The following is a 56,825-nucleotide window of genomic DNA, read 5'->3' on the forward strand; positions in this document are numbered from 1 at the left end:
TGTCGTGGCGACCGCGGTGGCCTACGAGTTGCCCGCGCGATACCGCTCTGCCGGCAAGGACGCTGCCAAGCAACAGATCGCCGAACGTGCCTCGGTCCTGGTCGAACCCGGCATGGTCGTCGGCTTCAACGGCGGCACGACGACAACAGCGGTGGCACGGGCGGTGGCTGCCCGACCCGACCTGGCCGATCACCGGCAACAACCCGCGCTGACCGCTGTCACCAACGCACTCAACATCGCCGTCGAGCTCGTGCTGCGCCCGGTGGTGCGTACCGTCGGCCTCGGCGGCGTCGCTCGGCCGGAGTCCTACGAGCAGACCGGTCCGATCACCGAGAACGCCGTCGATCAGATGTGGTTCGACCTGCTGATCCTCGGGGTCGACGGCTTCGATGCCGCCACCGGTGCCACCTGCCGCCATCCGGAGGAAGCCAGCATCAATGCCCGGATGGTCGCGCGGGCCGAGCGAGTCGTCGTCGTCGCGACCGCGGAGAAGATCGGCCGGGCGACGTTTTCCCGGATTTGCACGGCCGAGCGCGTGCAGACTCTGGTCACTGATGCGGCAGCCGAGCACCCGGCCGTGGTGGCCCTGTCCGAGGCCGGAGTCGACGTCGCCTCGGTGATCGCTTCATCGGCCGACTGAACGCACCAGATCGACGCCGGACGGGCCGGTATGCCGCAGCCTCAGCTGTCGTGCAGCATCTGCAGCAGTCGTGCAGTCTCGTCCTCCACCGCGTCGCGTGCCGCACCGAGGTACTTACGCGTGTCGACCACGCCGGGTTCACGGTCGAGATACTCGCGCACCGCGCCGGTGAACACCGTGTTGAGGTGGGTCGCGATGTTGACTTTCGTCATCCCGGAGCGGACGGCATCGACCAGTCCGGCGTCGGGCACCCCCGACGACCCATGCAGCACGAGCGGCACGTCGACGGCCGCGCGCAACCGGGTGATGAGCTCCAGATCGAGCGTCGCGTCGCGAGTGGTCATCGCGTGTGAGGAGCCCACGGCCACGGCCAGGGCGTCGACGCCGGTGTCAGCGACGAACCGCGCCGCTTGTGCCGGGTCGGTCCGTGCGCCGGGCGCATGCACGCCGTCCTTGCCGCCCACCTCACCGAGTTCGGCCTCGATGCTGACTCCCGCGTCGTGGCAGCGCCGGGCGACCTCGGCGGTGACCGCGCGATTGCGGTCGTCGGGAAGCTTCGAAGCGTCGAACATGACTGAGGTGAAACCGAGTTCGAGGGCTTCATGGACCAATGGCGGCGACTCCGCGTGATCGAGATGCAGCACGCAGATCGCGTCCGATGCCGCCGCGACGGCGTGAGTCGCGAGCGCGATGGGAGCAAGTGCGCCGTGGTACTTCGCGGCGTTCTCACTGATCTGCAGGACCACGGGCAACCCGGTGCGTTCAGCCGCTCGCACCAGCGCTTCGGCGTGCTCAAGTTGTATGACGTTGAACGCTCCCACGCCGACACCGGCATCGCGTGCCGCCATCAGGACCGGGCGAAGCGGGCTGAGGGTCATGAGAACTCCTTGAGGTGGACGGAGGCAAGCAGTCGTTCGACGTCCGCTGGATCGACCTCACCGGCAGTGGGTTGCAGCACGGCCGCGGCCGACCAGGCGATCGCGGCGCGGAGCAGGTCGGCACTCGACCACCCGCCGTCGATGCCGGCGCACACGGCCGCTGCCGCCGCGTCACCGGCACCGGTCGGGTTGCCGCTCAGCGTGTGGTCGAGGAAGGCGTGCAGGTGACCGCCGTCTTCGGGGAACAGGTGGATGCCGGCTGCGCCGTCGGAGACCACGACGGTCCGCGCTCCGGCATCGCGCAGGGAGGCCACCCCGTCGCTCATGGTCTGCTGACCGGTGGTGGTTGCCAGTTCGCTGCGATTGGGTTTGACCACATCGGGACGGGCCGGCAGGGCATCTGTCAGGGGGGCGCCGGTGGCATCCAGCACCACTGGGATTCCTCGTGATTCGGCGATCTCAACGATTCGCCGGTAGCAGTGCCCATCCATGCCGGTGGGCAGGCTGCCGCAGAGCGCGAGCACCCGTGGTGGACGGGAGTCCAGCAGGTGCGTCACGTCAGTCACCAGGGCGTCGACGACGCCCGTGTCCTGGAGCGCACCGGGCTCATTGAAGACGGTGGCGTCGCCGGATTCATCCACGATCGTGACGGTGCGCCGTGACTCGCCTCGCAGTGGCGACAGGTGACGGGGCAACCCGCGTCGGTCGAGGTCGTGCTCGATCTGTGTGCCGGTCTGACCACCCGCGCAGCCGGCGACGACCACCTCGCATCCCATCGCCGCCGCGGCCGATGCCAGATTGATGCCCTTGCCGCCCGCGCGTTGCCACACCTGTCGCACCCGGTGGCTGGCGTGCACCCGCAGCTCCGGTATGCCGTAGGTGATGTCGAGCGCGGCGTTCGCGGTGACGGTGAGGATCATCCGGCATCCCAGGCGAGGCACGCTGCGCCATACGACCCGGCCCGGTCGCCGAGTCGGGCGGTGACGATCTGCGGGCGCCGCTGGAAGGTCACCAGCTCCTCGACCTTGCTGCGCACCGGTGTCAGCAGCACGTCACCGGACTGCGCGAGGCCACCGCCGACGATGACCAGCTCGGAGCCGAGCAGGGTGACGGCCGCGGTGAGGCCCTTCGCCAAAGCCGTTGTGGCAGTTGCCCATACAGCCGTTGCAGTCTCGTCGGTGCCGTCGGCGACGGCTTGCGCGATGGAGGCCGCGGTCGTAGCGCGACCGGTTGCCGCCCGGTAGTTGCGCACGACAGCGGATGCCGATGCAAGCGTCTCCAGGCAGCCTGTCTGTCCGCAGGCGCAGCGCGGTCCGGCCGGGTCGATGACCAGATGGCCGAATTCTCCGGCCCACCCACCGGCGGTCAGGACGTGGCCGTCGACCATCGCGGCGCCGGCGATGCCTGTGCCGACGGGTGCGAAGAGCACGTTTTGCTGACCCGTGGCGGCGCCGAGCCGGTGTTCGGCGAGCAGGCCGGCCCGCACGTCGTGGCCGACCACTGTGCGTAGCCCGAGGTCGCGGTGCACCAACTCGCGGATCGGCAGATCGCGCCAGCCGAGGTTGACCGCGACGACGCCCCGGCCGGTGTGCTCCTCGACGATGCCTGGGACCACGATGCCGATCGCGGCCACGTCGCTGTCCGGAGCCTGCTGCGACAGGGCGGCGATCGCATGGCGCACAGCGCCCGCGACATCGCTCGCGATGTCTGCGGGAGTGGGCGTCGTCAACTCGGCCAGCACCCGGTAATCGGCATCGATCAAGCTCGCCTTGATGCGAGTGCCGCCGATGTCGATCGCGGCGACGACCGCGGTGCCCGGCATCGTCAGGCGGGCTGCACGGTCAGGATCACCGACCGGGTCAGGTGCCGGGGATTGTCGGGGTCGAGGTCGAGGGCGCGAGCCTTGAACAGGCACAGCCGGTGGACACGGACCAGATCGGCGAGTGGGTCGATGTCGCGATGCTCGAAGTGGGCGCCTGTCGCTTCGACCTGGGCCGCCAGACCGTCGGGCACGACGCCGAACGCCCACACCGCGCGACCGGAGCTCGCGATGGCGACAGGGCCATGGCGGTATTCCATGGCCGGGTAGGACTCGCTCCAGAACTGCGCGGACTCCCGCAGCTTCAGGGCGGCTTCCGTGGCGATCCCGACAGTCCAGCCGGTGCCCACGAAGGTCACCTGTTCGGCATCGGCGAGTCCGTTCAGCGCCTGGGTTTCGTCCTCGGCGAGAACGGCTCTCGCTTCGGCGACGGCCTGCGAAAGGTCCTCGCCGAGGGACGCCCTCAGCAGCGCGAGCGCCGAGGTGGCGAAGCGCGTCTGCACGACAGACTTCTCGTCTGCCTCCGGCAGCAACACCACCTCGTGAGCGAGTTCGGTGACCGGTGTGCCACCGGTTGCGACGATCGCGGTCGTGCGCACGTCGCGCCGGCGTGCGGCGGTGAGCAGATCGATGACCTCGGTCGTCGTGCCGGACCGGCTGATGGCCAGGAGGTGGTCGTAGTCGCGCCCGGCGGGAAACTCGCTGGCGGCGAAGGCATCCGTCTCGCCGTATCCGCGCTGCTCGCGCAGCACCGCATACGCCTGAGCCATGAAGTACGACGTCCCGCAGCCGACGACGGCGACGCGAGCGCCGCGTGCGGGCAGCATCGGTGCCAGCTCCTGCAGTCGCCCGAGCACCGCCTGCCAGGTGTCCGGTTCGCTGAGCACCTCGGAGCGGAGGTGGCTGTGGGGATTGAAGGGCATACGGCGACCTGACTGCTCGATGTTTGATTGGTTGTGATTGTTTGATAATCATACAGATCAAAATCAATCTCAGTGTGCGTTGAGCCTACTGCCGTGCGCAACCGGCTCTCGCGGCTGCCGGCAGCGGGTCACGGCCTGCGCGGAGTGCCGCCCGAGGTGATGTGACGTTGCGCCAGCCGCCGGAAGGTGAGGATGAGCGGGTCGGTCAGCAGGGTCCCGATGACGACCTGCCGGACGGCTTGGGCGGCGTCGGCCGGCACCGTGGCCAGATCGGTGACGGCGAGGTGCTCGGCGGCGTCGGCATACTCCTCGAGGGTGGCCTGCCCCTGTGATTCGATGCCGGAGGCGACCAACACGCGTATTTGCTCCCCGAGCAGCTCGACCAGCGGATCGTCATCGGTCATCGGCCACCCTCGGTCAGCAACGAACTGACGGGCGACAGCAGTCCAAGCCGGGTCCGGTGCTGCCGGGCAGGCGGGGGTGATCGCCGACTGTGCCGCGGCGAGCAAGTCGTAACGCTGCGACGGAGGTTCGTCCAGCGTCTCCAGCACCTGGCGCACGCGGGCCAGGCTCAGATGGGCGGATTCGATCAGTGCTCGGATCAGCCGCACGCGCTCGGCGTGGCTCTCGTCGTACGTCGCCTGCGTGCGACTGGTCACGTCGCCGGAGTGCAGGAGCCCTTCGCGCAGATAGAACTTCAGTGTCGCGACGGGCAGGTCCGTAACCCGCGACAGTTCCGACATACGCACCGTGTCAGTCTCGCAGGCTGGACCGGCGCAGGCCAGCAAGAACTCAGACCGAACGAATTTCCTTGTCGCGTAACGACATATCCGAACGCTCGTGCTGGCTATTCTCCGATGCATGGACACTGCCACCCGTCAGGAAGCGACTCGCATCCTCGACGCAGGTGCCGCGGAGATCTTCGCGGTCCTGTGCGACCCGGCCGGTCATGTCGAGATCGACAGCTCGGGAATGTTGCAGGACTTCACCGGTGGGCCGGTGTCGGCCGTCGGCGACAGCTTCGTGGTGCACATGGATCGCGAGGCACTCGGTGACCTGCCGATGGGTCGGTATGACGTGACCGTCACCATCGAGACCTTCGAGCCGGATGCCGAGATCTCGTGGTCCATCCTGGGCACCGTGCGGCCTGGCATCGGACACCGCTACGGCTACACCCTGTCCGACACCGACGGCGGCACGCTCGTCACGTCGTTCTGCGACTGGTCCAACGCTCGCTCGGACATGGTGGCAATCTTCCCAGTGGTCCCGCAGAGCGCTCTGCGGGCCACGCTGGGAATCCTCGACCGGGTCGTGCGAGCCCGACGAATCCGCTGACATCGAGGCGTGCAACGCCTGGCCGGCCGGTTGCGGCACCGGCCGGCCGGCATACGTCAGGCTGGGCGGTCCGTCGGCTGATCCGACTGCTGCCGCTGCTGCTGGCTCGCGGCGTGTGCCCGGGCCAGCACCTCGGTGAGTTTGTTCGCGCCCGCGACCACGGTGCCCGCATGCAGGCGCCCCGGCTGCCGCGAGATGCGTTCGATCGGGCCGGAGATCGAGACGGCAGCGATCACCCGGCCGGACGGGCTGCGCACCGGCGCGGACACCGATGCCACACCCGGTTCGCGCTCGCCGACACTCTGCGCCCACCCGCGGCGGCGGACCGCGGACAACATGGTCGCGGTGAACTTGGCACCGTGCAGGCCGCGGTGCAGCCGGTCCGGCTCTTCCCATGCCATCAGGATCTGCGCGGCCGAACCCGCCTGCATGGACAACGTCGCCCCGATCGGAATCGAGTCGCGCAGACCCATCGGCCGGTCCGCCGCGGCGACGCAGATGCGCTGGTCGCCCTGCCGGCGGAACAACTGGGCGCTCTCACCGCAGTGGTCCCGCAGCCGGCCCAGCACCGGACCTGCTGCCGCGAGCAGACGGTCCTCGCCGGCCGCGGATGCAAGCTCGGCCAGGCGTGGGCCGAGGACGAATCGGCCCTGCAGGTCACGTGCCACGAGGCGGTGGTGTTCGAGCGCGACCGCAAGGCGGTGGGCGGTCGGACGCGCCAGTCCGGTGTGCGCCACCAGTTGCGCGAGAGTGGAGGGTCCGGCTTCCAGTGCCGAGAGCACGACCGCGGCCTTGTCGAGAACGCCGACCCCGCTAGAGTTGTCCATGTACTGATATTGCAGTCTCACTGCGCGAGACGCAAGTCTAAAGTGGGGCATGTTTCGCAGAACCGGTCCCTGATCGGACCACGCGAGACGTCCGACTGCCGCGGTGAACAGCCGTGCAGGTGATGACGAAGAGTCAGGAACAAGGAGGCAGATCGTGGGTCGCACGCTGGCGGAGAAGGTGTGGGAGCAGCACGTCGTGCGGCGGGCGGACGGCGAACCCGACCTGCTCTACATCGACCTGCACCTGCTGCACGAGGTCACCAGCCCCCAGGCGTTCGACGGACTCCGCCTTGCCGGGCGTCCCGTCCGCCGGGTCGATCTCACCCTGGCGACCGAGGACCACAACGTTCCGACCACGGCGGGTCCGATCACCGACGTCGTGAGCCGTACCCAGGTCGAGACGCTGCGCAAGAACTGCGCCGAGTTCGGCGTGCGGCTCTTCCCGATGGGCGACGCCGAACAGGGCATCGTCCACATCATCGGCCCACAATTGGGGCTGACTCAGCCCGGTATGACGATCGTCTGCGGTGACAGCCACACCTCCACGCACGGCGCGTTCGGCGCGCTGGCCTTCGGCATCGGCACCAGTGAGGTCGAGCACGTGCTCGCGACCCAGACGCTGCCGCTGAAACCGTTCAAGACGATGGCGATCAACGTCGACGGCGCCCTGCCCGAGGGTGTCACGGCAAAGGACATCATCCTGGCCGTCATCGCCGAGATCGGCACCGGCGGTGGTCAGGGTTACGTGCTCGAATACCGCGGCGAGGCGATCCGTGCGCTGTCGATGGAAGCGCGAATGACGGTGTGCAACATGTCGATCGAGGCCGGCGCCCGCGCCGGCATGATCGCGCCTGACCTGACGACCTTCGACTACCTGCAGGGTCGCGAGCATGCTCCTGCCGGGTCCGACTGGGACGACGCCGTCGCCGCGTGGTCGGAGTTGAAGTCCGACGACGATGCCACCTTCGACGCAGAGGTCCACCTCGACGCATCGCAACTGTCGCCCTACGTCACATGGGGCACCAACCCGGGTCAGGGGCTGCCCCTGTCGTCTCTCGTGCCCGACCCGGAGTCCTTCGGCGACGAGGGTGAGCGCGCTTCGGCACAACGCGCCATCGACTACATGGGGTTGACTCCCGGCACTCCGCTGCGCGACATCGGTGTCGACACGGTCTTCCTCGGGTCTTGCACCAACGGGCGGATCGAGGATCTGCGTGCCGCGGCCGAGATCGTCAAGGGTCACAAGGTCGCCGGCGGCGTGCGCATGCTCGTGGTGCCGGGATCGGCGAAGGTGCGTCTGCAGGCCGAGGCGGAGGGCTTGGACAAGGTCTTCTCCGAAGCCGGCGCCGAGTGGCGTCTGGCGGGTTGTTCGATGTGCCTCGGGATGAATCCCGACCAACTGGCCCCGGGGGAGCGCAGCGCCTCCACCTCCAACCGCAACTTCGAAGGGCGACAGGGCAAGGGCGGTCGTACCCACTTGGTGAGCCCACTGGTCGCCGCGGCGACCGCCATCCGCGGGACGTTGTCCAGCCCGTCCGACCTGACCTCGACCACCCGCTGAAACAAGCACGCCGACAAGGAGATTCACCGATGGAGAAATTCACCACCCACACCGGTGTCGGAGTGCCGCTGCGTCGCAGCAATGTCGACACCGACCAGATCATTCCCGCCGTTTACCTCAAGCGGGTGACCCGCACCGGATTCGAGGACGGCTTGTTCTCCGCCTGGCGCAATGACGAGACGTTCGTCCTCAACAACCCGACGTATGCCGCGGGGTCGGTGCTGGTCGCAGGTCCCGACTTCGGCACGGGCTCGTCTCGCGAGCACGCGGTTTGGGCGCTGCTGGACTACGGCTTCCGGGTCGTGTTGTCGTCGCGGTTCGCGGACATCTTCCGGGGCAACTCCGGCAAGGCCGGCCTGCTGACCGCGCAACTGCGTCAGGAGGACATCGAGCTCCTGTGGAAGTTGCTCGACAACGAGCCCGGCCTGCAGATCACGGTCGACCTGGGCGAGCGGACCGTCACCGCGCGTGAGCACGTCTTCGCCTTCGAGGTCGACGACTACACGCGCTGGCGCCTGCTCGAGGGTCTGGACGACGTGAGTCTGACTCTGCGACACGCTGACGAGATCACGACTTTCGAATCCTCCCGTCCCGCATGGAAACCCACGGTGCAGACCGTCTGACGAGCTGTATGACGAGCACTTGTCCTCCCGCTACTGGCGCGAATGTGCCTGATAATCAATGCAATTGGTGAAATTTCATAGAGTGCCAACGTTGATTCCGAGAAGGAAGTCCCGACTGCGGGCTGTTGTCGTAACCCGGTGAAATCGCCCAAACGCGTTGTCGTTGCGGCGAATTGATCTGCGTGGCAGGTTGCCGAAGTGGCCCATCAGGCATAGCGTCTGTCTCGATTGAGTTGACAACTCGGTCGATTTCGCAAACCGCAGCCCGGCGCGATGCCGGCCGCGCACCTTTTGAAGGGGACAACACCCATGAACAAGGCAGAGCTCATCGAGAGCCTTGAGACCAGGCTCGGCAGCAAGAAGGCTGCAAGCGACGCTCTCGAGGCTGTGGTGGATGCCATCATCCGCGAAGTTGCCAAGGGCAACAAGGTCGGCATTACCGGATTCGGCACGTTCGAGAAGATCACCCGTGCGGCACGCACCGGGCGCAACCCGCGCACCGGCACGACCGTTCGCATCAAGAAGACCGCTGTGCCGAAGTTCAAGCCCGGTACTGCGTTCAAGGGTGTCGTCGCCGACCCGCGGTCGCTGCCCAAGACCGGCAATGCTGGTGGCCGTGCCTCGAGCGCCGCTGCTCCGGCAGCGAAGAAGACCACCGCCAAGAAGACCACCGCCAAGAAGGCCACTCCGGCTAAGACCGCTGCCAAGAAGACCACCACCGCAGCCGCCAAGAAGGCGACTCCGGCGAAGAAGGCGGCACCGGTCAAGGCCGCCGCCAAGAAGACCACCGCGGCAGCGGCGAAGAAGACCACGGCGGCCAAGACCACGACCGCCAAGAAGACCACGGCCGCCAAGAAGGCACCGGCCAAGCGCACCGCCAAGCGCTGAGGCTGCCTTTCTCGGATACGGAGACGGCCCGTCCACCATTGCGGTGGACGGGCCGTCCTCGTGCATGCACGTGTGGTGCAGTGAGTCACCGAATCCGTTGTGCCGGGCCGATTCCGGTGATCCAAAGACGGCTCACACCGGAGCCGTCGACTTCGATACTGACCCGCTGACCCACCCGCAGATGCCGCAGCTGAGAGGCTGCGAAGACCGCATGGCTGAACCGCAGTTCGCGGCCGTTGTCGGTGAGGACGGAACCGTCGCCGCCGTCGAAGTCGAAGGTGTGGACTGTCGCTTGCACGGACTCGAGCCTAATCCGGTGTCGAGCGACGGTGCAGGTCAGACCGTCGCCGAGCAGGCGGACAGCACCCGTTGGGTGCGCGGGCCGACGCCGAGATCGACGGCGGCCCGCAGCGAGGCATCGTCGTCGACATCGGTGCGTAGCCTGGGCAGATCGATCTCGAGCACGGTGGCGCCACGAGCGTGCCGCGCAGCCGAGCCGGTGCCGAAGCTGGGGCGCAACCGGGCGGCATCGTGGTGTGCCAGCAGCACGGTGCCGGTGCCGTCGTGATCGGGCACGATCGCGGATTCCGTTGCGGCGCAAGCGCGCAGGCCGTCATACAACGCGTCTTCGTCGAGAGCCGGCAGGTCGCCGAGCAGCACACCACCGGGGAGGCCGGGAGTGTGGCGAACCACCTGGTCGATGCCCGCGGTGATCGCCGCGTTGAGCCCGCGACCCGGATCGGCGATCAGCCGAACGCCCTCGTCGACGAGCTCTGAACGGACCTGCGGGTCACTGGTCACCACGACGACCTGATCGGCGGGCACGACACGTAGGACGACCTCGAGGGTGTCGAGCGCGAACGCCAGCGCCAGATCGGCGCGCCGCACGCCGGGGGGCGGCTGCAGACGGGACTTGGCCTGCTGACTGTCTTTGACCGGAACGACGAGATGCCAGGTCGAGGTGGCTGGAAGTGGCACGTGATGATGGTGTCAGATCTGCCGGTTGTGGGTGCCGCCGGTTCGGAAAACGTGACCCGCCCGTCGCCGTGGGCTTAGATGATCCAGCGACCGTCAGATCGAAGGAGTGGCAGTGCCCCGCCCAGCAATGACCGAAACAATCGAGCCAACATACTCACGCGTCATCACTGCGCTCTACCCCGTGCTGCAGCGGATCACCGTGCGGGAGTGGAGCGGCCTGGAGAACGTGCCGAAGACCGGCGGTTTCGTGGCGGCCTGCAATCACACCTCCAACATGGACCATTTCCCGCTCGCGCACTTCCTTGTCGAGGCAGGCCGGGCGCCGCACTACCTGGCCAAGGACTCGCTGTTCAAACCGCCGGGAGTCAAACAGATCATGTACGGCTGCGGCCAGATCCCCGTCTACCGAGGCACTTCGCGGGCGACCAGCGCCCTGTCGGCGGCCAAGGAGGCGCTGCAACGAGGTGCCTGCGTGTGCATCTACCCCGAGGGCACCATCACCCGCGAGCCGGACTTCTGGCCGATGACCGGCAAGACCGGCGCTGCGCGGCTGGCGCTCGAGACCGGTGTGCCGTTGTTGCCGATCGCGATGTGGGGCACTCGCGACATCATGTGGCCCTATCGCGACAAACTGCCGAAACTGTTGCCGGCCAAACTTGTTCAGGTGTCGGCCGGCCCGCCGGTCGACCTTGACGACCTGCGCGACCAGCCGATCACGGCGACGACCTTGCGCACGGCAACGACCCGGTTGATGGATCAGATCACCGGACTGCTGGAGGACGTGCGCGGCATACCTGCGCCCGCCGAACGCTTCGACCCGCGCGGTCATGCCGCCGATCCGACTCGCGGCGGGAAGACCGCGTGACGGTCGCGGCTGTCATCGGCAGCGGCAACTGGGGCACGGCATACGCGGCGGTTCTCGCCGACGCGGGCTGCACCGTGCGCATCGCCGCCCGTCGAGACAGCATCGCCGCCGAGATCAACGACCGGCACACGAATGCGGGTTACCTGCCGCAACTGCGTCTACCGGACACGGTGTCGGCCACGACCTCGGTGGCGGAGGCGCTCGACGGCGCCTCGATCGCGGTGCTGGCGGTGCCGTCGCAGAGCCTGCGCGACAACCTGACCGTATGGCGCGACCTGATCCCGTCGGATGCCGCTGTCGTGTCGCTGATGAAAGGCATCGAGTTGCGGACCGGCAAGCGGATGAGTGAGGTGATCGAGGAGGTCGCCGGGATCGGCCACGACCGTGTGGTGGTGGTCTCGGGTCCGAATCTCGCGCACGAGATCGCCGCGCGGCAGCCCGCGGCCGCAGTCGTCGCCTCGAGCAGCGCACGGATGCGCTCGCGGGTTGCGGAGGCCTGCGCCACCGGCTACTTCCGTCCGTACCTGGGCACGGATGTGATCGGCACCGAGATCGCCGGAGCGACCAAGAACGTCATTGCGCTTGCCGTCGGCATCGCAGCCGGCATGGGCATGGGCGACAACACGATGGCCAGTCTGCTGACGCGCGGTCTCGCCGAAACAGCTCGGCTGGGAACGGCTTTGGGTGCTGACCCCCAGACCTTCATCGGCCTGGCAGGCGTGGGTGACCTGGTGGCGACTTGTGCCTCCCCGCTGTCGCGCAATCGCACCTTCGGGTACCGCCTCGGCACAGGTATGGCGCTGGAGGAGGTCATCGCGGTGACCGATCAAACCGCTGAAGGCGTCAAATCCTGCGAGTCGATCCTGCAACTGGCGCGCAGCGTCGAGGTGGATGTGCCGATCGTGGAGAACGTCGCTGCCGTCGTGCACGACGGACGCTCCCCCCGGGACGTGCTCGAGGCGCTGATGTCACGTGCCCGCAAGCACGAGGGAGCCTGAGCGGGCGACGTCATCAGGCACCGGGCCGTTTTCGACGCGCGGCGTGGGGCATTCCCCGCCGCGCGGTGGTCACCGTCACTCGGGGAGTGCGCGTCGCGGTCAGCCGCGCAATGCCTGGTCGATATCTGCCCACAGGTCCTCGACGGCCTCGATGCCGACCGACAGACGCACGAGTTCGACCGGCACCGACTCCGGCTCGGCGGCGTGCCGGCGCCGTCGCTCCAGCGTCGACTCCACGCCCCCGAGGCTCGTCGCCGGCAGCCAGACCTGTACCCGCTGCTCAAGAGCTTCGGCAGCGGCCTGACCGCCGACGGTCTCCAGGCACACGATGGCGCCGCGACCCGGATAACGCACGCGAGCGACAGCCGGATGCTCCTTGAGACGTCGCGCCAGTTCGACGGCGTTCTCGCAGGCCCGCTCCAACCGCAGGTGCAGGGTGCGCATGCCGCGCAACGCCAGCCACGCCTCGTGTGGGCCGGGAATCGCCCCGTGCAGGGTGCGGTGGGTCAGTAGCGTGGCATACAGCTGTTCGTCTGCGGTGATCGTCGCGCCGAGCACCACGTCGGAGTGGCCGGCGAGATATTTGGTGACCGAGTGCAGCACGACGTCGGCACCCAACTGCAGCGGCTGCAACAGCAGCGGGGTGTTGAAGGTGTTGTCGACGACGGTGCGCACCCCGGCCTTGCCCGCTGCTGCGAAAAGCGTTGGCAGATCCGCGATTTCGAGCATCGGATTGGTGGGGGACTCGATCCACAGCACGTCCGCCGACGGCAGCGCGGCCAGCACCGCTGCTGTGTCGGCGGGGTCGACGCGCACGGCGCGCAGCGCGCCACGTCGCTCCAGCAGATCGACGAGGGCGCCGGTGCCGTTGTAACTGTGGTGCGGCAGCACCACCGTGCCGCCCGGAGGAGTCAGCGCGAGGCAGGCGCTGACTGCAGCCATACCGCTGGCGAAGCTCAGCGCGCGGCCGCCCTCTAGATCTCCCAGGGTGTCCTCCAGCACCTCCCACGTGCGATTGGAAAACCGGCCGTATGCCGGGGTGCCGCCTGCGACATACGTCGAACTCAGCTCGATGCCAGGGCCGACGGCAGCACCCGGGCTGCGATCGGGTCGACCCATGCCGACGAGGCGGGTGGCGGGGGAGGAGCGGTGCTGGTCCGACATGCCGCCACCATGGCACGCCGGGAACGCCGGGACCCGGGCTGCCCGGCAACTGGGCATTAGGCTCACTTCGGTGAGCACTCCGAGCCCGTCCGAAGAGTCCGGTGAGACCGGCCGAAAGCCCGTTGTCGCAATTGTTTTCGGTGGACGTTCCAGCGAACACGCGGTGTCGTGCTCGACCGCGGCGAGTGTGCTCGCGGCCATCGACCGTGACCGTTTCGATGTGGTGCCGATCGGCATCTCCCGAGAGGGTCGCTGGGTGCTGATGGCCGACGATCCGGCGCCGTTGCGACTCACATCGGGTCACACGCCCAGCGTCGAGGGTGAGACGGCAGCGCTGATCTCCGCCGACCCCTCGACGCGAGAAGTCATCATCTCCCCACCTGGCGAAGCCCCGCGTGTGCTGACCGAGGTCGACGTGGTGCTGCCACTGTTGCACGGGCCGTTCGGTGAGGACGGCACCCTGCAGGGGCTGCTCGAACTCGGCGACGTGCGGTATGTCGGATCAGGGGTCGCGGCGTCCGCAGTGATGATGGACAAAGCTCTGATGAAACTGGTCTTCGCCTCAGCAGGTCTGCCCATAGGGCGTTATGTCGTGATCACCGACAAAGAATGGCGCCGGGACAAGGCGACCTGCCTGGATGCGGCGGTGCCACTTGGTCTGCCGGTCTTCGTCAAGCCGGCCCGGGCCGGGTCGAGCGTCGGTGTCGTCAAGGTCGATGACCCGGCCGAGCTGGAGGCGGCCATCGAGCGGGCACGGCTCAGCGATCCGAAGGTGCTGGTGGAAGCCGCGATCGCGGGGCGAGAGGTCGAGTGCGGTGTGCTCGAGGGCCATGATGCCGAGGCACCCCGCGCCAGCGCGATCGGTGAGATCACGGTGACCGGTGATCGGCATACGTTCTATGACTTCGAGGCCAAATATCTCGACGACGACGCACGGCTGACCTGCCCGGCGCAGCTGCCCGAAGAGGATGCCGACGAAATCCGGGAGCTGTCGGTAAAGGCTTTTGAGGCTGCCGGTTGTGAGGGCTTGGCACGGGTCGACTGGTTCTACGAGCCCGGCGGCCAACTGGTGCTGAACGAGATCAACACGATGCCCGGCTTCACGCCCTCGTCGATGTTCCCGCGGGTGTGGGCGGAGACCGGGCTCGACTACAGCGAGCTCATCACCGAGCTCATCGAATTGGCACTGAACCGGCGCGTCGGCCTGCGGTAGCTGCTGTCGCAGTCGTCGCAGGCCGACGCGCCGAGATCGTCGTCGTGCTGTCAGGCCTTCGGCGGCTCCGGTTCTCCGACCACCGCGCCCGCTTCGTAGGCCTCGCCGATCACGCCGCTGTGCGGACGCTTCGAGGAGCCGACCACGTTGAACAAGATGTTCAGCACGAAGACCACCAGCACGGTCGAGGTGATCGCTGACCCGAAGATGATCTGGAAGTCCTTCGGGAACTGCTGGTAGAACGTCGGAGCCACAGTCGGGATCAGCCCGAACGACAGCGAGATCGCCACGATGAGCAGGTTGTGGTTGTTCTCGAAGTCGACCTTGTGCAGGGTGCGTATGCCGATCGACGTCACCATCGCGAACATCACCGTCGCAGCGCCGCCGATCACCGGCCCGGGCAGGTCGGACACCACCGCGCCGACCTTGGGCACCAGTCCCAGCAGCAGGAGGGCGACGCCGCAGACGGTGACCACCCAGCGCGAGCGCACCTTCGTCATACCGATCAGACCGACGTTCTCGGCGTACGCGGTGTCGGGGAAGGAATTCATGAACCCGGCGAGCAGCGCCGACAGGCCGTCGGTGCTCAGGCCGCGAGCGAGATCGCTGGGCGACAGCTCCCGGTCGGTCATCTCGGCCACGGCCAACATGTCAGCTGTCGACTCGACGTAGGTCACCATGATCACGATGCACATCGAGATGATCGCTGCTGCAGCGAATTTCGGCGGTCCGAAGTGGAACGGTTCGGCGATGCCGAACCACTTCGCCGAAGCGACGTCCGGGAACTTCAGCAGTCCCATCGGCCAAGCCACGAGTGAGCCCAGGATGATCGAGATGAGTGTCGAGGTCTGTCCGATGAAGCCGGTGAAGAACCGGCTGATCAGCACGATGAACAACACGACGAGTGCGGCCAGACCGATGTGCGAGGGCTGGCCGAAGTCCTTGGTGCCGGTGTCGCCCGCGATGAGCGAGACGTCGGCGCCGATGAGGGACAGTCCGATGATGGTGATGACCGTTCCGGTCACCAGTGGCGGGAAGAATCGCAGCACCATGGAGAACGGTTTGGCGATGATGAGTCCGAAGACACCCGAGACGAGCATCGCCCCGTAGACATACTGCAGACCGTTCCGGCCACCGCCGTACTGGTTGGCGATGATGATCATCGGGTTGACGACGGTGAACGTCGCACCCGCGACGACCGGCAATCGGACACCGAAGATCTTTCCGATGCCGACCGACTGGATGATCGTGGCGATGCCCGAGATGAGCAGATCGGCACTGACCAGGATCGCGATGTCCGGACCCTTGAGGCCGACGGCCGGTCCCACGATGAGGGGGACCGCGACGGCCCCGGCATACATGATGAACAGGTGCTGGAGGCCCAGCACCAACAGACGAGGTGCTGGCAGCACCTCGTCCACTGGATGTGTTGTGGATGATTTTTCAGCGGCTGGTGCGCTCATGTCCGACCCTCTCGACGGTGGGGACGATCAGCGCAGACTAGAGCCGCGGAGGGGTCGAACGTAAGAGAAATGGAAAAGAAATTTCGCATGCCGGTACTTTGCGGGTGCCGGAGGGGTCGCGTGGACGTAATTGATGGGGGTGTCGGTTGGGTGAAGAGCGCCGCCCGAACGCCTGTTGTCGGGACTGTGCCGTGCCCCGGCCGCGTGGGGCAGTGCAGAGCGTGCGCGGGGGTGTCGGCGCGCGAAACTGCGTCACACGCGCCGGTGGCGGCGGCTGTCGGCGCGCGGGAAACTGCGCGAGCTGAGTCAGCTGCAGTGTCCGGCGTTCTGCGGGATCTGACCCGCCGCCGCAGCGAAGGCGGCGAGTCCCCACGCGGCGTACTTCGTGGGGATGAGCACCTCGATGGCGGGGGAGCGCCCGAAGGTCACGAAACGTGTGCCGTCATCCAGGGGTGAACTGACCCAGTCGATGCCGTTGGTCTGCAGACATCCGGCCGCGGTCGGTGCGGGAGTTCCGACGCCGCAGCGGGCGATGATGGCCGGGTTGCCCCACGCCCGCACGGTGGGCGAGGAGACCGACACCTTCCGTGCAGTCTGGCTCGACACCGTGACCGGCCAATGTGCAGAAGCCTTGGCGCACAACGGATTCGAGGAGTAAGCGGCGACCGACACCTTCACGGTGCCGGCGCCCGAACCGCACCCGGAGAGCGCCAGCGCCATACCTGGTATGACGGCCGCTGCCGCGGCGCGCCTGCCGCGACGCACTACGGGTGGACCACCGTGCAGGTGAGCGTGCGCATGATGCCGGGCACGTCCTGGATCTTGGCGATGACCAGAGTGCCGAGTTCGTCCAGTGTGGGCGCCTCGGCCTGTGCGATGACGTCGTAGGGGCCCGTCACGTCGTCGGAGGAGATGACCCCGCTGACGTCGCGGACCGCAGCAGCCACGGCTGTCGCCTTGCCGAGATCGGCCTGGATGAGGATGTACGCCTGGACCATGCGCTGCCTTCCCTTGCGGAGAACTGCGTGAATGAACCTGCTCGACGAACCACATGTGACACCGTGATGGTGGCCGCATGTCGTCGCCGCCGAACCCGGTGCAGACGCTACCGTGCAGGGCTGACCGTGACGGCCGCGAGGGTAGGAGCACCGATGAGCGCCGCAGACGAACCCGCCACCCTCGGGGACATCAACGAGGATGGGCTCCTGGCGGGCATTTTCCCCGGCCTGCCGACGAGCGACCGTGTGCTGATCGGCCCGGGTGACGACGCGGCACTGCTGCAGGTGCGCACCGGGGCGACGCTGGCCACCACGGACACCATGGTGCTGAATCGCGACTGGCGCGACGAGTGGTCCACCGGATACGACGTCGGCCACAAGCTGGTCACTCAGAACGTCGCCGATGTCGCAGCGATGGGCGGCCGGTGCACCGGACTGCTGGTGACACTCGTGGCGGATGCCGCGACGTCACTCACCTGGGTTCGCGCGTTCAACGACGGACTCTGCCAGGCAGCGGTGGACGCAGGAACGGCCGTGCTCGGCGGCGACCTGTCCTCGGCACCTGTCGGTGTGCGAATGGTGTCGATCACCGCTCTCGGCGAGTTCGAGGCCGGCGTGTCGCCGGTGCGCCGAAGTGGTGCCCGGGTCGGTGACGTGGTCGCCGTGAGCGGTGGTCTGGGCCGTGCCGCAGCAGGGTTGCTGCTGTTGCAAAGGGGTCGTGAGCAGGACGCCCCACACCTGGTCGATTTCCAGCGCCGGCCGGTCACCGACTATGCCCAGGGTCCGGCCGCCGCGCGCAGCGGCGCGACCGCGATGCTCGACATCTCCGACGGCCTCGTGCGCGACGCCGGCCGGATCGCGGCTGCCAGCGGCGTCTTGCTCGCCATCGACGACGCGGTCTTGCGATCCGACGTCGACGACCTTGCGCCATACGTCGGGGATCAGGCACGCCAGTGCGTTCTCGCCGGCGGCGAGGAACACACGCTGCTGGCCACATTTCCATCGCAGAGCGTGCCCGCCGGGTGGCGTGTGATCGGTTCCGTCGAAGCCGGGTCCGGAGTGACAGTTGGTGGCGAACAGCACTCAGGTGGCGGATGGGATCACTTTTCCGCCTGAAACGATCACAATCGGTCGTTCGTTCGTGTTTTCTCGAGTTGTAGTCTGGGAAAATCTTGTGTTCCCCGTCACGCCGATTTCGGTCGGCGAACTACATTGGAAAGCTCAGGTTCAGGCATGCATATGGCCTCACCCGGGTTGCGGCTCGACGCCGGACCCGTTGACTACATCCTGATCGCGCTGTACTTCGTCTTCGTCCTCGGCATCGGCCTCATCGCCCGCCGGCAGGTCTCCAGCAGCGTCGACTTCTTCCTGTCCGGCCGGTCGCTGCCGGCGTGGATCACCGGTCTGGCGTTCATCTCGGCCAACCTCGGCGCCACCGAGATCATGGGTATGTCGGCCAACGGCGCCCAGATCGGTATGGCGACCTTCCACTACTACTGGATCGGCGCGATCCCGGCGATGCTCTTCCTCGCCGTGGTGATGATGCCGTTCTATTACGGCTCCGGTGTGCGCAGCGTGCCGGAGTTCATGTATCGGCGATTCGGTGCGACCGCACATCTGGTCAACGCGATCAGCTTCGCGGTCGCCCAGGTGCTGATCGCCGGCATCAACCTCTATCTGCTGGCCACCATCGTCAACACGCTGTTCGGCTGGAACATCTGGGTGTCGACCATCATCGCCGCTGTGATCGTGCTGTCGTACATCACCCTCGGCGGCCTGTCGGCAGCGATCTACAACGAGGTGCTGCAGTTCTTCGTGATCGTCGCCGCACTGCTGCCGCTGACGCTGATCGCCATGCACAAGATCGGCGGATGGAGCGGCCTGAGTCACAAGCTGCACGGTCTCGAGGCGCAGCACTTCTACGCGCATGACCCCATGACGTCCTGGCCCGGTCAGGGCCTGACCGGCTTCAGCAGCTCGTTCCTGTCGATCCTGGGCATCGTCTTCGGCCTGGGCTTCGTGCTGTCGTTCGGTTACTGGACCACGAACTTCGTGGAGGTCCAGCGCGCGATGGTGAGCAAGAACATGAACTCCGCTCGGCGCGCGCCGATCATCGGCACCTTTCCCAAGATGTTCATCCCGTTCATCATCATCATCCCTGGTATGGCGGCCGCCGGGCTCGGCGCCTTCGCCGGTGACTCCAAGCCGGACTACAACAACGCGCTGTTGTTCCTGATGCGCGACCTGTTGCCGAACGGTCTGCTCGGTGTCGCGATCGCCGGAATGCTGGCGGCCTTCATGGCCGGTATGGCGGCGAACATCTCGGCGTTCAACACAGTCTTCACGTATGACATCTGGCAGTCGTATGTGAAGAAGGACCGCAGCGACCAGTACTACCTGAGCATCGGTCGTGTCGCCACCATTGCGGCGACCGCCATCGCGGTGCTGACGTCATACTTCGCGAGCCAGTACTCCAACGTGATGTCGTACCTGCAGACGTTGTTCGGGTTCTTCAACGCGCCGCTGTTCGCGACCTTCATCCTCGGGATGTTCTGGAAGCGGATGACCGCGACGGCCGGCTGGGTCGGCCTCGTGTCCGGCACGCTCGGAGCAGTCGTCGTCGGTGTGCTGTCCAAGGACGCGCTCGGTGGGGCGTCTATCGGTGTGCTGAATCTGAGTGGTCAGGGGGCCAGCTTCGTGTGCGCCGGTGCGGCGTTCGTGATCGACATCGTCGTGAGCGTCGCGGTCAGCCTGGTCACCGTGCCCAAGCCCGACTCCGAACTGCGCGGCCTGGTCAAGTCGGTCACGCCCAAGGCGGACCACGACGAAGGTGAGGTCGCGCACTGGTGGCTGTCGCCGGTCAAGCTGGCCGGTGTCTCCCTGGTCATGGTCGTCATCCTCAACGTGGTCTTCCACTGACGCCACAGCTGCGAAAGGAATCTGACATGACACCTGAAAAGGCTTCTACCGCACCGGCTTCCAGTGACGCTGGAGGCTCGAACCGGCGTGCTGCCGGGTTGTTCGACGTCCGCAACATCATCGCGGCACTTCTCGGCATCTACGGCGTCGTGCTGACGATCATGGGCATCGTCAACTTCACCGATGCCGACAAGCACAAGAGCGACAACGTGAACCTCAACCTGTGGACGGGGCTTGCCCTGATCGTCGTTGCGGTACTCATGGCGCTGTGGTGCGCCCTGCGGCCGATCGTCGTCGATGAGGCCGAGGTCGCTCGGGTCCGCGAGGAGATGGAGCACGGACCCGCGCACTGATCCGCGCAAGTGTGAGGAGGGGTCGGAGGCTTCACCGGTCTGACGATCGCTCGACAGCGAATGAGCCGCCCGGGAGTCATTCCAGGGCGGCTCATCCGCGCGTGCGGCGCGATGCGCCGCGAGGTGTCGATGTTTGTCGCGTCCGGTCTGGCCGCTCCCCGCGAGATGTCGGTTTTGGCCGCTTCTGGTCGGTCCGCCCGTCACGAGGTGTCGTTGTTTGCCGGATTCGGAGGTGGGTTCCGACCAGGAATGACATCTCGTGGGGCCAGGGGGGCGGTTTCGGCGAAAGGTGACATCTCGCGCGATCTGGATGGTGCGTTGCGCCGCGAGGTGTGGTCGGTTGCCGTGTCCGGTGTGGCCGCTCCCTGCGAGATGTCGTTGGTTGTCGTGTCCGGTCTGGGCGCTCCCCGCGAGGTGTCGGTTTTGGCCGCTTCTGGTCGGTCCGCCCGTCACGAGGTGTCGTTGTTTGCCGGATTCGGAGGTGGGTTCCGACCAGGAGTGACATCTCGTGGGGGCAGGGGGGGGCGGTTTCGGCGAAAGGTGACATCTCGCGCGATCTGGATGGTGCGTTGCGCCGCGAGGTGTGGTCGGTTTTGGCCGCTTCTGGTCGGTCCGCCCGGCACGAGATGTCGTTTCTTGCCGCTTCTGGTCGGTCCGCCCGGCACGAGATGTCGTTTCTTGCCGCGTTCGCTGCGCGTGCGCCGCGTCCCTGAGCGTGCAACGGACACTCGGCATACGAAAAGGCCGGACCCCCGATACGGGAGACCGGCCTTTGCGGCAATCAGGAACGCGTCAGCGCTTGACCTTGCCTGCCTTGAGGCAGGAGGTGCAGACGTTCAGTCGCTTCGGGGTCACGCCCGCCTCGCCCACGAGCGCCTTGACGCGCTGGATGTTGGGGTTCCAACGACGCTTGGTACGGCGGTGCGAGTGCGAGATGCTGTGACCGAAGCCTGGTCCCTTGCCGCAGACGTCGCAGGTGGCAGCCACGGTGAATCTCCTTGATTGATTGACAAACGATCGGTGCCCGGTTCCGGGCGTCCCGCGCGCAGCGCGCCATCGGGAACCGCCCAAGCGTAGCCGAGGCCGGGCGCGGGCACCAAAACGGCTACGCTCCCGGTGACCACCTGTGCCCCGTCCGGAAAGCGAGCCGAGAACGTATGCCGCTCGCGCACCTTGATCTCGTGGCGCTGCGGCGGTGGGTCATCACGGCCCGCGCCGACCTCGCCGCGTATGCCGATGCACTCAATCATCTCAACGTCTTTCCTGTGCCGGACGGCGACACCGGCACCAATCTGCTGATGACCGTCGACGGGGCTTTGGCGCAGTTGGGCGACGAGGCGCCCTCCGACATACAGCACGCGGCGGCGACGATGTCGGAGGCGACACTGACGTCTGCGCGTGGCAATTCCGGGGTGATCCTCAGCCAGCTGACGCGCGGCATCGCCGACGTACTCAGGGAGGTCGACGACGACACCCTCGACGGACACCACGTGGCGGCGATCCTGTCGCGCGCAGCGCGTCTTGCCCGCGACGGTGTGAGCCGTCCGGAGGGCGGCACCGTGCTCAGTGTCGCCTCCGCAGCGGCATCGGCTGCGGTCGCGGCCGACGCGGCGGGAGCCGAACTCGCAGGCGTCGTCGACGCCGCCGTCGCCGGTGCCGGCGAGGCATTGATCCGCACCCGCACCGAACACGAGGTGCTGCGCCGGGCAGGGGTCGTCGACGCCGGCGGAGCCGGCTACCTGCTGGTCATCGAGGCGCTGCAACGCGTGGTGCGCGGCGACGGTGGCCTGGCGATGTCGCCCGGGTCGGCGCCGGAGTGGTTGCGGATCAGCCTCGACTCCGCGGCGGTCGGCCCATCCGGTGTGCCGCCGGACGTGTGCGCTTCAGAGTCGTATGACGCAGGCCCGGCATACGAGGTGATGTTTCTGATCGCCGACTCCGACGACGCCCGGGTGCGTTCGCTCAAGCAGCGTCTCGACGCGCTGGGGGACTCCCTCGTCGTTGCCGGAGGCCCGCACCTGTGGTCGGTGCACGTGCATGTCGACGACGTCGCGGCCGCGGTCAACCACGCGGTGGACGCGGGCCGGCCGCACCGCTTCGTGATCAGCCGGTTCGCCGACGAAGACCGCGCCCGCGCCCGAGGCGCACGGGTGGTCGCGATCGTGCGCAGCGACGGCGTCGCCGAGGTCGCTCAGGCCGCGGGCGCCGAGGTGCTGCGCAGCGCGACGCAGGAAGTGCTGCACGAGGCCTTCGCCGGACACGACGTCGACACGATCGTGCTGTGCGCGGGTGCGCAGATCCGGCAGGAAGTCGAGCGCTGGGCGACGGGATCGGCATACCGGACCCGGTTGCGGCCGGTCGCCTCCAGCAGCGTCGAGATGATCGCCGCACTCGCCGTGCTCGACCACGAGCAGCCGTTCGAGACGCAGCTGACGGCGGTGCAGGATGCCGCCGACACCGTTGTGTGGCGGGAGATCGTCGGTGGTGACAGCGATGATGTGGTGATGCGGCAGGCGCGGGCGTTCATCGACGAGTCCGTGCCGCGTCGCGAGTTGGTCACTCTCGTGGCCGGCGAGCACGTCTCGTGGGCCGACGACCTCGCGGCGCAGGTCCGTACGGCATACCCGCACCTCGAAGTGCAGACCGTGGTGGGCGGCGCGGGTGAACCGACCCTGACGATCGGGGTCGAATAGATGCCGGTCACGTGGGACACCTCGCTCAAGACCGTGCTGGGAGCGCCGGCGACCAAGCTCGACAAACAGCGCGGCCTGCGCACGGTCGGCGACCTGCTGGAGTTCCTGCCGCGGCGCTATCTCGACGCGAGCAAGAGCGGTTTACTCGCCGATTTCGCGCCGGAGGAACAGGCGGTCCTGGTCGCGACCGTCGTCTCGGCGCAGACCAGGCCGATGCGGCAACGACGCGGACGGATGCTGACCGCGGTGATCGAGGACGACGACGGACAGCACGCGACACTGGTGTTCTTCAGCGCCTGGGGCCATGAGGAGCGCCTGCTGCCGGGCAACCGTGGTGTTTTTCGCGGCAAGCTGCAGAGGTACAAGAACTCCTGGCAGCTGGCGCATCCGGAATACACGATCATCGAGGGCGACACCGATCCGATCTACCGTGGCGGACTCATCCCGCACTACCTCGAGATCAAGGGCGTCAGTGACATGCAGCTGACGCAGTCGCTGCGCCTGGTGCTCGACCAGGTCGAGTTGCCCGACCCCGTGCCCGCCGGCATCCGTGCCGCCCACCGGCTGGTGGACCTGGCGACGGCATACCGGTTGATCCATCTGCCGGGCGACGCGACCGACTGGGGCCGCGGCAAAAGGCGGCTGCGGTATGACGAAGCTCTCGTCGTCGGCACGGTCCTGGCTCAGCGGCGGGCCGAGGCCGACGCACTTGAGGCGACTCCGCGCACCACGATGGAGGGCCGTCTGCTGGCAGCCTTCGACCGGCAGTTGCCCTTCGAACTGACGGAGGGTCAACGCCTGGTGGGGCAGCAGATCGCCGCAGACATGGCCAGGGCGCGACCGATGCACCGGCTGCTGCAGGGCGAGGTCGGGTCGGGCAAGACGATCGTGGCGGTCCGCGCGATGCTCGCGGCGATCGATGCCGGCGCGCAGACCGCGCTGCTCGCGCCGACCGAGGTGCTCGCCCAACAGCACTACCGCTCCATCCGGGCGATGCTGGGCGACCTGGCCGATGCCGGGATGCTGGGCGGTGCCGAGCATGCAACCCAGGTCGCGCTGCTCACCGGCTCGATGACCCGCCGCCAGCGCGAGAAGGTGCTTCTCGACATCGCCACCGGCCCGGTGGGCATCGTCATCGGCACGCACGCGCTGATCCAGGAGCAGGTGATGTTCGCCGATCTCGGTCTGGTCGTGATCGACGAACAGCACCGTTTCGGTGTCGAGCAGCGGGATGCGTTGCGTGCCAAGGCAATTCGGCCGCCACACGTGCTGGTCATGACGGCGACGCCGATCCCGCGGACCATCGCCATGACGGTCTTCGGCGACATGGACACCTCGGCCCTCACCGAACTGCCGCGCGGGCGCCGGCCGATCACCACCCATGTCGTCCCAGGTGCTCGCCCCGACTGGATGGCGCGCACCTGGGCGCGGGTCGCCGAAGAGGTGCGAGCCGGCCACCAGGCGTATGTCGTGTGCCCTCGTATCGGTGACCCGTCCGATGCCGGGGCGGATGCGGGCGAGGACGACGACCTGCTCGCGGAGGTCTATAACGGTCGAGCGACTGAAGACGAAACCGGGGCCGCCTCCGTCGACACCGCGGACGCCGAAGCCGGCGCGGAGCAGCCGCGTGAACTCCTCGGCGTCTACCAGCAACTGGAGCGTATGTCGGCCGAGCCGGCGCTTGCCGGGTTGCGCATCGCGATGCTGCACGGGCGGATGCCTGCCGAGGACAAAGAAGCCACGATGCAGTCCTTCGGCCGGGGCGACATCGACATACTCGTCTCGACGACGGTGATCGAGGTGGGTGTCGACGTGCCCAACGCGACCGTCATGGTGGTGATGGATGCCGACCGATTCGGCATCTCGCAGTTGCACCAGCTGCGCGGGCGCATCGGGCGTGGTGACGCGGCGAGCTTGTGTCTGCTGGTGAGCGAGACCGACAACGCCGACTCCCTGGCCCGGCTGGAGGCGGTCGCTTCGTCGACGAACGGTTTCGAGCTCGCCGACCTCGACCTGAGTCTGCGACGGGAGGGGGACGTGCTCGGTGCTTCGCAGAGCGGCTTCCGATCCGGGTTGAGGCTGCTGCGCCTGACCAACAAGGCCGATGTGCAACTCATCGAAGAGGCGCGCGCCGACGCGACCGCCATCGTCACCGATGATCCACAGTTGCGCGATCACCCGGCCCTGGCCCGCCTCGTCGCGGCGCGGGTGGACGAGCAGCAGGCCGCCTTCCTGGAACGCGGATGACGCGCATCATCGCCGGAGTGGCCGGTGGCCGCCGACTCGCGACCCCGCCCGGCAGCGGCACCCGACCGACGTCCGACCGCGTGCGTGAGGCGGTCTTCGGCCGACTCGAACACCTCGACGTGCTCGCCGGGGCGCACGTCATCGACCTGTATGCCGGATCCGGAGCGCTCGGTCTCGAGGCGGCCTCCCGCGGTGCGGACTCGGTGCTGCTGGTCGAGTCCGACCGGCGGGCGGCGGGAGTCATCGCGCGCAACGCCACTGCGCTGGAGTTGCCAGGCGTGCAGGTGCGCGCCGAGACCGTCGAGCGCGTCGTCGCGGCACCCCTGCGGCCGGCGCTGGACCTGGTGTTCGCCGACCCGCCATACGATGTCACCGACGAGACGGTTGCGGCGGTGCTGCAATCACTGGTCGACACCTCGTCCCTGGCGCCCGACGCGGTGCTGGTCGTCGAACGCTCCACCCGATCACCGGAGCCCGTCTGGCCGGCAGACGTCGAACTCATCGGCCCGCGCAGGTATGGCGAGACGACCTGCTGGTTCGCCGAATTCGTGCCGGACGGCGAGATCGCGTGAGCGCTCCGTCATACAGTTCGGTCATGAGCGGCGATCCCCGCCGGTGCGTCTGCCCCGGTTCGTACGACCCCATCACCAACGGTCACCTCGACGTCATCACCCGGGCGAGCCGGCTGTATGACGAGGTCGTGGTCGCGGTGCTGCACAATCCCGCCAAACAAGGGACGTTCACTCCCGCCGAACGGGTCGACCTCATCGAACGGTCCTGCAGCCAGCTGCCCAATGTGCGCGCACAGGCGTATGGCGACCGGCTCATCGTCGACGTGTGCCGCGAGGTCGGTGCCGCAGTGCTGGTCAAGGGGATCCGCGATGCCACCGACATCGGCTACGAGTGGCCGATGGCGCTGATGAACCGGCAGATGGCCGACATCGAGACGCTCATGCTGCCGGGGGATCCGCGCTTCGGGCACTACTCGAGTTCACTGATCCGGTTGATCGCCGGGCATGGCGCCGACGTCGCCGAGATGGTGCCGCCGCCGGTGCTGCAGCCACTGCTGGAGCGGGTGCGCAGCTGAGTCACCCTCGCGACGCGCGCGGCTCGCGCGTGCTGCGGACGGGTGGCATCGACGGGCGAAGCGGCTCGGTTTGGGGGAGTGGGCACCCACCCGGTAACCTTGGTCCTCGGTCTTGTCGCTTCTGACTGGTCCGAGCCGTACCTTCGTAGAACCCACACCATGATGAACACTGATCCTCGCCGCCCGTTAGTCCTGGACACCAGGGAACTCGGTCGGCGACCCGGTTTGATGTTGGAACGGGAACTCGAAGCTGCAGCACCCCAGGATTTCGGCACCGATGTGATCGCAGTGCCGCAGGGCCGGCCCCTGTGGCTCGACCTGCGACTGGAGTCGGTGATGGAAGGGGTGCTGATCTCGGGCTCGGTTCGGGCTACGGCGACCGGTGCCTGCGTGCGGTGCCTGGAACCCGTCGAAGAACCCTTCGACGTGGATTTTCAGGAACTGTTCGCCTACGCCGATCGGGCAGCTCACCACCACGAGGTGGCGAGTGAGGACGAAGAAGACGTGCACGAGCTGGACGGCGACCTCGCCGATCTTGAGCCCGTGCTGCGGGACGCAGTGGTGCCCACCCTGCCGTTCCAGCCGGTGTGTCGGGTGGACTGCCCCGGGTTGTGCTCCGAATGCGGAGCCCGCCTGGCAGACGACCCGTCGCACCACCATGAAGTGATCGACCCCCGGTGGTCGGCGCTGGCCGGTATGGCGAGCACCGATGACACCGATACCGACGAGAGAAGGAACTGACGTGGCTGTCCCGAAGCGGAAGACGTCGCGCTCCAACACGCGCTCGCGCCGTGCGAACTGGAAGGCCACGCCTGTTGCGCTGGCCACCTGCCCGGCGTGTGACGCGCCGAAGCAGTCGCACCTGGCGTGCCCGTCCTGCGGCACCTACAAGGACCGCCACTACAGCGCGGCGGAGCGCACCGAGCACCAGGGCTGAGCAGCCCACCGCCGGACGTGAGCTCCTCCCGACGTTCGCGTCGTGACGCCGAGCAGCGACCCGTCGCCGATCTTGCCCAGATCCTGCAGCAGCAGTCCGGGACGGTCATCGACGAGTCGCTGCTTTCGCGTGCCCTGACGCACCGTTCCTACGCCTACGAGAACGGTGGCATCCCGCACAACGAGCGCCAGGAGTTCCTGGGTGACTCGGTGCTGGGTGTGGTTGTCACCGACCACCTCTACCACCAGCACCCGGACCTCGCCGAGGGTCAACTGGCCAAGTTCCGGGCTGCCATCGTCAACTCTCGCGCCCTCGCCGGTGTCGCGCGAGAACTCGACCTCGGCAGCTTCGTCATGCTCGGTCGGGGCGAGACCACGACCGGTGGTCGTGGCAAGGACTCCATCCTGGCCGACACGATGGAAGCCGTCATCGGCACGGTCTACCTGTGCGGCGGCATCCCCGCGGCGACAGCGCTGATCCACAACGTGATGGACCCGGTCATCGCCGCCGCCGCTGAGCTCGGCGCCGGCCTCGACTGGAAGACCTCGCTGCAGGAGCTCACGTCGACGATGGCGCTGGGTGTGCCCAGCTATCAGATCGAGGAGTCCGGGCCCGATCACGACAAGAGCTTCTCGGCCCGCGTGATCGTGGGCGAGCAGGAGCTCGGCTCCGGCAGCGGCCGCAACAAGAAGGCCGCCGAGCAGCAGGCCGCGGAGGTCGCCTGGCGCGCACTCAAGTCGCGCGCCGATGCAGCCGGTGCCTGAGCTTCCCGAAGTCGAGGTCGTCCGCAGAGGCGTCGCCGCCCATGTCGTCGGTCGCCGGTTCGGGGCCGTCGAGTTGTATGGCGAGCGGGTCGCCCGCCGCCACGAGTCCGGTCCCGCCGACCTGGCCGCACGCCTCGCGCAGCGGGAGGTGCTCGCCGCGGGGCGCCGTGGCAAATACCTGTGGCTGGTGCTGGACGGTGACGAGGCGCTCGTCATACATCTCGGCATGAGCGGGCAACTGCTCGTCGAATCCGCCGAACTGCCAAGGGAAAAGCACGCCCATGCGATCTTCGAACTTCCCGGCGAGATGCAGCTGCGATTCGTGGATCAGCGCACCTTCGGCGGTCTGCAACTGGTGGAACTGGTGGCCGATCGCTTCGGAGACAGCATGGTGCCGGCGGTGATCACCCATATCGCGCCCGATCCGTTGGAGGACGCCTTCGATCAACCGGCGGTGGTGCGCGCGATGCGCAAGCGGCATACAGCGCTCAAACGGGCGCTGCTCGACCAGTCGCTGGTCTCGGGGATCGGCAACATCTACGCCGACGAGGCGTTGTGGCGGACGCCGGTGCACGGCGAGCGATTCACCGACCGGCTGACCGCGCGGATCATCGCCGAGACGCTCGACCATGCGGCCGAGGTGATGCGTGAAGCGCTCGGGCAAGGCGGCACGAGTTTCGATGCGCTCTATGTGAACGTCAATGGTGCGAGTGGCTACTTCGACCGGTCGCTGAACGCCTATGGCCAGCAGGGTCGGCCGTGCCGCCGGTGCGGCACGCTCATGGTGCGGGAAGCCTTCATGAATCGCTCCTCACACAGTTGCCCGCACTGCCAGCCGCGACCGCGTCGGTAGGCCCGACAGTCAATTCAGGCAGCCTCAGGATGGAGCAGGCGAACACCCGCCCTGGCCGCGATGACCGCAGCGTGGGCCTGCGGGCGGTTGGCTCGGATGACGATTACTGACGAGTATCGCCGCCAGGCGTGTCACTGATCGTCATCTCATCCGGCGCCCTGATGCGCGTGTGGCCGCAGTTACCCATGCGCTGCTCGTGGCGGAGTGCTCCGACGCCTTCGACATGGGCCGACTCTTGAACCGTGCGGCTGGTCGTCGACCCGAGGATCAGCCGCACTCGCAGCTGACCGCTGCATTAGGTTTGGTGGTCGTGACCGACCTCAAAGCACAGACCCTGCCCGCAGCCGACGAAACACTGACGTGGGTGGAGGAGACCTGCGGCGGTTATCTGACCCAGGCCCGCGGGCTCGCGGATGCGTTGCGCGCCGATCCGCCGACCGAGCCGTTGGCGGTGCTGCGGGCGTGGAACGACATCCAGGTGCTGCTCGGCAACGCTGCCGCCATCGCCGGGTTGTACTCCTCGGTCGATCCGGCTGCGCAGGTGCGGGATGCAGCCGACGCGGCGATGCAGCCGCTGGACGCCTTCGGCACCGAACTCGGCATGGACGCAAAGCTTTTCGAGATCATCAGCGCGGTTGACGCGAGCGCGCTGGACGCCGATGCTCAGCGCTTGTTGGAGCGCACACTGCGCGACTTCCGCCGCAGCGGAGTCGATCGTGACGACGTGACCCGCGCCCGGCTCGCCGAGTTGGCTGAGGCGGAACTGAAGGCATCCCAGGAGCACAACAAGAACATCCGCGAGGGCGTGCGCAGCATCCACGTCACCCCGGACGCCCTGGCCGGTATGCCGCAGGACTGGCTCGACGCTCACCCTGCCGATGCGGACGGCCTCGTGACCGTGACCACCGACTACCCGGACTCGATCCCGCTGGTGACCTTCTGCAGCGACCACGGCACCCGGCGGGTGCTCACCCGCGAACGACTCAACGTCGCGTGGCCGGCGAACGACGCAGTGCTGCAGCGGCTGCTGGCGTTGCGCGCGGAACACGCCAAGTTGCTCGGCTACGACAGTTGGGCCGACTACGACGCCGAGGTCAAGATGATCGGATCCGCCTCTGCCATCGGCGAATTCATCGACAAGATCTGTGACGCGGCGACCGACAGTGCGCTGCGCGACAAGCAGGTGCTGCTCGACCGGTTGCGGCGCGACGTGCCCGACGCGACCGACATCGACTCACCCGACCTGAGCTACTACTCCGAGCTGGTGCGCAAGGAGGACTACTCGGTCGACGCGCAGCTCGTGCGCACGTACTTCGACTTCACCAAGGTGCGGCAGGGACTGCTGGATGTCACCGGCCGGCTGTTCGGGCTCCGCTTCCGCGCCGCCCATGTTGTCACCTGGCATGAGGACGTTGCGGCATACGACGTGCTTCGGGACGACGTCGTCATCGGCCGCATCTACCTCGACCTGCATCCGCGCGAGGGCAAGTACAAGCACGCCGCGCAGTTCGATCTGCGCTCCGGCGTGCGCGGCCGCCAGTTGCCCGAAGGCGTGCTGGTCTGCAACTTCAGCCGCGGTCTCATGGAGCATTCGGACGTGGTGACGTTGTTCCACGAGTTCGGCCACCTGATCCACCATGTGCTGGGCGGTGACCAGGAGTGGGTGCGCTTCTCGGGGGTCGCCACCGAGTGGGATTTCGTCGAGGCGCCCAGCCAGATGCTGGAGGAATGGGCCTGGGACGCCGATGTGTTGGCGACCTTCGCGATCAATGCGGACGGCGAGACGATTCCCGCGGATCTGGTCGAGCGGATGCGTCGGGCGGACGACTTCGGCAAGGGATTTCAGGCGCGGACCCAGATGTTCTATGCCGCGCTGTCACTGCAGATCCACCTCGAATCACACGACGACCTGACCGATGTCGTGCGCGAGCTGCAGGGGCGCTACTCGGTCTTCCCGTATGTCGAGGACACCCATTTCCATTGCGCCTTCGGGCATTTGGACGGTTACAGCTCCGGCTACTACACCTACATGTGGTCGCTCGTGATCGCCAAGGACATGTTCAGCGCCTTTGACGACGCCGACCTGTTCGCGCCGGCCGTGGCGGAGCGCTATCGCGACTGCGTGCTGGTGCAGGGCGGGCGCAAGGATGCCGCGGATCTCGTCGCGGACTTCCTGGGGCGTAGCTACACCTTCGACGCCTACGCCCGCTGGCTCGCCGAGTGATCGATCCCGCGCCGTGCGGTCTGTCAACAAGGAGATGACGATGCAGTTCCCCACCCGCCACGACGGCAGCTGCGGCACCACGCTGCTGCTCGACGACTCCGACCGCTCGAAGCTGCCGGTGGTGCGAGCCGTCAACGCCGTCGGACTCGACGACTCCGCGGCCGCATTGGCCGCACTGCGTCCGGGATGTGCTCTGCTGCAAGAGCATTCGGCGCCGACCTTTCTACGACCCGGTCTGTCAGGACACCGGCTCTCCGGCGCCGATGGTGCCGGCGGCTCGTGGAGCACGAAGTTCGAAACCACCGACGTCACGTATGACGATGCCGTTCTGCGGATCAGCGCTCGTGACGACCTGGCCGGCCTCGCGGTCGAGACGACGGTCGAGGCGCTGACCGGAGGAGCGCTGCGGATCCGGCACCGCCTCACCAACGAGGGTGCTGCGGCATACGTGCTGGATGCCCTGGAGGTGAGCCTGCCGCTGCCGGACGATCACGTGGAGCTGCTCGATTTCACCGGTCGTCACGAGCGCGAGCGGTCTCCGCAGCGGCACCCGTTGGCCGACGGCGTGTGGCTGCGCGAATCCCGCACGGGTCGCGCCGGGTTGGACTCGCCGTCGATGATCGTCGCGGGCACCGCCGGCTTCGGATTCGGTCACGGTGACGTGATCGCGCTCGCGGTGGGAGCGGTCGGCAACGGCACCATGTCGGTCGCGCGCAGCGCCGCCGAGGCTGCGAGGATCAGCGGCGGAGAGCTGCTTCTGCCTGGCGAGATCGTGCTGAAGCAGGGCGAAAGTTATGAGACACCATGGGTTTTCGTGGTCGCGGCCGACGACGGTCTCGACGGCGCCGCGGCTGCTCTGCACCGCTGGCAGCGCTCACTGCCGGCGCACCCAGGCATCCAGCCGGTCACGCTCAACGTGTGGGAGGCCGTCTACTTCGACCACGACCTACCGCGACTGAAGGAGCTCGCGAACCGCGCGGCGCGTGTCGGTGTCGAACGCTTCGTGCTGGATGACGGGTGGTTCCACGCCCGGCGCGATGCCACTGCGGGCCTCGGGGACTGGTGGGTCGACCCGGACGTCTGGCCGCAGGGGCTGACACCGCTGATCGATCACGTGCACGCGCTGGGCATGCAATTCGGTCTGTGGTTTGAGCCCGAGATGGTCAACCCGGATTCAGACTACTTCCGGGCACACCCGGACTGGGTGCTGTCGGCCAAGGGCCGGCTGCCTGTGCTCAAGCGCAACCAGTTCGTCGCCGACCTGTCGAATCCGCAGGCATGGCAACACATTCACGACTCGATCGACGCGGTCCTGCAGACGTATGACGTGGACTACGTGAAGTGGGACCACAACCGCGAGCTGCTCGAAGCCGGGTCACCCGCACGTGACGGAGCACCTGTGGCCCATCGCCAGGCTGCGGCATACCTCGCGTTGTTGGACGCCCTTCGCCAGCGGCACTCCGGCATCGCCTGGGAGTCGTGCGCCAGTGGCGGTGGCCGCATCGATCTGGGCACCGTCGAACACGTGCAGCGCTTCTGGACCTCCGACATGACAGATGCACTGTCCCGACAGCAGATTCAGCGCTGGGCCGGTCAGTTGATCGCACCGGAGTACCTCGGCGCGCACATCTCCTCGCCCACCTCGCACCAGACCGGGCGTACCCTCAGCCTCGATTTCCGGGCAGCGACAGCGCTGTTCGGTTCCTTCGGTATCGAGTGGGATCTCACCCTGGCGAGCGAGGAAGATCTTGACCGGTTGGCATCCTGGTGCGCGATCTATCGCGAGCACCGCGAGCTGCTGCAGAGCGGCACTGCGGTGCGTCTGGACTGCGCCGAACCCACAGTCATTGCGCACGGTGTCGTCGGCGCGGACGGCCGCGACGCCATCATCGCCGTCGTCCAACTCGACGAGGCAGCCTCGAATCGCGGTGTCACGCTTCGGATTCCACGATTGCAGGACGAGCTTACCTACCGCGGTGAGTGGCTGGGGCCAGTCGATCTGAAGCCCGTCTCGCACACTGTCGGCTTGCCGGAGGGTGGGCCGTTCGCGGACGCCCAGGCAACCGGTGCGGCACTGAGCCAGGTGGGTGTGTGGCTGCCGCGTAGGCGCCCGGAGACCATCACCCTGCTGCGGCTGCGAGCCTGATTCGACATAAGAAATGTGGACCCGCTCACACGATCGACGCATCGGGTGAGACGCTGCCTTCATGGCGAACCAGACTTCGATCGTTGACAAGGTCAACAAGCAGCTCCTCATCGGTGGGACCTGGCGTGATTCCGCGGACGGCACAACACTCGAGGTGGACAATCCGGCGACCGGTGGTGTCCTGGCACGGGTGGCCGATGCCACCGTCGCCGACGGTGCTGCGGCATTGACCGCAGCCGCGGATGCGCAGGCCGAATGGGCGCGTTCGGCGCCACGTGACCGCAGCGAATTGCTGCGGTCGGCATACGAACTCATCGTCGAACGCACCGATGAGTTTGCCGAGCTGATGACCCTGGAGATGGGCAAGCCGCTGGCGGAAGCGCGCGGTGAGGTCGTCTACGGTTCGGAGTTCTTCCGCTGGTTCGCTGAGGAGGCCGTGCGTATCTCCGGCCGTTGGTCGACGGCACCCAACGGCGCGACCCGGCTGATGACGATGAAGCAGCCGGTGGGCCCGACCCTGATGATCACGCCCTGGAACTTCCCGCTGGCGATGGGCACCCGCAAGATCGGCCCCGCCATCGCGGCCGGCTGCACGATGGTCGTCAAGCCGGCAGCGGAGACGCCGCTGACGATGCTGTACCTCGCGCAGGTGCTGCAAGAGGTCGGACTGCCGGACGGTGTGCTCAACATCGTCACGACCAGCCACAGCGGCGAGGTCATGGAGCCGCTGATCCGCGACTCCCGCACCCGCAAACTCACCTTCACCGGATCGACACCGGTCGGCCGCAAACTGGTCGAGCAGTCGGCCGACCAACTGTTGCGCCTGTCGATGGAACTCGGCGGCAACGCGCCGTTCATCGTCTTCGAGGACGCCGACATCGACAAGGCCGTCGAGGGCGCGATGCTGGCCAAGATGCGCAACATCGGTGAGGCGTGCACCGCCGCGAACCGGTTCTTCGTCCACGAGGATGTCGCAGCCGAATTCGGTCGCAAGTTCGCTGCCAAGATGACCGAGACCACGGTGGGCAACGGCATGGACGACGGCGTCACCGTCGGTCCACTGATCAACCGCAAGGCCGTCGACAAGGTCACCGACATGGTGACCGACGCGACAGCTCGCGGCGCCGAGGTCGTCACCGGCGGTACCCGTATCGAGGGCGACGGCTACTTCTTCGCACCCACCGTGCTGACCGGTGTGCCCGGTGACGCGCAGATGGCGCGCGAGGAGATCTTCGGCCCGGTCGCCGGGATCCAGACGTTCACCGACGAAGCGGACGTCATTCGCCGCGCCAACGACACCGAATTCGGTCTGGTCGCCTACTTCTTCACCCGCGACGTCTCGCGCACGATCCGGATGAGTGAGGCGCTCGAATACGGCATGGTCGGCGTCAACCAGGGCATCGTGTCCAACCCGGCCGCGCCCTTCGGCGGGGTGAAAGCCAGCGGCTTCGGGCGCGAGGGCGGCTTCGAGGGCATCGAGGAATACCTCGAGACGAAGTACGTCGGTCTGGCTCTGTAGGCCAACCCAGCTCGTCGAAGGCGGCGCGACCCTACCCACCCGGTGGAGGTCGCGTCGCCTTCGACGTTGTGGACAACTTCTGCGCACGTATGCCGGTGCTTCCTACCCTGCTCGGCAGAGTGCGCGGAAGGGAGCACCGACATGGCGACCACGGCAGTAGATCCGCATCGGCTCGGCGACGCGGCGCGGGTGTTCGAGGGGTCCTTGGACGGGCTGGACCTGCGGTGCGAGGCAGCGCTGCGCAGCATCGCGGCGGCGCTGGGCCAAGGTGCCCACTCCGAGGCGGCCCACGAACTGGGTGACGCAGTGCGCTCGCTGCTGGTGGCGGTGGAAGCGCAACAGGCCGTTCTCGGGCGCGGCATCGCGCTCGCCGGCGCGGCCTACGACGCCACCGAGGCGCACATCGCCGCAGCGACAGGTATGCCGTGAGCTTGGTGTCGGCGGTTGATCCCGACCAGATCGCAGCGCAGATCCGCGCGGTGGAGGCGGTGGCGCACGAATTGCGCGCGGGCGGGCAGCGTGTCGCCGGCGCGAGGGATCTTGCGCAGGCCGGCTGGTCCGGTGCGGCCGCCGCGCAGTTCGGCCGAGCAGCGGACTCGCACGTTGCGGTCGTGGAGGCGATGGCAGGAGCGCTGGACGCGCTGACAGCGGGCGTGCACCGATTCCACGGCGTCGTCGTCGATCTGGCCGGGCGCGCCGAACGGATCCACCGTGAGCGGGACGACCTGCGCGACAGCGCCGTCATACTGCACGGTCGGCGTCAGGTGGCGACCGCGCTCGGAGATGTCGTTGCGGTCGCCGCCATCGACCGACAGCTTGCCGACGGCGCCGACCGGACCGCTCGGCTGGACCGTGAGAGCGCCCTGCTCGATGGCGAGCTCTCGCAGGCTCAAACACGGTTGGCCGTGGAGCTGAGCAACGTGATACCGCCCGGACTCTTGCGACAGGCGAGTGAGGTCACCGACTGTGTGGCTCTGGCAGGGCTGGTGGCCGGCTCGATTCGGATGGGCGCTGGGCAGGATGCGAGGCAGGCTGCGTGGAGTCGGTGGCGCGCGTCGTTGCCGGATGAGGCGACCGGAGTCGCTCGCGCGATCGTGCGTGGCCCGGAACGGAGTCAGCCTGCTGCCGGCACGAGCCTTGCCGCCACCGCACTGTCCCGGTTCACGCAGGCGCAGGCGCTGCCGCGGCCACCGGACGGACCGTTGCCTGGCCACCGGATGCGGTGTGGCCCGGTGCGTTCGGTGGTCACCCGGCCGTGGCCGCGAATGCGCACCGGCCCGGTCCGGCGAGTGATCGATGACCGACTCGACCTGGGGATCACGCCGTGACCGCGCCACTGGCGCCGCTGGTCCGACTCACCGACGAAGAACTGTTGCTGATGAATGCCGCCCACCCGGCGGTGGCGACGCCCTACCTGGACGGCCTCGACGCCGGCGAGCAGCGCACCGCGGTCGACGTGGCCTTCCGGGCGCTGCGCGCTCACGGTCTGCAGACGTCCACCGACGGAGCCGGGCTCGTGCTGCCCGAGGAGGTCGTGTCGATGCTGCAGGTGCGGGAGTCGGCGACGACCATCGTGTTCGTCAGCAAGGTGACCCGTGGCGGGCAGATCGTGCGATATCACCATCTCGGCACCGACACGATGGTTGTCGAAGACGTCGACGAGCAGGGTGTCCACGACTTCAGCGTGCTGCGCGCCGACGACCTCACAGCGTCCCTGAACGCATGGCTCGCATCGGAAGGGGCCGTCGACGGGCAGGGCGGCACGATCGCGGTCGGCGTGGCAGCAGCAGCGGGGGATCTGGCCGACGCGCAGGATCCGTGGGGTGAGGTGGTGGCCCAGATCGACGCGACCGTATGGCGATCGTCTCGCGAAACCAGCTGTCCACCAGGCGAACTCATCGGTTTCGTCCTCGGCACCCGTGGAAGCTGGATGAGTCGGACGCGTGTGGGGAGGTCAGTCCCGGTGCAGTTGGAACCTGTCCGCGTGACGCAGGTGGCCGAGCACATCGCGCATCTGCTCGACGCCTGACCATCCGCCGACGCGGCGAGCCGCGGCTCGGTCCTGACCGTCACAATGAGCAGGTGACCGCCTCCGCATCCAGTTCATCCTCGCCGCGCACCGTCGCGTTGCTCGGCTCGACCGGCTCGATCGGCACGCAGGCGATCACCCTGGTGCAGGCCAACCCGGACCGGTTCCGGGTGGTGGCGCTCAGCGCCGGTGGTAGTGACCTGCGGCTGGTGGCACAGCAGGCGGTGGCCCTGCAAGTGCCGCTCATCGGTGTCGCCCGTGGTGATGCGACGCACCTGCGTGAGCTCATCTCCGATGCCGCGCGCGAGGCGGGTTCTGCGGCATACCGCCCGCAGATCGAGATCGGCGACGACGCCTCGTGCATCGTCGCCGCCTGCGGCGCGGACGTCGTGCTCAACGGCATCACCGGCTCGATCGGTCTGCGGCCCACACTGGCCGCGCTCACGGCGGGATCGACACTCGCCCTGGCGAACAAGGAGTCGCTCATCGTCGGCGGCCCGATCGTCAAGGCCGCCGCCGCGCCCGGCCAGATCGTGCCGGTCGACAGTGAGCACTCGGCGATCGCGCAGTCATTGACGGCAGGGCGCGACACCGAAGTCAGGCGACTGGTGGTCACGGCCAGCGGCGGCCCCTTCCGCGGTCGCTCCCGAGACGACTTGCGGCAGGTCACCCCCGACCAGGCGCTCGCCCATCCGAACTTCGCCATGGGCAAGGTCATCACGACCAACTCCGCCACCCTGGTCAACAAGGGCCTGGAGGTCATCGAGGCGCATCTGTTGTTCGACGTGCCTTTCGAGCGGATCGACGTGGTGGTGCACCCGCAGCAGTTCATCCACTCGATGGTGGAGTTCGTCGACGGCGCGGTGGTCGCCCAGATCGGTCTGCCGACCATGCTGGTGCCGATCGCGCTCGGCCTCGGCTGGCCGCACCGGGTGCCCGATGCCGAAACTCCGATCGACTGGACCACGGCGTCGGACTGGCGTTTCGAGCCGCTGGACGACGACGCTTTTCCTGCGGTCCGTCTCGCCCGTCAGGTCGGTATGGCGGGTTCCACCCATCCTGCGGTCTACAACGCCGCCAACGAGGAGGCCGTCGAGGCCTTTCACGACGGCCGCATCGGGTTCCTGGACATCGTCGACACCGTCAGCCGCGTCGCCGACGAACACGACGCGGCCGGGGGAGCGCTCACCGTCGAGCAGGTGCTCGAGGCGGAGTCATGGGCGCGTGGTCGCGCGCAGCAGATTCTGGGCGAACGCTGAGCTGGGCTGACAGTCCAGCGTGAGACGCTAGAAAGCGTGTTGTTCGTCCTCGGTGTTCTCATCCTCCTGTTCGGCGTCGCGGTGTCGATCGCCCTGCACGAGATCGGTCACCTGACCCCGGCAAAGTTGTTCGGCGTCAAGGTGACGCAGTACATGATCGGTTTCGGGCCGACGATCTGGTCGCGTCGACGCGGTGAGACCGAGTACGGCGTCAAGGCGATCCCGCTGGGTGGGTACATCCGGATGATCGGGATGTTTCCGCCGCAGCCCGGTGACGACGAGGGCATGGTGCGGGCGTCGTCCACCGGTCGCTGGCGCCAGATGACCGAGTCGCTGCGTGAGGCGACGTACGAGGAGATCCCCGACGGCGATCGCGACAGGGTGTTCTACAAGCTGCCGACCTGGAAGAAGGTCGTCGTGATGTTCGGCGGCCCGTTCATGAACCTCGTCATCGCGACCGTCCTGCTGGTGATCATCGCGTGTGGCATCGGTCTGCCGGCATACAAGGGAGCGGGTGTGTCCGCGGTGCTGCCGTGCACTGCCGACGCCAGCGGCAAGACCGTCGCCACGTGCGCTGCCTCGGGTGAGTCGGCGGCTGCGAGGGCCGGGCTCAAGGCCGGTGACCAGTTCGTGTCCGTCGACGGCACAAAGATCTCCAGCACCAACGACCTGGTCTCGATCGTGCAGTCGCATCCCAACCAGGCGATTCCGGTCGTCGTCCGGCGTGATGGGCGCGACGTCACGCTGTCGCTCACGCCGCAGTTGCAGAAGATGGTCAGGACCGACAGCAACGGTGATCCTGTGCTGAACTCCAAGGGCCAGCAGGAGTATGCCGATGTCGGCGTCATCGGGGTGTCGTTGTCGTCGAAGACGGTCTACGAACGCCAATCGCTGAGCTACGCGCCCGGCTTCGTCGGGTCCGCGCTGAAAGACACGGCCTCGGTCTTCGTCCAGATCCCGCAGAAGATGGTGGGGATCTGGAACGCCGCCTTCGGCAGTGCTGCCCGTTCGAGTTCGTCACCGGTGTCTGTCGTGGGCGTCGGCCGCATCGCGGGCGACACCACCGAGGCTCACACTGCCGTGCAAAACAAGGTGCTGATGCTGCTGAGCATCATCGCCTCGCTCAACATGGCGCTGTTCGTGTTCAACCTGGTGCCGCTGCTGCCGCTGGACGGGGGCCACATCGCCGGCGCGCTGTGGGAGGCGGTCAAGCGCCCGATCGCTCGCGCGCGTGGTGTCAAAGGTCCCGTCTACGCCGACGTGGCCAAGGCATTGCCGCTGGCTTACGGGGTGTCGATCGTGTTGCTGGCGATGTTTGTGCTGTTGGCCTACGCCGACATCGTCAAACCGGTCAAGGTCGGCTGATCCCGGCCGGAGTCCTGCTCGCAGGTCAGACCGTCGCCAGTCGCAGGTGTGTTTCGGCGGACGATGCGCCGGGCGTCATACTGGAGGATGTGACTGTCTCCCTCGGTATGCCGAGCGCCCCGGCCCCGGTGCTGGCGCCTCGCCGCAAGTCCCGCAAGATCAAGGTCGGCAAGGTCGAGGTCGGCGGCGACGCCCCGATCTCGGTGCAGTCGATGTGCACGACACCGACCACCGACATCAACGCGACCCTGCAGCAGATCGCTGAGCTGACCGCCTCCGGGTGCGACATCGTGCGGGTCGCCTGCCCGAGCCAGGACGACGCCGACGCCCTCCCGGCGATCGCGCAGAAGTCGCAGATCCCGGTCATCGCCGACATTCACTTCCAGCCGAAGTACGTCTTCGCGGCCATCGACGCCGGTTGCGCCGCCGTGCGCGTCAACCCCGGCAACATCCGGCAGTTCGACGACCAGGTCAAGCAGATCGCGGCAGCTGCCAAGGACGCCGGCGTCTCGATCCGCATCGGTGTCAACGCCGGCTCGCTGGACAAGCGGCTGCTCGCCAAATACGGCAAGCCGACCCCGGAGGCGCTCGTGGAGTCCGCCGTCTGGGAGGCCAGTCTGTTCGAGGAGCACGACTTCCACGACTTCAAGATCTCGGTCAAGCACAACGACCCGGTGGTCATGGTGCGCGCCTACGAGTTGCTCGCCGAGCGCGGCGACTGGCCGCTGCACCTCGGTGTGACCGAGGCGGGGCCGGCCTTCCAGGGCACCATCAAGTCCGCGACCGCCTTCGGCGCGCTGCTGTCCAAGGGCATCGGCGACACGATCCGCGTCTCCCTGTCGGCGCCGCCGGTCGAGGAGATCAAGGTCGGCAACCAGATCCTGCAGAGCCTCAACCTCAAGCCCCGCAAACTCGACATCGTGTCGTGCCCGTCGTGCGGCCGCGCGCAGGTCGACGTCTACACCCTGGCCGACCAGGTGACGGCCGGGCTGGAGGGCATGACGGTGCCGCTGCGCGTCGCCGTCATGGGCTGTGTCGTCAACGGTCCGGGCGAGGCGCGCGAGGCAGATCTCGGCGTCGCCTCCGGCAACGGCAAGGGCCAGATCTTCGTCAAGGGCGAGGTCATCAAGACCGTGCCGGAGGCCAAGATCGTCGAGACGCTGATCGAGGAAGCCATGCGCATCGCCGAGGAGATGGGCGAACCGATCGACGAGGAGTCAGCGGGCTCGCCGAGCGTCACCGTCGGCTGACCGGTGAGCACGACCGACCAGCCTGACTCACGACCTGACGACGCCGCGACAGGCATCCGGACGGAGCCGGCACCCGAGGCTGTGACCGGCGAAAAGCCCGGTCGTGTATGGCGATTCGTGCAACGTCGCTCGTCGACCGGTCTGGTGCTGGGTTGGTTGGCGCTGCTGGTCAGCTTCGCGCCGAGCCTGCTGCCGCGACCGTGGTGGGTGCAGGCCGTGGCTTCGGCGCTGTCGGCCACGACCGGGTATGCCGTAGGGGCCGTCCTGGGATCACTGGTCGCCGTCGTAGGGGCCTGGCTGGGCGTGCACGTCACGATCGTCGACCAGGCACACCGTGCCCGGCTGCACCTCGTGCTGGGGTTGCTTGCGCTGGTGATCACCGTCGTGCTCTGGTTCGCCGGCTACCGCGGGCGCCGACACAGCGCTCGCCTGGTCGGCCTGCACGCACCGTCGTTGGGGTCGGATGTGCTGTCGCTGCTGGCCGCCGTCGTGCTGACGACGCTGATCCTCGGTGTCGTGTGGGCAGTGCGAGAGGCATTCCGCGCGTCGCGTTTCGTGCTTGGATTCGCGCTGCCTCGACCACTGGCCGGCATACTCGCGCTGTGCCTGGTCGCAGGAGCAGGCACCTGGCTGAGCACCAGTGTGCTGGCCGCGCAGGGGCTCAACGCACTGTCGGCGTCGGCGCGTGAGATCAACGACCAGCCTCCGGACGGCCTGCACGCGCCGACCTCGCCGCTGATCTCCGGTGGGCCGGGTTCCACGCAGCGGTGGAGCGATCTGGGCAGGGAGGGTGAGATCTACACGGCCGAGACGACCACGGCCGCTCAGATCACCGCCATCACCGGCAAGAACGCCATGCAACCGATCCGGGTGTATGCCGCACCCACCTCCGGCGATGTCGACCCCGCGCAACTGGTGCAGACCATCGTCACCGAACTGAACCGCACCGGCGCGCTCAACCGTGCGTACATCAACCTGGTCGGCACGACCGGCAGTGGTTGGGTCGACGAATACAACGTGCGCTCGTTGGAGGTCCTCACGGGCGGGGACGTCGCCACGGCGGCGGTGCAGTACTCCTTCCTGCCCAGCGTCGCGCAGTTCCTCACCAATCGCGCATTGCCTGCGGAAGTCGGCCGCGAACTTGTTCAGCGGGTGCAGCAGCTGATCGCGCAGCGGCCGGTGGACAAACGCCCACGCCTGCTGTTGTCGGGGGAGTCGTTGGGTGCGTTGAGCACGGAGGCGGCGTTCGGCAATGCCGATCAGTTGCTGGGCTCGGTCTACGGTGCGCTGTGGTCCGGCACCCCCAACTCGACGCCGTTGTGGCGGTCGATCACGGCCAGCCGTCAGGCCGGCAGCCCGCAGGTCGCGCCGGTCATCGACAACGGAGCGCACATCCGGTTCGCCGGCGAACCGATTCAGCTTCAGCGTGATGTCTACGGTCGTCCGCTCGGCTCGTGGACGACGCCACGGGTGGTCTTCCTGCAGCATCCGTCCGATCCGATCGTGTGGTGGGACCCGTCGCTGATCTACAGCGAACCGCCGTGGATCCAGGAGCACGCCGGCTTCGACGTCGACCGCAACCTGCACTGGTATCCACTCGTGACTTTCTGGCTGACGACGGTCGATCTCATCTCGGCGAACTCCGCGCCCGGCGGGCACGGCCACCGCTATCGGGCCGAGCAGGTGGACGGCTGGGCGGGAGTGCTTGGTATGTCGGTCGGCTCCATCGAGAAGGCACGCATCGTCGCCTCGGTCGAGGCATTGCCCGACTGACGTTGTGCCAACTCAGTCGGCCTGCACCTGCCGTTGCAGCCACGCTGAGCTGACCTCGCCGAAGGGTTCGTCACCGTCGCGCAGCAACGCGAACACACGACGTGCATCGGCTTCTGCCTGCCGCACGATGTCATCCGGATAACCGAACAGCTTTGTGTGATCTGCGAATTCGTCCTCGTCGTCGACGTAGACCATACCGCCCGCCCGCTGCACGACGTCAAGATCCAGGTCGACCATCGTGACCCGCCAGTTGCCATCGTCGTCCTGCGACCACTGCGGGGTGGTAGTGATGTCGACGTAGACCACCACGCGGTCGATGGCCGGCTGATCGTAGAACGACGGCGTGAATCCGGCTGCCGGAAAGAGACTGACCACGCTGGTGCTGACATCGAAACTCGCGCCGGCACGCTCGAAGTGCGTGCCGGGCGCAGCACCCAGCCACGCGCCGTACTCGTCGACGCCCAGCAGGTGCGCGTCGTTCTGCCAGTGCGGAGAACCGTCCCACTTGCGGTAGTCGACGTGCACCGGTGTTCCAGGTCGGGTGGGTGTGGCAGTCATGTGAGGCACAGTAGCCGGGCCTGTCCGTCACAACTTTCTGCCCGATTTGGACTCTGGACAGGCCGGCACAGGGAAGGATGGAGGGGTGTTACGCACCCTGAGCGCCGCGAGGGCCCTGGGCCCGGCTGATTTCGACGCGGCCCTCGACCTGTGTGCGCAGGACCCGATGGTCAACGTCTTCGTCGCCGCGCGATTGATGGAGGGCGGACCGGCGTTCTCCTCAGCGCTGCTCGGGGTCGAGTCAGGGCGCCGGTTGCGCAGTGCGTGCTGGATGTCGGCCAACGTGGTGCCGGTGTGCGCCGACGAGCACGCTCTCGACGTCTTCGCCGGCAAGCTACGTCGCAAGCGACGTCGCTGCTCCTCGATCTTCGGCGATGCCGACCAGGTGTTGGGGTTGTGGTCGAGGCTCGAATCCCATTGGGGCGACGCACGATCGGTGCGCAGCAATCAACCGATGATGGCCGTCACCACGCCGCCGCTGTGCGCGGGAGCCGACATCGATCCGCGGGTGCGTCCCGCGCGGATGAGCGAGCTCGACCTGGTGCTGCCGGCCGCTGCACACATGTTCACCGAGGAGATCGGCTACCCGCCATACGTCGGTTCAGATCGCGACTACCGCCGCATGGTCGGGTCGTTGATCCGCGCGGGGCACACGTTCGTGATCGTCGAGGACGGTCGGGTCGTCTTCAAGGCGGATGTCGGATCGCTGGCCGGGAACGTCGCACAGGTGCAGGGGGTGTGGGTGGCTCCGGACCACCGCGGGCACGGTCTGGCGGAGCCGGCGATGAATGCCGTCGTGCAGCAGATCATCGACGAGATCGCCCCGACGGTGACGTTGTACGTCAACGGTTACAACGAGCCGGCGCTGCGCACCTACACCGCCTGCGGCTTCCGGCAGGTCGGTCGATTCGCCACCGTGATCCTGTGACAGCGTGGGGTCATGAAGCCGCTGTCTCCGCTCGCCAGGATCCTCACCGTCGCCTTCGTGACCTCCGGCGTCATCCACCTGGTGCGACCACAGGTCTTCGAGGACACGATCCCGCCGCAGTTGCCCGCCCACCGCGAGTTGGTGCTCGCCTCCGGCGTCGCCGAACTCGCCGGGGCGGTGGGCATGTGGTTGCCGCGCACCCGCCGGATCGCCGGGGTGGCGTCGGCGGTGCTGCTCGTCGCGGTCTTCCCGGCCAATGTGCAGATGACACTCGATGCCGCCGAGGTGGTGCAGACGAAGGGCTCCTCGCCCGAGCGGATCGCCTGGCTTTCAGGCACAGTCGCCCGACTTCCGTTGCAACTGCCGCTGATTCGCGCTGCGTGGCGAGCCGGGCGTTGAACCCCCGTCACTTCTGGTCGAGCCACCACTCGGGTGGGTCTGCGGCATACCTGCTCGGGGTGGTCGGATAACTCGCCGGTACCTCGCCGGTGAAGTATGGCGGTCGCACATGTTCCAACCGGCCGTATGAAGATTCAGCTTCATCCAGCCAGAGCGGGCAGTCAGGTCCGTCGAAGGCGTCACCGTCCGACGTGATCGACGAACATGGTTGGTCTTGCAGCCAGTTGGCGGTCCGAGCGAGCGCGAGGCTAGCGGTCGCGCCGCCCTCCGTCGATCGCCGAGCCAGCAGGCGCATCGCCGCCGTCGCCATGAGATAGCCCGTCGCGTGGTCGAGAGCCTGCACCGGCAGGGCACCAGGAGTGCCGTCGGGCCGTGCGTAGGTCGTCGCGACGCCGGTCGCGGCCTGCACGATGCTGTCGAAGCCACGTTCGTGCTCCCACGGTCCTGAAGCGCCCCAGGCGGACAGTTCGACGACGACGAGGTGGGGATACTCCGTCAGCAGGTTTCCGGCGTCGAGCCCGAATCTGCGCAGTGCACCCGGGCGGTACGCCGACAGCACAACATCCGCCGAACCGGCCAATTGTCGTGTCGTGTCGAGGTTTCCGGGATCGACGAAGTCGAGCTCCGCGCTGTGTTTGGCGAAGCCGGTGTCGAGATGCTGGTCGAGCAATTCCGGGTGATCTGGTCCGTCGACCCGCAGCACGTCCGCGCCGAGTGCGCCCAGAAAGCGGCTCGCCGTCGGGCCGGCGATGACCCTTGTCAGGTCGAGCACGCGAATCCCGTCCAATGGCAACGAGTTCGAGGCGCCGAGCGCGCGGGCCTGCCCGGTCGGGGTGCCCAGCTCGATCAACGGTCGGTGCGCGATCGCAGTGCGGTGGTGTTCATGCTCGCGCCATTCGCGCTCGGTTCGGACTGCGGCAGCGATGCCACCGGCAGCGCGGATGCGGGTCTCGGCGTCCAGGCTGGTGAGCTCCAGCAGTTTGCTCTGCACGCCGGCCCGGTCGCTCGCGCCCAGCACATCCAGGAGCCGTCGCGCATGATGCGGGTAGTTGCCGTGGAGGCGCACCCAACCGTCGCCGGTGCGGAAGAAGCCGGAAAGCTCACCCCACGCGACCAGCGGCTCACCGTCGCGCCGCAGCCTGCCGATGGAGTCGAATGATGCGCCGACGAGACCGCTGGCGACCCACGATCGCCATGACGAGCCACGAGAGGTGGCAAAGGAATTCGCCGCAGTGACGGCAGCGCTGACGCTGCCGACGGCAAGGCCTTCGACGTCGAGGGGGCCGCCCCAGAAGATACGTGGCCCGCGCACGACGACATCGGTCGTCCAGGGCAGATCCAGCTGTGGCCAGCCGGGAGGGTCCGCGGCGATCACGGCTTCGGGTCGGGGGAGGGGTACAACTGTGCCTCGTAGGACGTGTCGGAGTAGTGATCCTCCACAGCCTGCGGATCGTCCCCGGCACGCCACAACTGCTTGGCCGCGTCGGCGTACCGGCAGACGGCGTCGGGTTGCCAGGTCTGCGGCTGCCAGGTGCGCGAGCGCATGAACGCCTTCGGGCAGTGGTAGAAGACTTCCTCGACATGCACCACCAGCGCCAGACGCGGTCGGTGACCCTTGACGCGCAGGTCGTCGAAGAACGGCCCGTCGGTCACCAGTTGCGCGACCCCGTTGACCCGCAAGGTGTCCGTGCGTCCCGGGATCAGGAACAGCAATCCGACATGCGGATTGGCCAGGATGTTGTGGAAGCCGTCGAAACGCCTGTTGCCGGCGCGCTCCGGTATGACGATCGTCCTGTCGTCGAGCACCATCGACAGGCTGCCGGCCGGATCGCCCTTGGGCGAGACATCGCAGCGTCCGTCGGGTGTGGCCGTGCCAACCAGCACCAGCGAGGAGTGCGCAAGCCAGTCGCGGTCGAGCGGATGCAAGGTGGTGCGCACCTTGTCGCGTGTCGCAGGCTCGGGCATCCCGAAGCCCTCAAGCTCCTCCACCGAGGTCACGGTGGGCAGATCCAGCCACCGGTCGGTCACGCTCATGACTGCTCCGCTTCACTCAGTTCCACTGGATGCGCATGTGATCGCGCCAGAAGCCGATGACGTCGGCGCCGACTTGCTCTATCTCCTTGCCGCGGTTCCAGAGCCCCAGGTACAGCTGCGCGGCAGTGCCGGACCACGTCGAATCCGGATGCTGTTCAGGCAGACCCGGCTCGCAGGCGGCGGGGCCGTCGGAGAGGTGCAGTGTCCAGGCGGCGTCGACGTCGTCCGGGCGCACTGCCACGGTGACTGCGCTGCTCGTGCGCAGGTCATGCCGCTTACGGGTGGCGAATCCGCACAGGATCTCGTCGATGCCGTCGGCAGCGATGAGCGGGTCGATGTCCGCGTCCGAGGCCTGTGGGATGTATCCGTACCGGGCGGCCAGCCCGTCGAAGGCATGGATCGTGGTTTCGTGGCACTGTCGGCGAGCCCACGCCTCGCGTGGTGCCGGAGCCTCGTTGAGGAAGAAGAACGCGTCGAGATCGTCGGGTGCCTCTTGCAGCGCCAGCGACAGGTCGTCGACACCGGCGAGCAGCCAGTTGCCGGGATCTTCCTGCGACATACCCTCGTCCTCGAAGGCCTCGGTGGCGGCGCGGGTGTTCTCCCGGGTCACGGTGCCGCGCACGGCGCCCGAGGCCCAGCGGTGGGCGACACCTGTGTGCACGAGCAGTTGCAGGGCGGACCACTGCTCGCATGTGGGGACAGGTGCATCGCGGGAGGTCTCGGTAGTGTCCTCGCGCAGCCGAGCGGCCGCGGTGGTGAGCCCGTCGAGATAGGTCGGCAACGTCAGGGATGCTGGCATGGTCCGACCGTAACGCTCACAGCTGACCGGATGCGTACCGTTGGCTCCATGTCTGACCTGTTCGCGCACACCCCGACCAATCAGTCGCCGCCGTTGACCGGGCACAACACGGTGTCCAGTGACGCGGCGCTGCAGTCCGCGGTGCGTGCGCAGGCTGCGGACCTCGCCGACGACGTGCTGGCGGATCTCGCCCAACTCGGGGAGGTCGCCGGCTCACAGCGCACCCGTGAGCACGGCATGCTCGCCAACGCCAACGAGCCGCAGTTACACCTGGTCGACCGCTTCGGCGCGCGCGTGGACGAGGTGGAGTTCCACCCCAGCTGGCACTGGTTGATGGAGACCGGGCTGCAATTCGGTCTGGGCGGCGCTGCGTGGACCGACCCGGCGCCGACAGCGCACGTGCGACGGGCCGCGGCATACATCGCATGGACTGCGATGGAGCCGGGCCACGGTTGTCCGCTGACGATGACGTATGCCGCAGTGCCGGCCTTGCGTGCCGACGCCTCGCTCGCCGAGCGCTACACGCCCGGATTGACCTCTCGTTCCTACGATTTCGGGCTGCGCGACCCCGCAGCCAAGTCGGGTCTGCTGGCCGGGATGGGCATGACGGAGAAACAGGGCGGCTCCGATGTGCGCACCAATGTCACGACGGCGACGCCGGACGGCGCGGGATACCGGCTGCAGGGGCACAAGTGGTTCACCTCGGCGCCGATGAACGACATCTTCCTGGTGCTCGCGCAGGCACCCGGCGGGCTCACGTGCTTCGTGGTGCCGCGGATCCTGCCGGGTGGCGAACGCAACCAGCTACGCATCGTGCGGCTGAAGGACAAGCTCGGCAACCGCTCCAATGCCTCCAGTGAGTTGGAATTCATCGGCACGTATGCCGATCGGCTCGGTGACGAGGGGTCGGGCGTCCGCACGATCATCGAGATGGTGGCGTCCACCCGGCTGGACTGCGCGCTCGGGTCGGCGGCGCTGATGCGCCGCAGCGTCGCCGAGGCGACCTGGCACGCGGCGCATCGCTCGGCCTTCGGTGGAGTGCTGGCCGACAAGCCGGCGATGCGGAATGTGCTGGCAGATCTGGCGATCGAGTCCGAGGCAGCCACGCACCTGGCATTGCGGCTGGCGCGCGCCGTGCAGTCTCCGGACGACGCGGGGGAGCGGGCGCTGCGGCGCATCGGTCTGCCGCTGGCGAAGTTCTGGGTGTGCAAGCGCACATCCTTCCACGTCGCCGAGGCGCTGGAGGTGCTGGGCGGCAACGGATATGTCGAGGAGTCCGGCATGCCGATGCTGTTCCGCGAGTCGCCGCTGAACTCGATCTGGGAGGGCAGCGGCAATGTGAACGCCCTCGACGTGTTGCGGGTGCTGCAACGGCAGCCGGAAGGTTTGGATGCATGGCGCGACGAGGTGACGCTTGCCTCCGACGGTGAACCTGCGCTGGTGGACGGCGTCACCGATGTGCTCAAAACGATTGCCAACATTGAGGATCCGAGCAGTGCGGAGTATATCGCGCGGTGGCTCGCGGCACGTATGGCGGTGCTCCTGCAGGCGAGTCTGCTGGTGCAACATTCGCCGGGAGCGGTAGCGGATGCCTTCATCGCCTCGCGGGTGCTGGGCGGCAATGCCGGGGTCTTCGGCACGCTGCCTGCTTCGGTGGACGCCGAGGCGATCGTGCGACGTGCGACACCGGTGATGTGACCCTGCCGCCGTCACGGTGCGACGGTGGCAACTCGAGTCGGTTGATCGGACGCCTCGTGTCTTTCCGCCCGCGGCCGGGTGCCGTGCGAGTGTCGCGGGCGGTCAGGCGCGGTCGAGGCTGGTGCAGATGCAGACTTTGTTGCCGTCCGGGTCGGCCAGCACGACGAAGGACGGCGCCTCGGTCTCATCGACGATGACCCCACCGGCGGCGACGGCCGCTGCGATGCGTTCCTCGGCGATCTCTGGCGCGAGCCAGAGGTCGAAATGCCAGCGTTGGCGAGGGGTTTCGTGCTCGTCGGTGTCCTGGAACCACAGCGACGGCACGCGATCGGTGGGGTCGAACACCGAGTCGTGGATCCGGTTGTCCGGGTCGCCGGTGAGCAGGGCCGCCCAGAACGGCGCGACGCGGTCGGCGTCGGCGGTGTCCAGGGCCAGCTCGAGTTGGGCGACCGCGCCTGGCTCCGGTCTCAGCCGGTGCTCTGCCGCGATGTGGCTGATCGTGCGGGCCAGCTCGATCTCGTTCGGCGTGACCCACCGGCCGTCGACATGGCTGGCGAGGACGACGTCGACACCGGAATACGTCAGCGTCACATGCGGACGGTGACCGCCTGGCTCGGCAACGCCGGCGATCGCGGCGACGAAGCCGGCCCCCGCGACAAGGTCGGGGATGCCGAAACGCGCGTGCAGTGCCTGACCGAGCTTGCGCCAGTCGGTGAGGTTTTCGTGGTCGATCTGTTGATTGCCGAGATGCTCCATGGCCCTCACGTTTGCATCGACCACCGACAGCGTCCAGGCCGCGCATCGTCCTGCCGCCTGCCTGTTCGCCCAGGTGGCGTTCAGCTGAGGGAGGCAGCCGACGGTTGCGACACCCGAGCGTCGGCGGAAGTCGTGGCACGTCGCCGACGCAGGTTGCGCACACCGGTGGCTCCGAGAGCAGCGAACGTCAGGACCGCGGCCGCGACGAAGATCAGCGTCTCCTGGTTCGGTGTGGTGCCGTACAAGTAGGTGCACGTCGGCGCCAGCACCACCGGCAGCCACTGCCACCGGCCGGTGATCGCGATGAGCGCCAGCAGCAGGGTTGCGTACCACCCGTAGTCCGGCGACATCACCAGAAAGGTCGCTCCGGCGAGCCAGACCGCGCCGAACTCCGGTCGCTTCGGATCGGTGCGCGACCAGCACACGATCGCGAGGACCGCGAGGATGAGGACCCCGGCATACGTGTCGTAAGGATGCGGGAGGACCGCGCCGAGCAGTTTCAGCCGTGATCCGCTGTCGTATCCCTCTTCCGACAGATAGCCGGGCAGGTAGCCGATCACCCCGGCTCCGACTGCTGCGACCTGCGGGATGTAGCCGAGGACGACGACCCCGATCGCTGCGGAGACGAGCTTGAGCGGGTGTCGGCGCAGCAGCGCCGGCAGCACCATCACGGGGTACAACTTCGTGGCGATCGCAGCGCCGAGGAAGGCGCCGCTCCAGATCGGCCGTGCAGCCACATAGGCGGCGATGGCGCCCAGTGTGAACAGCACTGCCACCCAGTCGATGTGGGCGTTGTTCCCGAACTCCGAAACCACGACCGGGCACCATGCCCACAGCGCCACCCACCAGATCGGGCTGGACGTGCGACGTGCCCGTCGCAGCATGAGCACCGTCGCGAGCAGCACGCCGATGCCCGCCGCGACCTGGAAGGCCTGCTGGCCGCCATACGCGCCGTGCCCACCGAAGGACAGGATCCGCACGGTGTCGAAGGCCGCCTGCGCCACGGGCGGGTAGACGGTGTGCACATTCGGGCGGTTGAGCAATGCGCATCCGGTCGGCAGACCGCAGTCGTGGTGGGTGAACAGCGCGCTGGTGTGCAGGCGGACCAGCGCGGGGGAGTTCGGGACGTAGCGGTACGGCGAGATCCCGGCCAATTGCACCTTGCCGTCCCAGATGTAGCGCAGGTCGTCATTGGAGGTCAGCGGAGGCCGGGTCATCGCGATCACCTGCAGTACGACCGTGACAACCACGATGGCGCGCTCCTGCAGCCGAGCGGTCAGGCCCGACCGTGACAGCGCGGCGACGGCGATGACGAAAGGTATGACGGTCAGCGGAAACAGTCGCGTGACCGGGTGCAGGTGGGAGCCCCATCGTGCGCCGTCGAACAGGACGACCGTTGCGGCAACCTGAATCATCACCGCGATCACCAGCGCGAGACGCGCGATGGGGGTGAAACGCGCGCCGTTGCTGGACCATCGGCGCTTCGAGTTCACGACTCCACACTGTGTCCCGTTTCTGGGAACACCACTCGTGGACCGCGGGGAGTAACACAATCGTAAGAACCCCGCACCTCCCTTCGGGGCTGTTGTGGTGGAGTTCTTACCGGTCGGTGACATCTGCTCCGCGAGCGTCGGTATGTCCGCGCCGCGGACCCACGATGAGCCGGTGACTGACACGACCTTGATCGCGATGACCTCATGAGGGTGCTGCTGACCGGAGCCGCAGGCTTCATCGGGACGGCAGTCGCCGCAGACCTCGACACGGCAGGTGTGGACCTGCAGTTGGTCGATGCCCTGCTGCCACAGGTGCACGGAGCGAATCCTGTTGTGCCGCAGGGGCTGTCGCGTCTCGATGTGCGTGCTGCCGATGATCCTGGTGTGTGGGACGAGTTGCTCTCGGGTGTGGACGCCGTCTGTCACCAGGCAGCTGTCGTCGGTGTCGAGCGGGCGCCTGGGGACTTTCCGCTGTACGCCTCGCACAACGATGTCGGCACCGCGGCCCTTCTCACGGCGATGGCTCGTGCAGGCGTGAATCGGCTGGTCCTGGCCTCCTCACTCGTCGTGTATGGCGAAGGCGGGTACCGGTGTGAGCGGCACGGGTCGGTGGTGCCCGCAGAGCGCTCCCGCGAACGACTGCAGGCCGGGTTGTTCGAGAACCAGTGCCCGGTGTGCGGCGACAACGTGCAGTGGGCGACGGTGCCCGAAAGTGCGCCGTCGGCGCCGCGCAGCGCGTATGCCGCCAGCAAGGTGGCACAGGAGAATTACGCCGCCGCCTGGGCGCGGCATACAGGTGGCACCGTCGTCGCCCTGCGTTATCACAACGTCTATGGCCCGGGTATGCCGCGCGACAGTTCGTATTGCGGTGTCGCGGCGACCTTCCGCTCTCATCTGGCGGCCGGTCGACCTCCGGTGGTCTTCGAGGACGGCGGTCAGATGCGCGACTTCGTGCACGTCGACGACATCGCGACCGCGAATCGGCTTGCCCTGCAGTCGGTGGACCAGCACGAGCCGGGCCGGCTCACGGCATACAACATCGGCTCCGGGCAGCCGGTCTCGATCGGTCAGGTAGCCGAACAGCTAGCCTCGACAAAGGGATTGACGACATCGGTCACCGGAGACTTCCGGCCGGGCGACGTGCGACACATTGTCGCGGACTGCACTGCAGCACGTGCCGGAATCGGGTTCGCGGCGGCGACGGCTCCGGCTCGTGGCCTCGTCGCCTTCGCCAGTGAGCCGCTGCGCGGGGAGGCGGCATGACCAGCCCGTCGGCAGTGACGCCGGTTGTGCCCGTGCCCTCCGCGGTGCTGCAGCGCACGCAGCTGGTGATGCCGTGCCTGAACGAGGAACAGGCGTTGCCGCGTCTGCTGGCCGCGGTCCCTGCCGAGGTGGACGTCGTCATCGCCGACAACGGCTCGACCGACCGCAGCGTGCAGATCGCTCGCGCGGCCGGGGCGACTGTCGTCACGGTGCCGCAGCAGGGGTATGGCGCGGCCGCGCACGGTGGATTGCTGGCAGCATCAGCCGAGTTCGTGGTCGTGATGGATGCCGACGGCTCGGTGGATCCATCTGACGCGCTCGCTCTCGTGGCGGTCGTCGCGCAGGGCGAAGCGGATCTCGCGCTCGGCCGGCGCCGACCCGTGCGGCGAGGGCTCATCCCGCCGCAGGCGCGGATCGGGAATGCCGCTGCGACGGCGGTCCTGCGTCACCGGCACGGCCTCGGTGTGCATGACATCGCTCCGGTGCGCGCGGCTCGGCGCAGCAACCTGCTCGACCTGGGCGTCACCGACCGCGCGATGGGCTATCCGGTGGAACTGCTCGACAAGGCCGGACGTGCCGGCTGGCGGGTGCTCGAGTTCGACGTCGACTACTTCCCGCGCGCCGCGGGCAGCGTGTCGAAAGTGTCAGGAACTGTGCGCGGAACCGCCCGCACAGCATGGGGTTTCGGGAGGGCGTTGTGGTGAATCCAGATCTGCTGATCGTCGCCAAGGCACCGGTGCCGGGCGTGGTGAAAACGCGCCTGGCCGCCGACCTCGGCGGTGATGTGAATGCTGCAGCACAGCTGGCCGCGGCCGGCTTGCTCGACACGCTCGAGGTGTGCTCGGCGTGGTCGGCCGCCGGCCACCGCCGACTCAGCCTCGCGGGCTCGTTGGAGTCCGCCGTACGTGCTGACGAACTGCAACGAGCGGTGCAGGGGTGGGTCATCACGCCTCAGGTCACGGCCATGTTCGCGCAGCGGCTGGCGGCCGCGCACATGGCGTGCGACGGGCCTGTCATACAGCTCGGGATGGACACACCCCAGGTGACGACCGCACTGCTGACGGTCCTTGCGCAGGCGTTGACGACTCACGACGCCGTCGTCGCGCCCGCCGCCGATGGTGGCTGGTGGGCGCTCGGACTGCGCAGCGGACTGCATGGCGCGTTGATCGCAGACGTGCCGATGTCGACCGAAAACACCTGCACTGCAACAGTTTCTGCTCTGGAGCGCGGTGGTTTGAGCGTCGCAACCGCGCCGATCCTGCGCGACGTGGACCATCTCGACGACGCAATCGCCGTCGGCCGTGAGTGTCCGGACACGCACTTCGCGCGGTCCCTTGAGGCACAGGTGCTGACCGGTGCGGGGGTGCTGCGATGACCGCACTCGCCGTCGCCGAGGCGTTCAGTCATGCGCTGCGTGGTGAGCAGTGTCTGCTGACAGATGCCGACGGGAGCTCGTGGGCGCTGCCGGTGATGGAGTGGCAGGACACCGACAATCCGGATGACGACCTGTTGCTCGGATTGTGCGTCGGTATGACGCTCGACGTCGGCTGCGGGCCGGGCCGGCTGACCGCCGAACTGGGCCGTCGCGGACATGTCGCGCTCGGGATCGACGTGGTCCCCGAAGCTGTCGAGCAGAGTCGGGGCAGGGGAGCTATCGCAATGCTGCGCGATGTCTTCGCGCCTGTTCCTGGCGAAGGTCGTTGGCACACGGTGCTTCTCGCGGATCAGAACATCGGGATCGGTGGCGATCCGGTCGCCCTGCTGATCCGGATGGGTCAGATCCTCGCGTATGACGGACGTGTCGTCGTCGAGGTCGCCGCGCCGAGCGAGCCCACCAGGATCGGCGACGTCTGGCTGGACTGTGCCTGCGGTCGCAGCGAACCGTTCCGATGGGCCACGGTCTCGGCTGTCGACCTGCCGGCCATCGCCGCTGAGGCCGGATTCGACGTGACCAGCCGGTGGAACAACGATCGGAAATGGGTCTGCATGCTGGAAAGGAACTCGTCATCTTGAGTCGTGAGCGCCTCCGGCCGCCGCAGGAGTCTGATTTCTCCAGCCGGCTGCGATCGGCAGCGGTCGCAGCCCGGGTCGGGCTCTGGCTGGGCATCTGCTTCGTGCTGGCCTTCATCACCGGCCTGATCAGCCATTACGCGCAGCTGCCCCACCCGCCGATTCCGTTGCCTGCCAGCCCCAGTTGGGGGTACCGGCTGACCCAAACGGTGCACGTGGTGACCGGCACGGCCGCTGTGCCCTTGCTGCTCGTCAAGCTCTGGGTGGTGTATCCCAAGCTGTTCCAACCGATTCCGCGCAAATTCGGGGCGCTGTTCGTCTCGGGCCTGGAGCGGCTCTCGATCGGTGTCCTCGTCAGTTCCGCCGTGCTCGAACTCACGATCGGCATCATGAATGTCGCTCAGTGGTACGTCTGGCCGTTCGACTTCAAGAAGACCCATTACGCGCTCGCCTTCGTGGTGATCGGCGCGCTGATCGTCCATATCGCGGTGAAGCTGCCCGTCATACGGACCGCACTCGGAGCGGACATCGACGGCACCGATGTCGATCGCCCCACCGCGGTGCGCCCCGGCGTGCTGACACGCAGAGGGGTCGTGCGGATCTCGTGGGTCGCTGCGGGATTGGCTGTGATCGCAGGGAGTTCGGCAGCCGGGACCGCCCCCGTGCTCAATCGCATTGCAGTGCTGTCGGCGCGTTCGCGGAAATACGGCATACCGATCAACCGCACGGCGGCGCAAGCCGGTGTCGTCGCCCAGATCTCGCGAGCTGACAACGTTTGCAGTGTCATTCACGGCTCTCGGACGATGACCTACTCGCGGGACCAACTGCTTGCGCTTCCGCAGTCGACCCACACCCTGCCCATCGCCTGTGTCGAGGGGTGGAGTGTGAGCGGCACGTGGACCGGGGTGCCGCTGCGGCATCTGCTCGATCTCGTCGGTGCCGAGACGGGGCGGCAGGTGATGGTGCAGTCGGTGCAGCGCGGCACGACCGAGAGCCAGACGATCCTGCCGGCCGACTTCGCCGACGACTCCCGCACGCTGCTGGCGCTGCACCTCGACGGCGAGCCCTTGTCGTACGACCACGGATATCCCGCGAGGCTGATCGCCCCTGATCGGCCCGGTGCGCTGCAGACCAAGTGGGTCAGCCGGATCGAGGTGCTGTGAACATGACTCGCGTCCGGGTGGCGCTCGGGGTCGTCGGTTCGGCCTTCGCGGTCTACGGCTTCTGGCTGGTCTACTCGCGCCAGACACCGATGCAATGGCTCGGCATCATCCGGTGGGCCGTCGCCGGCGTCATCATCCACGACGGCATCCTCGCTCCGATCGCGCTGCTGGCCGGTGTCGGAATCTCTCGGCTACCGGCTCGGGTGCGAACCGCCGTGGCGATCGCCGCGGTGCTGATCGCGACAGTCACCGTCAGCGGGTTCGCTGTGCTCACGCGCTCACACGCGGGTGGCCTCAACAAGACGCTGCTGGATCGCAATTACCCGGCTGGTTGGCTCATGCTGGTGGTGATAGTCATGGTGGTGGTCGTCATGGGCACCGTGGCGGGTTCGCTGATTCGTCGACGTGGGAAAGTCTGAGTATGGCGCGAGTGATGGTGGTCGACGACGATCGCACGGTGCGTGAAGTCAGCGCGGCCTACCTGCGCGCGAGCGGACACCAGATTGTCGAGGCCGGCACGGGGGAGCAGGCCCTGGAACTCATCGCCACGAATCCGGCCGACCTGCTCGTGCTCGACATCATGCTTCCCGGCATCAGCGGCCTTGAGGTCGCGGCACGCTTGCGGAAGGACTGCGACGTGCCGATCATCATGCTGTCCGCGCTCGGCGGCGAAGCCGATCGCGTTGCCGGGCTCGAACTGGGTGTCGACGACTACATCGGAAAGCCCTTCAGCCCGAGGGAATTGGCGCTACGAGTCGAGTCGGTCTTGCGCCGCAGCAGTGCGCCCGCCGGAGCTGTGTGGCACGTGCTGCGCGACGACGACCTCGTGTTGGATGCCGCCCAGCGGCAGGCCACGCTCGATGGCGTCGACCTCGGGCTCACACAGCGCGAGTTCGACCTGCTGCAGTTCTTCATGTCGCATCCGGACACGGCGTACTCCCGTGAGGACCTTCTGCGGCATGTGTGGGGCTGGGCGGTCGGCGACAACTCGACGGTGACCGTTCACGTGCGACGCCTGCGCGAAAAGGTCGAACCCGACCCGGCCCGTCCGACGCGGTTGCTCACGGTGTGGGGCAAGGGCTACCGATGGGCGCAACGGTCATGACCCCGCTCGCGATCGCTGAGATCATCGC

The 56,825-nt window shown here is 67.5% G+C and carries 59 protein-coding genes (2 of these 59 cut by a window edge); 40 read left to right on the forward strand and 19 right to left on the reverse strand.

What is annotated here, in order from left to right; genetic code table 11:
• Positions 1–640, forward strand: the 3' portion of a protein-coding gene (locus BKA23_RS04950) for a DeoR/GlpR family DNA-binding transcription regulator (protein WP_246104456.1). Its footprint begins 176 nt before the window's first position; 640 of the gene's 816 nt are visible here — the last part of the coding sequence; its start codon lies beyond the left edge, outside the window; its stop codon occupies positions 638–640.
• Positions 641–681: 41 nt separating this feature from the next.
• Here BKA23_RS04950 and BKA23_RS04955 read toward each other — a convergent pair whose 3' ends face one another.
• The 5 genes from BKA23_RS04955 to BKA23_RS04975 form a co-directional block, all read right to left on the reverse strand.
• On the reverse strand, positions 682–1,518 hold the full coding sequence (locus tag BKA23_RS04955) for a class II fructose-bisphosphate aldolase (protein ID WP_145226030.1): 837 nt from the start codon (positions 1,516–1,518) through the stop codon (positions 682–684).
• Positions 1,515–2,438 (reverse strand): 1-phosphofructokinase family hexose kinase, encoded by a 924-nt coding sequence (locus BKA23_RS04960; protein ID WP_145226032.1) that lies wholly within the window; start codon positions 2,436–2,438, stop codon positions 1,515–1,517. Before BKA23_RS04960 ends, BKA23_RS04955 begins: the two co-directional genes overlap by 4 nt.
• Positions 2,435–3,340 (reverse strand): ROK family protein, encoded by a 906-nt coding sequence (locus BKA23_RS04965; RefSeq protein WP_145226034.1) that lies wholly within the window; start codon positions 3,338–3,340, stop codon positions 2,435–2,437. The genes BKA23_RS04960 and BKA23_RS04965 overlap by 4 nt, the downstream gene beginning before the upstream one ends.
• Positions 3,341–3,342: 2 nt before the next feature.
• Entirely contained in the window at positions 3,343–4,260 is a 918-nt protein-coding gene (locus tag BKA23_RS04970) for an SIS domain-containing protein (RefSeq protein ID WP_145226036.1), read from the reverse strand.
• Positions 4,261–4,388: 128 nt separating this feature from the next.
• Positions 4,389–5,003, reverse strand: a complete 615-nt coding sequence (locus tag BKA23_RS04975; RefSeq protein ID WP_246104598.1) for a MerR family transcriptional regulator — start codon at positions 5,001–5,003, stop codon at positions 4,389–4,391.
• Positions 5,004–5,121: 118 nt separating this feature from the next.
• Between BKA23_RS04975 and BKA23_RS04980 the strand changes: the two genes are divergently transcribed.
• Entirely contained in the window at positions 5,122–5,595 is a 474-nt protein-coding gene (locus tag BKA23_RS04980) for an SRPBCC family protein (protein ID WP_145226040.1), read from the forward strand.
• A 56-nt stretch (positions 5,596–5,651) separates the two neighbouring features.
• Here BKA23_RS04980 and BKA23_RS04985 read toward each other — a convergent pair whose 3' ends face one another.
• A complete protein-coding gene (locus BKA23_RS04985; RefSeq protein ID WP_145226042.1) occupies positions 5,652–6,422 on the reverse strand; it encodes an IclR family transcriptional regulator in 771 nt (256 codons plus the stop codon).
• Positions 6,423–6,576: 154 nt separating this feature from the next.
• Between BKA23_RS04985 and leuC the strand changes: the two genes are divergently transcribed.
• From leuC to BKA23_RS05000, 3 genes are all read left to right on the forward strand, one after another.
• On the forward strand, positions 6,577–7,983 hold the full coding sequence (gene leuC / locus BKA23_RS04990; RefSeq protein WP_145226044.1) for a 3-isopropylmalate dehydratase large subunit: 1,407 nt from the start codon (positions 6,577–6,579) through the stop codon (positions 7,981–7,983).
• 29 nt (positions 7,984–8,012) lie between these two features.
• Positions 8,013–8,606, forward strand: coding sequence for a 3-isopropylmalate dehydratase small subunit (gene leuD, locus BKA23_RS04995; protein WP_145226046.1), 594 nt, complete (start codon positions 8,013–8,015; stop codon positions 8,604–8,606).
• 309 nt (positions 8,607–8,915) lie between these two features.
• Complete coding sequence (locus BKA23_RS05000; RefSeq protein ID WP_145226048.1) at positions 8,916–9,494, forward strand: HU family DNA-binding protein; 579 nt, start codon at positions 8,916–8,918, stop codon at positions 9,492–9,494.
• A gap of 85 nt (positions 9,495–9,579) precedes the next feature.
• On the opposite strand, the gene BKA23_RS05005 is transcribed toward BKA23_RS05000, so the two are convergent.
• Positions 9,580–9,792 carry a hypothetical protein gene (locus BKA23_RS05005; protein WP_145226050.1) on the reverse strand — a complete coding sequence of 71 codons (213 nt, stop codon included), beginning with the start codon at positions 9,790–9,792 and terminating at the stop codon, positions 9,580–9,582.
• Between the two features lie 38 nt (positions 9,793–9,830).
• Positions 9,831–10,472 carry a 2-phospho-L-lactate guanylyltransferase gene (gene cofC, locus BKA23_RS05010; protein ID WP_145226052.1) on the reverse strand — a complete coding sequence of 214 codons (642 nt, stop codon included), beginning with the start codon at positions 10,470–10,472 and terminating at the stop codon, positions 9,831–9,833.
• Positions 10,473–10,584: 112 nt separating this feature from the next.
• Here cofC and BKA23_RS05015 point away from each other — a divergent pair, with 112 nt between their 5' ends.
• Both BKA23_RS05015 and BKA23_RS05020 read left to right on the forward strand, forming a co-directional pair.
• The gene (locus BKA23_RS05015; protein ID WP_145226054.1) at positions 10,585–11,337 is read left to right on the forward strand and encodes a lysophospholipid acyltransferase family protein; all 753 of its coding nucleotides are present in this window, start codon (positions 10,585–10,587) and stop codon (positions 11,335–11,337) included.
• Complete coding sequence (locus BKA23_RS05020) at positions 11,334–12,335, forward strand: NAD(P)H-dependent glycerol-3-phosphate dehydrogenase (protein WP_145226056.1); 1,002 nt, start codon at positions 11,334–11,336, stop codon at positions 12,333–12,335. Before BKA23_RS05015 ends, BKA23_RS05020 begins: the two co-directional genes overlap by 4 nt.
• Before the next feature lie 99 nt (positions 12,336–12,434).
• Here the strand turns inward: BKA23_RS05020 and BKA23_RS05025 are convergent, their stop codons facing one another.
• Positions 12,435–13,499, reverse strand: a complete 1,065-nt coding sequence (locus BKA23_RS05025) for a trans-sulfuration enzyme family protein (protein ID WP_145226058.1) — start codon at positions 13,497–13,499, stop codon at positions 12,435–12,437.
• Between the two features lie 70 nt (positions 13,500–13,569).
• Here BKA23_RS05025 and BKA23_RS05030 point away from each other — a divergent pair, with 70 nt between their 5' ends.
• Positions 13,570–14,712, forward strand: coding sequence for a D-alanine--D-alanine ligase family protein (locus BKA23_RS05030; RefSeq protein ID WP_246104457.1), 1,143 nt, complete (start codon positions 13,570–13,572; stop codon positions 14,710–14,712).
• 50 nt (positions 14,713–14,762) lie between these two features.
• Here BKA23_RS05030 and BKA23_RS05035 read toward each other — a convergent pair whose 3' ends face one another.
• The 3 genes from BKA23_RS05035 to BKA23_RS05045 all read right to left on the reverse strand — a co-directional run bounded on the left by BKA23_RS05035 (position 14,763) and on the right by BKA23_RS05045 (position 17,173).
• On the reverse strand, positions 14,763–16,175 hold the full coding sequence (locus BKA23_RS05035; RefSeq protein WP_145226063.1) for a nucleobase:cation symporter-2 family protein: 1,413 nt from the start codon (positions 16,173–16,175) through the stop codon (positions 14,763–14,765).
• Between the two features lie 306 nt (positions 16,176–16,481).
• The gene (locus BKA23_RS05040; protein ID WP_246104458.1) at positions 16,482–16,940 is read right to left on the reverse strand and encodes a DUF3515 family protein; all 459 of its coding nucleotides are present in this window, start codon (positions 16,938–16,940) and stop codon (positions 16,482–16,484) included.
• Entirely contained in the window at positions 16,940–17,173 is a 234-nt protein-coding gene (locus BKA23_RS05045) for an Lrp/AsnC ligand binding domain-containing protein (RefSeq protein ID WP_145226065.1), read from the reverse strand. Before BKA23_RS05045 ends, BKA23_RS05040 begins: the two co-directional genes overlap by 1 nt.
• Positions 17,174–17,326: 153 nt before the next feature.
• Between BKA23_RS05045 and thiL the strand changes: the two genes are divergently transcribed.
• The 3 genes from thiL to BKA23_RS05060 all read left to right on the forward strand — a co-directional run bounded on the left by thiL (position 17,327) and on the right by BKA23_RS05060 (position 20,445).
• On the forward strand, positions 17,327–18,289 hold the full coding sequence (thiL, locus tag BKA23_RS05050; RefSeq protein ID WP_145226068.1) for a thiamine-phosphate kinase: 963 nt from the start codon (positions 17,327–17,329) through the stop codon (positions 18,287–18,289).
• A gap of 123 nt (positions 18,290–18,412) precedes the next feature.
• The gene (locus BKA23_RS05055) at positions 18,413–20,092 is read left to right on the forward strand and encodes a sodium:solute symporter family protein (protein WP_145228221.1); all 1,680 of its coding nucleotides are present in this window, start codon (positions 18,413–18,415) and stop codon (positions 20,090–20,092) included.
• Positions 20,093–20,118: 26 nt separating this feature from the next.
• A complete protein-coding gene (locus BKA23_RS05060) occupies positions 20,119–20,445 on the forward strand; it encodes a hypothetical protein (protein ID WP_246104459.1) in 327 nt (108 codons plus the stop codon).
• Between the two features lie 792 nt (positions 20,446–21,237).
• Here the strand turns inward: BKA23_RS05060 and rpmB are convergent.
• Positions 21,238–21,432, reverse strand: coding sequence for a 50S ribosomal protein L28 (gene rpmB / locus BKA23_RS05065; RefSeq protein ID WP_123270848.1), 195 nt, complete (start codon positions 21,430–21,432; stop codon positions 21,238–21,240).
• Positions 21,433–21,602: 170 nt separating this feature from the next.
• Here rpmB and BKA23_RS05070 point away from each other — a divergent pair, with 170 nt between their 5' ends.
• The 18 genes from BKA23_RS05070 (at position 21,603) to BKA23_RS05150 (ending at position 42,591) form a co-directional block, all read left to right on the forward strand.
• Positions 21,603–23,138, forward strand: coding sequence for a DAK2 domain-containing protein (locus BKA23_RS05070; RefSeq protein WP_145226070.1), 1,536 nt, complete (start codon positions 21,603–21,605; stop codon positions 23,136–23,138).
• Complete coding sequence (locus BKA23_RS05075) at positions 23,139–25,385, forward strand: ATP-dependent DNA helicase RecG (protein ID WP_145226072.1); 2,247 nt, start codon at positions 23,139–23,141, stop codon at positions 25,383–25,385.
• Entirely contained in the window at positions 25,382–25,957 is a 576-nt protein-coding gene (rsmD, locus tag BKA23_RS05080; RefSeq protein WP_145226074.1) for a 16S rRNA (guanine(966)-N(2))-methyltransferase RsmD, read from the forward strand. Before BKA23_RS05075 ends, rsmD begins: the two co-directional genes overlap by 4 nt.
• A 23-nt stretch (positions 25,958–25,980) precedes the next feature.
• Complete coding sequence (gene coaD / locus BKA23_RS05085; protein WP_145226077.1) at positions 25,981–26,472, forward strand: pantetheine-phosphate adenylyltransferase; 492 nt, start codon at positions 25,981–25,983, stop codon at positions 26,470–26,472.
• A gap of 159 nt (positions 26,473–26,631) precedes the next feature.
• Positions 26,632–27,213 (forward strand): YceD family protein, encoded by a 582-nt coding sequence (locus BKA23_RS05090; RefSeq protein WP_145226079.1) that lies wholly within the window; start codon positions 26,632–26,634, stop codon positions 27,211–27,213.
• Between the two features lies 1 nt (position 27,214).
• Complete coding sequence (rpmF, locus tag BKA23_RS05095) at positions 27,215–27,409, forward strand: 50S ribosomal protein L32 (protein ID WP_145226081.1); 195 nt, start codon at positions 27,215–27,217, stop codon at positions 27,407–27,409.
• A 17-nt stretch (positions 27,410–27,426) separates the two neighbouring features.
• On the forward strand, positions 27,427–28,173 hold the full coding sequence (gene rnc / locus BKA23_RS05100) for a ribonuclease III (protein ID WP_145226083.1): 747 nt from the start codon (positions 27,427–27,429) through the stop codon (positions 28,171–28,173).
• Positions 28,166–29,026, forward strand: a complete 861-nt coding sequence (gene mutM, locus BKA23_RS05105) for a bifunctional DNA-formamidopyrimidine glycosylase/DNA-(apurinic or apyrimidinic site) lyase (protein WP_145226085.1) — start codon at positions 28,166–28,168, stop codon at positions 29,024–29,026. The genes rnc and mutM overlap by 8 nt, the downstream gene beginning before the upstream one ends.
• A 169-nt stretch (positions 29,027–29,195) precedes the next feature.
• Entirely contained in the window at positions 29,196–31,250 is a 2,055-nt protein-coding gene (locus BKA23_RS05110; RefSeq protein ID WP_246104460.1) for a M3 family metallopeptidase, read from the forward strand.
• A gap of 40 nt (positions 31,251–31,290) precedes the next feature.
• On the forward strand, positions 31,291–33,396 hold the full coding sequence (locus tag BKA23_RS05115; RefSeq protein ID WP_211841595.1) for an alpha-galactosidase: 2,106 nt from the start codon (positions 31,291–31,293) through the stop codon (positions 33,394–33,396).
• A 61-nt stretch (positions 33,397–33,457) separates the two neighbouring features.
• Positions 33,458–34,915 (forward strand): NAD-dependent succinate-semialdehyde dehydrogenase, encoded by a 1,458-nt coding sequence (locus BKA23_RS05120; protein ID WP_145226089.1) that lies wholly within the window; start codon positions 33,458–33,460, stop codon positions 34,913–34,915.
• A 141-nt stretch (positions 34,916–35,056) separates the two neighbouring features.
• A complete protein-coding gene (locus BKA23_RS05125; protein ID WP_145226091.1) occupies positions 35,057–35,344 on the forward strand; it encodes a hypothetical protein in 288 nt (95 codons plus the stop codon).
• Complete coding sequence (locus tag BKA23_RS05130; protein WP_145226093.1) at positions 35,341–36,243, forward strand: hypothetical protein; 903 nt, start codon at positions 35,341–35,343, stop codon at positions 36,241–36,243. The genes BKA23_RS05125 and BKA23_RS05130 overlap by 4 nt, the downstream gene beginning before the upstream one ends.
• Entirely contained in the window at positions 36,240–36,944 is a 705-nt protein-coding gene (locus BKA23_RS17950) for a hypothetical protein (RefSeq protein WP_246104461.1), read from the forward strand. The genes BKA23_RS05130 and BKA23_RS17950 overlap by 4 nt, the downstream gene beginning before the upstream one ends.
• A 53-nt stretch (positions 36,945–36,997) precedes the next feature.
• Positions 36,998–38,203 (forward strand): 1-deoxy-D-xylulose-5-phosphate reductoisomerase, encoded by a 1,206-nt coding sequence (dxr, locus tag BKA23_RS05135; RefSeq protein WP_246104462.1) that lies wholly within the window; start codon positions 36,998–37,000, stop codon positions 38,201–38,203.
• Positions 38,204–38,239: 36 nt separating this feature from the next.
• Entirely contained in the window at positions 38,240–39,568 is a 1,329-nt protein-coding gene (locus BKA23_RS05140; RefSeq protein WP_170226378.1) for a M50 family metallopeptidase, read from the forward strand.
• A gap of 89 nt (positions 39,569–39,657) precedes the next feature.
• Positions 39,658–40,818, forward strand: a complete 1,161-nt coding sequence (gene ispG, locus BKA23_RS05145; RefSeq protein ID WP_145226097.1) for a flavodoxin-dependent (E)-4-hydroxy-3-methylbut-2-enyl-diphosphate synthase — start codon at positions 39,658–39,660, stop codon at positions 40,816–40,818.
• 3 nt (positions 40,819–40,821) lie between these two features.
• On the forward strand, positions 40,822–42,591 hold the full coding sequence (locus tag BKA23_RS05150) for an alpha/beta-hydrolase family protein (RefSeq protein WP_145226099.1): 1,770 nt from the start codon (positions 40,822–40,824) through the stop codon (positions 42,589–42,591).
• A gap of 12 nt (positions 42,592–42,603) precedes the next feature.
• Here BKA23_RS05150 and BKA23_RS05155 read toward each other — a convergent pair whose 3' ends face one another.
• Positions 42,604–43,149: a ribonuclease FAU-1 family protein gene (locus BKA23_RS05155; protein WP_145226101.1), complete on the reverse strand. Its 546-nt coding sequence runs from the start codon at positions 43,147–43,149 to the stop codon at positions 42,604–42,606.
• An 85-nt stretch (positions 43,150–43,234) separates the two neighbouring features.
• Between BKA23_RS05155 and BKA23_RS05160 the strand changes: the two genes are divergently transcribed.
• Together BKA23_RS05160 and BKA23_RS05165 are read left to right on the forward strand one after the other, a co-directional pair.
• Positions 43,235–44,077 carry a GNAT family N-acetyltransferase gene (locus BKA23_RS05160; RefSeq protein ID WP_246104463.1) on the forward strand — a complete coding sequence of 281 codons (843 nt, stop codon included), beginning with the start codon at positions 43,235–43,237 and terminating at the stop codon, positions 44,075–44,077.
• Between the two features lie 12 nt (positions 44,078–44,089).
• Positions 44,090–44,476 (forward strand): DoxX family protein, encoded by a 387-nt coding sequence (locus BKA23_RS05165; protein WP_145226103.1) that lies wholly within the window; start codon positions 44,090–44,092, stop codon positions 44,474–44,476.
• A 7-nt stretch (positions 44,477–44,483) separates the two neighbouring features.
• Here the strand turns inward: BKA23_RS05165 and BKA23_RS05170 are convergent, their stop codons facing one another.
• The 3 genes from BKA23_RS05170 to BKA23_RS05180 are packed head-to-tail and all read right to left on the reverse strand — an operon-like array spanning position 44,484 to position 47,309.
• Entirely contained in the window at positions 44,484–45,851 is a 1,368-nt protein-coding gene (locus tag BKA23_RS05170) for a CoA transferase (protein WP_246104464.1), read from the reverse strand.
• On the reverse strand, positions 45,848–46,510 hold the full coding sequence (locus tag BKA23_RS05175) for an MSMEG_1061 family FMN-dependent PPOX-type flavoprotein (protein ID WP_145226105.1): 663 nt from the start codon (positions 46,508–46,510) through the stop codon (positions 45,848–45,850). The genes BKA23_RS05170 and BKA23_RS05175 overlap by 4 nt, the downstream gene beginning before the upstream one ends.
• Before the next feature lie 16 nt (positions 46,511–46,526).
• Positions 46,527–47,309 (reverse strand): maleylpyruvate isomerase N-terminal domain-containing protein, encoded by a 783-nt coding sequence (locus BKA23_RS05180; protein WP_145226108.1) that lies wholly within the window; start codon positions 47,307–47,309, stop codon positions 46,527–46,529.
• A gap of 48 nt (positions 47,310–47,357) precedes the next feature.
• Between BKA23_RS05180 and BKA23_RS05185 the strand changes: the two genes are divergently transcribed.
• A complete protein-coding gene (locus BKA23_RS05185; protein WP_145226110.1) occupies positions 47,358–49,007 on the forward strand; it encodes an acyl-CoA dehydrogenase family protein in 1,650 nt (549 codons plus the stop codon).
• 102 nt (positions 49,008–49,109) lie between these two features.
• Here BKA23_RS05185 and BKA23_RS05190 read toward each other — a convergent pair whose 3' ends face one another.
• Positions 49,110–49,763, reverse strand: a complete 654-nt coding sequence (locus tag BKA23_RS05190) for a VOC family protein (protein ID WP_145226112.1) — start codon at positions 49,761–49,763, stop codon at positions 49,110–49,112.
• An 80-nt stretch (positions 49,764–49,843) separates the two neighbouring features.
• The gene (locus tag BKA23_RS05195; protein WP_170226379.1) at positions 49,844–51,256 is read right to left on the reverse strand and encodes a glycosyltransferase family 87 protein; all 1,413 of its coding nucleotides are present in this window, start codon (positions 51,254–51,256) and stop codon (positions 49,844–49,846) included.
• A gap of 204 nt (positions 51,257–51,460) precedes the next feature.
• Between BKA23_RS05195 and BKA23_RS05200 the strand changes: the two genes are divergently transcribed.
• The 8 genes in view from BKA23_RS05200 to BKA23_RS05235 are tightly spaced (at most 2 nt apart) and all read left to right on the forward strand, a layout consistent with a single transcriptional unit that may run on beyond the window.
• The gene (locus BKA23_RS05200; protein ID WP_145226116.1) at positions 51,461–52,519 is read left to right on the forward strand and encodes an NAD-dependent epimerase/dehydratase family protein; all 1,059 of its coding nucleotides are present in this window, start codon (positions 51,461–51,463) and stop codon (positions 52,517–52,519) included.
• Positions 52,516–53,223, forward strand: coding sequence for a glycosyltransferase family 2 protein (locus BKA23_RS05205; RefSeq protein ID WP_145226118.1), 708 nt, complete (start codon positions 52,516–52,518; stop codon positions 53,221–53,223). Before BKA23_RS05200 ends, BKA23_RS05205 begins: the two co-directional genes overlap by 4 nt.
• Entirely contained in the window at positions 53,220–53,894 is a 675-nt protein-coding gene (locus tag BKA23_RS05210) for a TIGR04282 family arsenosugar biosynthesis glycosyltransferase (RefSeq protein ID WP_211841596.1), read from the forward strand. Before BKA23_RS05205 ends, BKA23_RS05210 begins: the two co-directional genes overlap by 4 nt.
• The gene (locus BKA23_RS05215; RefSeq protein ID WP_145226122.1) at positions 53,891–54,532 is read left to right on the forward strand and encodes a class I SAM-dependent methyltransferase; all 642 of its coding nucleotides are present in this window, start codon (positions 53,891–53,893) and stop codon (positions 54,530–54,532) included. The genes BKA23_RS05210 and BKA23_RS05215 overlap by 4 nt, the downstream gene beginning before the upstream one ends.
• Complete coding sequence (locus tag BKA23_RS05220) at positions 54,496–55,692, forward strand: molybdopterin-dependent oxidoreductase (RefSeq protein WP_145226124.1); 1,197 nt, start codon at positions 54,496–54,498, stop codon at positions 55,690–55,692. Before BKA23_RS05215 ends, BKA23_RS05220 begins: the two co-directional genes overlap by 37 nt.
• Positions 55,693–55,694: 2 nt before the next feature.
• Positions 55,695–56,111: a hypothetical protein gene (locus BKA23_RS05225; RefSeq protein WP_145226126.1), complete on the forward strand. Its 417-nt coding sequence runs from the start codon at positions 55,695–55,697 to the stop codon at positions 56,109–56,111.
• Positions 56,112–56,113: 2 nt separating this feature from the next.
• Entirely contained in the window at positions 56,114–56,797 is a 684-nt protein-coding gene (locus tag BKA23_RS05230; RefSeq protein ID WP_145226128.1) for a response regulator transcription factor, read from the forward strand.
• Positions 56,779–56,825, forward strand: partial view of a sensor histidine kinase gene (locus BKA23_RS05235; protein ID WP_211841597.1) — the 5' portion only. It continues 1,120 nt past the right edge of the window; only the first 47 of its 1,167 coding nucleotides appear in the window; the start codon lies at positions 56,779–56,781; its stop codon lies beyond the right edge, outside the window. Before BKA23_RS05230 ends, BKA23_RS05235 begins: the two co-directional genes overlap by 19 nt.

This window comes from Rudaeicoccus suwonensis, assembly GCF_007829035.1.
Lineage (GTDB): Bacteria > Actinomycetota > Actinomycetes > Actinomycetales > Dermatophilaceae > Rudaeicoccus > Rudaeicoccus suwonensis.

Coding starts and splice junctions, on each gene's coding strand:
- BKA23_RS04955 (WP_145226030.1), bottom strand. CDS start 1,518: ATGACCCTCAGCCCGCTTCGCCCGGTCCTGATGGCGGCACGCGATGCC.
- BKA23_RS04960 (WP_145226032.1), bottom strand. CDS start 2,438: ATGATCCTCACCGTCACCGCGAACGCCGCGCTCGACATCACCTACGGC.
- BKA23_RS04965 (WP_145226034.1), bottom strand. CDS start 3,340: ATGCCGGGCACCGCGGTCGTCGCCGCGATCGACATCGGCGGCACTCGC.
- BKA23_RS04970 (WP_145226036.1), bottom strand. CDS start 4,260: ATGCCCTTCAATCCCCACAGCCACCTCCGCTCCGAGGTGCTCAGCGAA.
- BKA23_RS04975 (WP_246104598.1), bottom strand. CDS start 5,003: ATGTCGGAACTGTCGCGGGTTACGGACCTGCCCGTCGCGACACTGAAG.
- BKA23_RS04980 (WP_145226040.1), top strand. CDS start 5,122: ATGGACACTGCCACCCGTCAGGAAGCGACTCGCATCCTCGACGCAGGT.
- BKA23_RS04985 (WP_145226042.1), bottom strand. CDS start 6,422: ATGGACAACTCTAGCGGGGTCGGCGTTCTCGACAAGGCCGCGGTCGTG.
- leuD (WP_145226046.1), top strand. CDS start 8,013: ATGGAGAAATTCACCACCCACACCGGTGTCGGAGTGCCGCTGCGTCGC.
- BKA23_RS05000 (WP_145226048.1), top strand. CDS start 8,916: ATGAACAAGGCAGAGCTCATCGAGAGCCTTGAGACCAGGCTCGGCAGC.
- BKA23_RS05025 (WP_145226058.1), bottom strand. CDS start 13,499: ATGTCGGACCAGCACCGCTCCTCCCCCGCCACCCGCCTCGTCGGCATG.
- BKA23_RS05035 (WP_145226063.1), bottom strand. CDS start 16,175: ATGAGCGCACCAGCCGCTGAAAAATCATCCACAACACATCCAGTGGAC.
- BKA23_RS05045 (WP_145226065.1), bottom strand. CDS start 17,173: ATGGTCCAGGCGTACATCCTCATCCAGGCCGATCTCGGCAAGGCGACA.
- thiL (WP_145226068.1), top strand. CDS start 17,327: ATGAGCGCCGCAGACGAACCCGCCACCCTCGGGGACATCAACGAGGAT.
- BKA23_RS05055 (WP_145228221.1), top strand. CDS start 18,413: ATGGCCTCACCCGGGTTGCGGCTCGACGCCGGACCCGTTGACTACATC.
- BKA23_RS05060 (WP_246104459.1), top strand. CDS start 20,119: ATGACACCTGAAAAGGCTTCTACCGCACCGGCTTCCAGTGACGCTGGA.
- BKA23_RS05070 (WP_145226070.1), top strand. CDS start 21,603: ATGCCGCTCGCGCACCTTGATCTCGTGGCGCTGCGGCGGTGGGTCATC.
- BKA23_RS05075 (WP_145226072.1), top strand. CDS start 23,139: ATGCCGGTCACGTGGGACACCTCGCTCAAGACCGTGCTGGGAGCGCCG.
- rsmD (WP_145226074.1), top strand. CDS start 25,382: ATGACGCGCATCATCGCCGGAGTGGCCGGTGGCCGCCGACTCGCGACC.
- coaD (WP_145226077.1), top strand. CDS start 25,981: ATGAGCGGCGATCCCCGCCGGTGCGTCTGCCCCGGTTCGTACGACCCC.
- BKA23_RS05090 (WP_145226079.1), top strand. CDS start 26,632: ATGATGAACACTGATCCTCGCCGCCCGTTAGTCCTGGACACCAGGGAA.
- BKA23_RS05115 (WP_211841595.1), top strand. CDS start 31,291: ATGCAGTTCCCCACCCGCCACGACGGCAGCTGCGGCACCACGCTGCTG.
- BKA23_RS05120 (WP_145226089.1), top strand. CDS start 33,458: ATGGCGAACCAGACTTCGATCGTTGACAAGGTCAACAAGCAGCTCCTC.
- BKA23_RS05125 (WP_145226091.1), top strand. CDS start 35,057: ATGGCGACCACGGCAGTAGATCCGCATCGGCTCGGCGACGCGGCGCGG.
- BKA23_RS05155 (WP_145226101.1), bottom strand. CDS start 43,149: ATGACTGCCACACCCACCCGACCTGGAACACCGGTGCACGTCGACTAC.
- BKA23_RS05165 (WP_145226103.1), top strand. CDS start 44,090: ATGAAGCCGCTGTCTCCGCTCGCCAGGATCCTCACCGTCGCCTTCGTG.
- BKA23_RS05175 (WP_145226105.1), bottom strand. CDS start 46,510: ATGAGCGTGACCGACCGGTGGCTGGATCTGCCCACCGTGACCTCGGTG.
- BKA23_RS05180 (WP_145226108.1), bottom strand. CDS start 47,309: ATGCCAGCATCCCTGACGTTGCCGACCTATCTCGACGGGCTCACCACC.
- BKA23_RS05185 (WP_145226110.1), top strand. CDS start 47,358: ATGTCTGACCTGTTCGCGCACACCCCGACCAATCAGTCGCCGCCGTTG.
- BKA23_RS05190 (WP_145226112.1), bottom strand. CDS start 49,763: ATGGAGCATCTCGGCAATCAACAGATCGACCACGAAAACCTCACCGAC.
- BKA23_RS05200 (WP_145226116.1), top strand. CDS start 51,461: ATGAGGGTGCTGCTGACCGGAGCCGCAGGCTTCATCGGGACGGCAGTC.
- BKA23_RS05205 (WP_145226118.1), top strand. CDS start 52,516: ATGACCAGCCCGTCGGCAGTGACGCCGGTTGTGCCCGTGCCCTCCGCG.
- BKA23_RS05215 (WP_145226122.1), top strand. CDS start 53,891: ATGACCGCACTCGCCGTCGCCGAGGCGTTCAGTCATGCGCTGCGTGGT.
- BKA23_RS05220 (WP_145226124.1), top strand. CDS start 54,496: ATGGGTCTGCATGCTGGAAAGGAACTCGTCATCTTGAGTCGTGAGCGC.
- BKA23_RS05225 (WP_145226126.1), top strand. CDS start 55,695: ATGACTCGCGTCCGGGTGGCGCTCGGGGTCGTCGGTTCGGCCTTCGCG.
- BKA23_RS05230 (WP_145226128.1), top strand. CDS start 56,114: ATGGCGCGAGTGATGGTGGTCGACGACGATCGCACGGTGCGTGAAGTC.